This is a genomic window from Agromyces badenianii (genome assembly GCF_003070885.1).
Classification (GTDB): domain Bacteria; phylum Actinomycetota; class Actinomycetes; order Actinomycetales; family Microbacteriaceae; genus Agromyces; species Agromyces badenianii.
Genome location: NZ_CP028913.1, coordinates 2,446,241 through 2,499,792 on the forward strand (window position 1 = coordinate 2,446,241; position 53,552 = coordinate 2,499,792).

Below are 53,552 nucleotides of genomic sequence, written 5' to 3' on the forward strand. Positions count from 1 at the left end.
GTCGTCGCCGTCTTGCGAGTCGAACACCTTGACGGCGATGATCGTGCCCTGCTCACCGTGGGGCACCTTCAGCGAGGTGTCGCGAACCTCGCGGCTCTTCTCGTTGAAGATGGCACGGAGCAGGCGCTCCTCAGCGGAGAGCTCGGTCTCGCCCTTCGGCGTGACCTTGCCGACGAGGATGTCGCCGGGGCGCACCTCTGCACCGATGCGGATGATGCCGCGCTCGTCGAGGTCGGCCAGCAGGTCGGGGCTGACGTTCGGGAGATCACGGGTGATCTCCTCCTTGCCGAGCTTCGTGTCGCGGGCGTCGACCTCGTACTCCTCGATGTGGATCGACGAGAGCACGTCGTCTTTCACGAGGTTCTGGCTGAGGATGATCGCGTCCTCGAAGTTGTGACCCTCCCACGGCATGAACGCCACGAGGAGGTTCTTTCCGAGGGCGAGTTCGCCGTTGTCGGTCGCAGGACCGTCGGCCACGACCTCGCCGGCCTCGACGCGGTCGCCCGTGTTCACGAGCACGCGGTTGTTGTACGAGGTGCCCTGGTTGGAGCGGTCGAACTTGCGCAGGAAGTAGGTCTGCGTGCCGCCCTCGTCGAGCTGCACGGTGACCGAGTCGGCCGAGACCTCGGTGACGACGCCCGCCTTGTCGGCGGTGACCACGTCACCCGCGTCGATCGCGGCGTAGCCCTCCATGCCGGTGCCGACGAACGGCGAGTCGCTGCGCAGCAGCGGCACCGCCTGACGCTGCATGTTCGCACCCATGAGGGCGCGGTTCGCGTCGTCGTGCTCGAGGAACGGGATGAGCGAGGTGCCGACCGAGACCATCTGGCGCGGCGAGACGTCCATGTAGCCGATCTGCTCGGCGGGGAACAGGTCGACCTCGCCGCCCTTCTTGCGGGCGAGCACGCGCTCTTCGGCGAAGTGCGAGTCCTTCGTCAGCGGGGCGTTGGCCTGCGCGACGATGTACTCCTCTTCTTCCATGGCGGTGAGGTAGTCGATCTGCTCGGTGACCCTGCCGGCCTCGACCTTGCGGTACGGCGTCTCGATGAAGCCGAACGAGTTGATGCGCGCGAACGACGCGAGCGAACCGATGAGGCCGATGTTCGGGCCTTCCGGGGTCTCGATCGGGCACATGCGGCCGTAGTGCGAGGGGTGGACGTCACGAACCTCGACGCCCGCGCGGTCACGCGAGAGACCGCCGGGGCCGAGCGCCGAAAGGCGGCGCTTGTGGGTCAGGCCCGCGAGCGGGTTGTTCTGGTCCATGAACTGCGACAGCTGCGAGGTGCCGAAGAACTCCTTGATCGCCGCGACGACGGGTCGCACGTTGATCAGGGTCTGCGGGGTGATCGCCTCGATGTCCTGCGTGGTCATGCGCTCGCGGACGACGCGCTCCATGCGGCTGAGGCCGGTGCGCACCTGGTTCTGGATGAGCTCGCCCACCGCACGGATGCGGCGGTTGCCGAAGTTGTCGATGTCGTCGACGTCGAGGCGCAGCTCGACCGCCTTGCCGGCGCGGCGGCCGGGCAGGGTGGTGCGCTCGTCGTGCAGGGCGACCAGGTACTTGATCGTGGCGACGATGTCTTGGACCGTCAGCACCGAGTCGGTGAGGGGAGCCTCGAGCCCGAGCTTGTTGTTGATCTTGTACCGGCCGACCTTGGCGAGGTCGTAGCGCTTCGGGTTGAAGTAGAAGTTGTCGAGGAGCGCACGCGCGGCCTCGGCGGCGACCTGCTCGCCCGGACGGAGCTTGCGGTAGATGTCCTTGAGCGCCTCTTCCTTCGTGAGGATGTTGTCCTTCTCGAGGGTGAGGGCGATCGACTCGTATCCGGCGAACTCCTCGAGGATCTCCTCGGAGGTCAGGCCGAGGGCCTTGAGGAACACGGTGACCGACTGCTTGCGCTTGCGGTCGATGCGAACGCCGACCTGGTCGCGCTTGTCGATCTCGAACTCGAGCCAGGCACCGCGGCTCGGGATGACGCGAGCCGAGTAGATGTCCTTGTCGGAGGTCTTCTCGGGGGTGCGCTCGAAGTAGACGCCCGGCGAACGCACGAGCTGCGAGACGACGACACGCTCGGTGCCGTTGATCACGAAGGTGCCCTTGGGGGTCATCAGCGGGAAGTCGCCCATGAAGACGGTCTGCGTCTTGATCTCACCCGTGAGGTGGTTCATGAACTCCGCGTTCACGTACAGCGGTGCGGAGTAGGTCTTGGACTTCTCCTTGCACTCGTCGATCGTGTACTTCGGAGGCTCGAGCTCAGGGTTGGTGAACGAGAGCTGCATGGTCTCGCCGAGGTCTTCGATCGGCGAGATCTCCTCGAAGATCTCCTCGAGACCGGTGGTCTCGGGCAGGTCTTGACGACCGGCCGCCTTGCCATCGGCGAGGCGTGACTTCCATGCCTCGTTGCCGACGAGCCAGTCGAAGCTCTCAGTCTGAAGAGCCAGCAGGTCGGGTACCGTGAGGGTATCTGTGACCTTGGCGAACGAGAGACGGCTTGCACCGCGTCCGTTCTTGGGAGTGGGCGTGGTTGCGTTGCGCGCAGCAGCCAAGTGAATAACCTCCATGGCCCCGTCGGGCCGGTTCACTGTCGTAGCGGAGAGTGGAACCCCTCAGACGAATGCGGATGTCGAAGACCTCAGGATCTCGACACGCACGGGAAGCCGACCGCAATATGAAGGCAGGGTGGGTCTGGGAGCGCAAAGGTTAACTATATGTCGCCGAAGGTGACATGTCCAGTCGATTCTTGATTTGTCTGCGATTCTCCGGTATAACCCGATTTCGACCCTCCCGGGGGCCCGGGATTCCGGGCGGCAGAACCCGTCGAGGGCCGAGCGGCGGGCCGCTCGGCGCCCGTGCGTCGATCCGTTCCGCGGCGGCGTTCGCGGCGGTTCCCAAGGCGTCATCCGGGGCATCGGCCACGACGCATCCGTGGCACGATGCAGGCATGGAGCCGCGCATCGAGTTCGAGAGCGACGTGTTCTCGTCGACGGGCCTGACCCTGCTCGTCGACGGCACCGCGCAGTCGCATGTCGACCCGATCGACCCCACCCGCCTCTTCTTCGAGTACACCCGCCGCCTCGGCCACGTCGTCGACGCGCTCGGCACGCCGGGCGCCCGGCTTCGCGTGCTGCACCTCGGCGGCGGCGCCCTCACGCTCCCCCGGTACGTCGCAGCGACCCGGGCCCGCTCGGCGCAGCTCGTCGTCGAACTCGACGCCGAGATGCTCGACGCGGTGCTCGATCGACTGCCGCTGCCGGCCGGTGAACCCATCGAGCGCGTCGTCGGCGACGCGGCATCCGTCATCGACACCCTCTCCCCCGGCTTCGACGTCGTCATCGTCGATCTCTACAGCCGGCTCGAGCCGCCCGACTTCGTCGACACCGTGCCGTTCATGGGCACCTGTCTGCGCCTGCTCGCCCCCGGGGGCGTGCTCGCGGTGAACGTGGCGGATGCGGCCGGCCTCACCCGCTTGCGGAGCCAGGCTCGCGCGATCGCCCGCGCCGACCCCGCCGCCGCGCTCCTCGTCGCCGGCGACCCGGGCGTGCTCTCCGGCGCGGAAGAGGGCAACTCCGTGCTCGTCGCCGCACCCGGCGGGATGCCCGGCGGCATCCGCGACCGGCTGCTCACCCAGGGGCCGCATCCGGCGGGCGTGCTCGACGGCGCCCGGCTCGACTTCGTGCTCTGGGGCGCCTGCTAGCCGGCATGCGCTGCGAGCCGGGCGCCGATGCGTCACGGCGCGTATCGAGGCACGAGCTGTAGCGTGGCATCCGTGTCAGAGCTCGAACGCCACCTCGCCGTCAGCGGCCACCTCGCCCGGCTCGAGGAGTCGCGCCAGACGCCCGGTTCGTGGACCCTCTTCGTCGACGGCACGCCGCAGTCGCACGTCGAACTCGAGCGGCCCGACTGGCTCGGCTTCGAGTACGTGCGCCGCATCGGCCACGCCATCGACCTCGTGCGCCCCGAGGGGCAGCCGATCACGGCGGTGCACCTCGGCGGGGGTGCGCTCACGCTACCCCGGTACGTCGCGGCGACGCGCCCCGGCTCACGCCAGCAGGTCGTCGAGCTCGAGTCCGAACTCGTCGAGCTCGTGCGCGAGCACCTGCCGCTGCCCCGCGGCGCCCAGGTGCGGGTGCGGCACGGCGACGCACGCGACGTGGTCGCGAAGCTGCCGGCCGGGCTCGACGGCGCGGTCGACATCGCGGTCGTCGACATCTTCTCGGGTGCCCGAACGCCCGCGCACGTGACGAGCGCCGAGTTCTACGGGCTCGTCTCGCCGCGCCTGGCACCGGGCGGCATCGTCGCCGTGAACGTCGCCGACGGCGCGGGCCTCGGCTTCGCCCGCTCGCAGGCCGCGACCCTCGCGCACGTCTTCGCGCACGTGGCGATCGCCGCGGACACCTCGATGCTGAAGGGGCGCCGCTTCGGCAACGTGGTGATGTACGCCTCGCACGACGAGCTGCCGTTCGGCGGGCTGCCGCGGCGCCTCGCGAGCGACCCGGCGCCCGCGAAACTCGTCGACGGCGATGAGCTGCGCCGCTTCATCGCCGGTGCGCCGGTCGTGACCGACGCCACGGCGGTGCCGTCGCCGCCGCCCGCGCGTTCCGTCTTCCTCTCGAAGCCCGGCGGCTGAACCCCTCGCACTCGATCAGCGCCGCCGTCGTCAGGCGTGCCGGAACCGCACCTCCTGGCCGGGTCGCAGCTGCGCGACCGCGTCGAGCGAGGCGGGCGCCACGATGGCGATGACGGGGTAGCCGCCGGTCACCGGGCGGTCCGCGAGCAGGATCGTCGGCCGGCCGTCACCCGCGACCTGGATCGAGCCCGGCACGGTCGCCTCGCTCGCGAGCTCGCCCGGCACGCGACGCTCGAGGGCCGGGCCCGTGAGCCGGGCGCCGACCCGGTCGGCCTGGCCCGAGAGGCGCCATTCCGCATCGAAGAGCGTCGTGCGCGCGGCATCCGTGAACCACTCGGCCCGCGGGCCGGGCATCAGGGCGAGCGTCACCGCGCCGGCGGGCGGCGGGAAGGCCGCTGCGCGGTCGAGCAGGGGCACGGATGCCTCGGGCCGCGCGCCGATCGAGAGCGCCGCGCCCGCGGCCACCGGGCCCGGGCCGATCGCGGCCAGCGTGTCGCGCGAGCGGGAGCCGAGCGTCACCGGCTCGTCGAAGCCGCCGCGGACCGCGAGCACGTAGCGCACGCCGCGTTCGGCGGTGCCGATCTCGAGCATCGCGCCGGCACTCGCCCGCAGCGCCGTGTAGGGCGGGGCAGGCCGGTCGTCGAGCGCTACCGGCCCCCAGGCGCCGGTCACCGCGAGCCAGGCCTCGTCGTCGAATCGGGCTCTGAAGCCGCCCATCAGGATCTCGAGCCCGGCCGCACCGTCGGGATTGCCGACCAGCCGATTCGCGAGCCTGAGGGCGGAGCGGTCGAGGGCGCCGGAGCCGGCGACTCCGAGCCGGGCGAGCCCCGGCCTGCCGAGATCCTCGACGAGCGCGAGCGGACCGGGCTCGACCACGACCATGCGGCTCACGTGCCCGCCCCCGTTCCCCGCCCGACCCCGACGGCTCATGCGCGGTCGACCGCCCGGAATCGCACACGACGGCCCGGCACGAAGAGCGCCGGCGACGGAGAGGCCGGGTCCCAGAGCACCGCATCGGTGCGGCCGATCACGCGCCACCCGCCGGGACTCTGCCGCGGATACACGCCGGCGAAGGCTCCCGCGAGCGCGACCGCACCGGGCGGCACCCGCGGGCGGGGCGCGTCGAGTCGCGGCACCTCGAACGGCCAGTCGTCGCTGACGAGATAGCCGAACCCGGGCGCGAACCCGATGAAGGCGACCCGCCACGCGGCGGCCTGATGCCGCGCGACGAGCGATTCGGCCGAGACGCCGAGTAGGCCGGCCGTGTGCCGCAGGTCGTCGCCGTCGTACACGACGTCGACGATCACCTCGTCGACGACCGCCTCGTCGATGGCCGTCGCGGCGACACTCGTCGCGGCGACGCCCGCCTCGAGGCGGGAACGACGAGCCGCGGAATCGGCCGGGATGCGTCGCACCCAGGTCGCGGCGGACTCGAGCGGCAGGCGCTCGGGGTCGACGGAGACGAGGATCGTGCGCGCCGCCGGCACGAGCTCGAGCACTCCGGCCGGCGGCTCCGCGGCGAGTGCGTCGTGCAGCGCGAGCACCTCATCGAGCGTGTCGCACTCGACGAGCAGTGCCGCGTCGCCGCTCGGCAGCAGTCGCCGGCTCACGCGAACGCCTCGATGGCGATGCCCGATCGTTCGAGCGCGCTGCGCACGGCCAGGGCGATCAGCACGGCGCCCGGGGTGTCGCCGTGCAGGCACAGCGAGTCGACCGGGAGTTCGACCCGGCTGCCGTCGTCGGCGGTGATGGCACCGGTCTCGGCGATCTCGAGCGCCCGATCGGCCGCCGCCGCCGGGTCGTCGACCACGGCACCGGGCTCGCCTCGGGGCATGAGCGAGCCGTCGGCCACGTACCCCCGGTCGACGAAGGCCTCTCGGGCGTACCGGAGCCCCGCGGCATCCGCTGCCTGTTCGAGCGCGGCCCTCGGCGGACCGAGCACCGGAAGCGCCGGGTCGTATGCGGCGACCGCCTCGATGAACGCGTGCGCCGCCCATTCGTCGGCGACGAGCCGGTGGTAGAGGGCACCGTGCGCCTTGACGTAACGCACGCGAGTGCCGGCGGCCCGGGCGACGCCGTCGAGGGCGCCGAGCTGGGCGAGCAGTTCGGCGGCGATCTCGGCCGGGCTCGTGTCGAGCGCGCGGCGCCCGAATCCGACGAGGTCGCCGTAGCCGGGGTGGGCGCCGAGGGCCACCTCGTTCCGCACCGCGAGGCGGGCGCTCGCGAGCATCGTGACCGGGTCTCCCGCGTGGTAGCCGCACGCGACGTTGGCGCTCGAGACGAGGGCGAACATCGCCTCGTCGTCGCCGACTCGCCACGCACCGAACGACTCGCCGAGGTCGCTGTTCAGGTCGATCGCGTCGGGCATGCTCCCATTCTGGCGCGGACTCGCGCACACTGGGTGTACGGGAGGACGGATGCCACGCAGTCGGGCTCGAGGCGATCGCCGGCTCTTCGCGTCACGGCGTCGGCGATCCGGCCCTGTTCGACACGCGGCATCCGTCGCGGTGCTCGCGCTCGTCGTGCCGCTCGTCGGGCTCGCCGCCTGCACTCCGGCACCGCCCCTGCCGAGCCCCACTCCGCTCCCGACGACGGATGCGCCGACGACGCCGCCTCCCCCGTCGCCGGTCGCCCCGCCGCCGGTGCTGCAGCCGGCCGGCGCACCCGAATCGATCGCGTCGGGGCTCGATGCGCCGTGGTCGATCCTCGTGCTGCCGAACGGGGGCGTGCTCGTCAGCGAGCGCGACCGCGGCGACATCGTCGAGGTGCTCGCCGACGGTTCGCTGCGCGTGGCTGCGACTGTGCCCGGCGTGGCGCCGGGCGGAGAGGGCGGACTCCTCGGCCTCGCGTTCCTCGCCGGCGACGGCGACCGGCCCGATCGCGTCTACGCCTACCACACCGCCGAGTCCGACAACCGGGTCGTGCGGCTGCCGCTCGGCGGCGCACCGGGCGCCCTCACGCTCGGCGCAGTCGAACCCGTGCTCACCGGCATCCCGCGCGGCGGCGCCAACCACAACGGGGGCCGCATCGCCTTCGGTCCCGACGGCCTGCTCTACGTGACGAGCGGCGACGCGGGCAACCGAGACGCCGCGCAGGATCCGGCATCCCTGTCGGGCAAGATCCTCCGCGTGACCGCCGACGGGGCTCCCGCACCCGGCAACCCCTTCGACAACGCGGTGTGGACGCTCGGGCACCGGAATCCGCAGGGCCTGGCGTGGGACGCGCGGGGCGAGATGTGGGCCGCCGAGTTCGGTCAGAACGCCCTCGACGAGCTCAATCGCATCTCGCGCGGAGGCAACTACGGCTGGCCGATCGTCGAGGGTGCGGCGGGCGACGGGCGCTTCATCGACCCGGTCTCGCAGTGGCCGACCTCCGAGGCGAGCCCGAGCGGCCTGGCCGTGGTCGGCGACACGCTCTTCCTCGCCGCGCTGCGCGGCGAACGCGTCTGGACCGTCGCTCCGGCGACGGCGGGCGGCGCGCTCGCGGTGACCCCGTGGTTCACGGGCGAGCTCGGCCGCATCCGCGACGTCGCGGCCGGCCCCGACGGATCGCTGTGGCTGCTGTCGAACAACACCGACGGTCGCGGCTCGCCGGAGGACGGCGACGACCGGCTGTACCGGGTGCCGCTCGCACCGGCGGGGTGAGCGCGCCGGAATCCGCACTCCGGCGGCGAACGGCCGTCTCCTTTCCGGTGACACCCGTCGGGACTATTCTCTGTTCCATGGCGGATCTCGAGCGGGTGCGACGGTGGGCCGAGGCGCTCATCGTGCTGCACCTCGACGCCGCCGTCTGGAGTTTCGACTTCGACAACGCGAAGAAGCGGGCCGGCCTCTGCAACTACACCGAGAAGCGCATCTCAGTCTCCCGGTACCTCGCCGCCCGGTACGACGACGACGAGATCCACCAGATCCTGCTGCACGAGGTCGCCCACGCCCTCGCCGGGCCGCGCGCCGGTCACGGGCCGAAATGGGCGTCGACCGCCGCGCGACTCGGCTACGTCGGCCGGCGCACCCACGACGGCGAGGTGGCGCACGAACTCGCGCCGTGGGTCGGGCGCTGCCCGGCAGGTCACGAGCACTTCCGCTACCGCGAGCCGCAGCGCCAGCTCAGCTGCGGGCTGTGCCGTCGGGGCTTCGACCAGGCCAATCTCATCGCCTGGCACCGGCGGGAGATCACCTCGGCGGTGCGTCGCAAGGCCGCGAGCGCCGCCGCCGGCTGAGGATTCTCCGCACGCCGCCACCGGCTACATTGGTCGAATGCCCGTTTCAACCGTCTCGATCGCAGTCGGGCAATGGGTCACCACCGATGAGGGCATCCGCTGGTGGTTCGACTCGGGGTCGTTCGCGCTCGACTTCGCCTACACCGGTCGGATCGGCGGGTTGCGGGCGGTCGAACTGCTGCACGCCCCCGACGACCTCACGGGCTGGCTGCACGAGCGGTTCCCGGTCGCCGTGGGTGCTGCGCGCTCCCGCGACCTCTTCGACGCGATCGCCCTGCGCGACGCGATCAGCCGCATGGCGGTTGCCGCGAGTCGCGACGAGGCCATGCGCGGCGCCGACATCGACCTCGTGAACCTCTACGCCGCGACGCCCGACATCCCGCCGTCGCTGCCCGGCGGCACTCGGCAGGCCGGGCGCTCGGTGCAGACCGTCGCCCAGTCGCTCTCGACCATCGCACGCGACGCCGTCGACCTCTTCTCCCCCGACAACGCGGAGCGCATCCGCTGCTGCTCGGGCACCGACTGCGAGGTCGTCTACCTCGACACGTCTCGCGCCTCGACCCGTCGCTGGTGCTCGATGCAGCGGTGCGGCAACCGCGCGAAGGTGCGCGCGCACCGTGCGCGGAAGGCCGTGAACGCCGCAGCGTGACCCGGCGCAGCCGCGAGACCGCGGGCGCGCGACCACCGTGAGCGATCGCAGCGCGCGATCGCAGCGCGCGATCAGTCGGCGGATGCCTCGGAGCGGACGTCGCCGGCCCTGACGACGCGAGCGGCATCGCTCGAGTCGAGTGCGGCGAGCGCGTGCAGCTCGCCGGGCGCCATGCCCGCCGCTGCGGCGGCCCGGCCCGACGAAGACGCCGAGGTCAGGTGCCGCACCGCCCGGCGCAGGCCCCCGAACGCGGCTGCGGCGACCGCCGCCTCGGGCGAGGTGTCGTCGATGCCGAGCACAGCGAGCGCGTCGATGACGGCACCGGCGCCGAGCAGGTCATCGGCGGTGAACGACGCCTCGGCATCGCCCGCGGCGATGACGGCGATGAAGGCCCGACGGCCGAGGCGCGCCTGCTCTCCGAGGATCCAGCGGGCGGTCGCCGTCGCGTCGACGAGGCCTGCGGCGAGCAGCGCCGCACGCTCGGGCACGCTGCCGACGACGGCTTCGGGAAGCACCGGCGCCGAGGCATCCGGCACCACATCGACCCAGACGACGATGTCGATGCCCTCGGCGGTGCGGGCGGAACCTCGACGGCCCCAGTCGAACCGCACCTGATACGTCGATTGGGCGTCGTGGCGCGGGCTCTGCTCGTTCACCCGCACAGGCTATCCCGACTCGGTCCGCGGCAGGCGACCGCTCAGCGGGCTCGGTAGAGCGCGAGCGCCTCGGCGTCGTTCGCCCGCGACGTCGCACGGCGGGCCGCGTCGAGCGCCGCGACCGGATCGGGCTCCTGATGCGCGATCATGAGCTGCCGCTCGGCCTCGGCGAGTCGGGTGCGTGCGTCGGCACCGACCGCATGACCGCCGCGGTCGATCGCCGCCCGAGCGACCCGCAACTGGCTCTCGGCGATGGCGATCGCGCCGCCGAGCGCTCCGCGAGCGCCGTCGAGCCGTCCTTGGGCGTTGCGCGCCGCCGCCCGGGCCACCTCGAGACGGTCGCGGCATGCGCGCAGCCGGTCGCGGGCGGCGAATGGGTCGCCGACGAGCTCTGCTCTCCCGACGAGGGCCGCGGAGCCCTCTCCGATCGCCGCGCCGAGCGCCTCGGCGGCACCGGGCTCCTCGTGCACGTCGCGCTCGCGCCTGGCCGCCACGAGCTCGCGGTCGAGGGCGGCGGCCTCGTCCGAGGCTTCGGCCTGCGCCGCGGCGAGGGACAGTTCCATCGCATCGATCTCGTCGAGGTCGCGGGCCGCTCGCTCGAGACCGTCGCTCGCGAACCCCACGCCGTCGGCGGCCGGATCTGCGCGGGCGAGCCGCGACTCGGCATCGTCGAGCGCGACTCCGACCTCGGCGAGCACGCTGTCGACACGCGTCGCAGCGGCCCGGGCCGTGGCGAGGGCCGACGGAGCGAACCTCGTCGACAGGCGTCCGAGCATCGACTCGGCCTCGGCACGGCGGCGGGCGAGCCGCTCGGCCTGCGCTCGAAGGGCCGGCAGCTCGGCGTGCGCGCCCCGCTCGACACGGCGCCGCGACGCGAGCGCGCCCTCCGCCTCGTCGAGGGCGCCGATCACCGAGGTGCAGAGTCCCTCGATGCGGGCGGTCCAGGTGCGGCGTTCGGCCGCGGTGTCGGCTTCGGCATCGTCGAGGCGCTGCTGCAGCACGAACGCCTCGCGCATCCACCCGCGTGCCGAGTCGAGTGCCGCACGCATCGAGCGCACCTCGTTCTCGCCGAACTGCGCCTCGGCGTAGGCGAGCTCGCGTTCGGCGTCGCGCACGGCGTTGTCGGCCCGCACGATGAGCCCCTTGGCCCGCACCTCTGCGACACTCCCCTCGGCGAGCGCGGCCCGCTCCCTGCGGGCGCCGCTGCGTCGAAGCGCGACCCCCGCACCGACGAGTCCGGCAGCCGCGACGGCGACGACGAGGAGGGAGGGCAACCACCAGAGTCCGTCGGGCATGTGCGGGAGTCTAGGCGCTCCGAACCGGCGCTCGCCGTGCGTCGGCTTCGAATCCGGCGTTGCGCTTGGCAGGCGCATCCGACCGTCTTACTCTCAGCTCATGCGGGTGCTTCTGAAACTCACGCTCGATTGCACTCCGGATGCCGCATGGCGGGCGCTCCGGAGCCCGGCCGTGCTCCGCGAGGTGGTCGCGCCGTGGCTCGACTTCGAGTCGCTCGAGCCCGGCGGATTGCCGACCGTCTGGCCGGAGGGGCGCCACCGCTTGCGCGTGCTCGCCTTCCGCCGCTACCCGGTGGGCGAGGAGCACGTCGATCTCAGCAGTCCGGGCGGGTTGCCTCCCGGGGTGCGGATGCTCCGCGACGGCGGCGGAGCGGAGACCGGGCCGTTCGCGGCATTCGACAGCTGGGACCACCGGATGGCCGTCTCCGCGTTGCCCGACGGTCGCACGCTCTACCGCGACCAGCTGCTCGCCAGCGCCGGCGCCGCCGATGCGCTCGCCTGGTACCCGACGTGGGTGTTCTGGCAGTGGCGCGGCAGGCGGTTGCGGCAGCTCGCGCCGAGCTGGCGCTTCGACCCGCCCGGCACCGCCGACGCCGACGCCGACGCCGACGCCGACGCCGAGCATGAGCCGACGCAGCACACCACGGGTGAGGGGACGGCATGACCGACACATTGGGCGCTCTCCAACTGGCCGATTGGCGACGACGCGTCTTCGGGCTCTACTCGGGCGTGCGGCAGTTGAGCGTGCACTCCCCTGCGGCCGGCCACGAGCTGTGGAAGTCGGCGCGCGACGAGCTCTTCGCGGGGCATCCGCAATCGCCGCTGCTGCCCGACGACCGCGCGCGATTCACGGGGCTCACGGTGGCCAGGTACGACCCCGACTGGCGTTTCGAGCTCGAGGTGCGCCGCGCGGCCGAGCCCACGCGCATCACCGTCGACAGCGCGACCGACGGCGTGATCCCGTTCTCGCTCGTCGGCGAGGTGCGCATCCCGTATCTCGGCACCCTCGACGTGTGGCGGCTCACCGGCTACGGCGGCGGGCTCTTCGTGCCCGTCAAAGACCTGCTCGCCGGCACACCCGGCGGCACGTACGGCGGCGGCCGATACCTGCTCGACGCGGTGAAGGGCGCCGACCTCGGGCCCGGGGCCGAGCCCGACTCCATCGTCATCGACTTCAACTTCGCCTACAACCCGTCGTGCGCCTACGATCCGTCGTGGTCGTGCCCGCTCGCCCAGCCGGGCAACACGTTGCGCGAAGACGTGCCAGTCGGTGAGCGGATGCCGCGCTGAAGGCGGTTGCACAGGAGCATCCGCTAGAGTGGACGACGGCGAGCGCGGTGAACGCGCCGCCTGCGTCGTAGAAACGCTTCCGGGCACTGTGCATTCGTGCAGGGGCCCGTTGACTCTCATACGGCGAACGGATGCGCCGACCGGCGCCTTCGCCACAACACCCACCGCCGGGTCGAGAACCCTCCGCTTCACAGAGCTCGAACCAGCGGTGCGCTCTGCCCTGAAAGGCACCAGTGACCGACATCACCTTCAGCACGCTCGGCGTGCCGGCCCCCCTCGTCGCGGCCCTCGCCGCCGACGGCAAGACCACCGCGTTCCCGATCCAGGTCGACACGCTGCCCGACACGCTCGCCGGGCGCGACGTGCTCGGTCGCGGCAAGACCGGCTCGGGCAAGACCATCGCCTTCGCGCTGCCCTTGGTCGCGCGCCTCGGCACCACGCTCGCCGGCGGCCGTCGCCGTCCGGGCCGCCCGCTCGCGCTCGTGCTCGCACCGACGCGTGAACTCGCCACCCAGATCGACGCGGTGCTTGCACCGCTCGCCGCCGCCTACGACCTGAAGACCACGACGATCTTCGGCGGCATCAGCCAGAAGCGCCAGGTCGACGCGCTGCGCGCCGGCGTCGACATCGTCGTCGCCTGCCCCGGTCGCCTCGAAGACCTCATGAAGCAGGGCTTCGTCACGCTCGACGCCGTCGAGATCACCGTGCTCGACGAGGCCGACCACATGGCCGACCTCGGCTTCCTGCCCGTCGTCACGCGCATCATGGACAAGACCCCCTCGGGCGGGCAGCGACTGCTGTTCTCCGCGACGCTCGACAACGGCGTGGACAAGCTCGTCAAGCGCTTCCTCCACAACGAGGTGCTGCACTCGGTCGACGAGGCCACCTCGCACGTCGCCGCGATGACCCACCACGTGTTCGAGGTCGCCGACGTCGACGCGAAGAACGACCTCGTGAAGACGCTCGCGAGCGGCACCGGCCGCCGCATCCTCTTCATGCGCACCAAGCACCACGCCAAGAAGCTCGCGAAGAAGCTCACCGAGCAGGGCATCCCGGCCGTCGACCTGCACGGCAACCTCTCGCAGCCGCAGCGCGACCGCAACCTCGCTGCGTTCTCCGACGGCTCGGCCAACGTCATGGTCGCCACGGATGTCGCGGCGCGCGGCGTGCACGTCGACAACATCGAGCTCGTGATCCACGTCGACCCGCCCATGGAGCACAAGGCGTACCTGCACCGTTCGGGCCGCACCGCCCGTGCCGGCAGCGAGGGCGACGTCGTCACCATCAGCCTGCCCGCGCAGAAGCAAGACCTGAAGACGCTCCTGCGCAAGGCCGCGATCACCGTCACCCCGCAGCAGGTCACCGCGACCTCACCGGCCGTGACGACGCTCGTCGGCGACGTCGCCCCCTACGTGAAGCCGCTGCCGCGCGCCGCGGTGGCGCAGCAGGGCGGCGGCGGTCGCTCGCAGGGCGCCAACGCCCAGCGCAAGCGCGCCGCTCGCGACGAGCGCGGCGGCGAGTCGCGCACGAGCACGGGTGCCGGCGCCGGCCAGGGCCGCGGACGCGGTCGCGGCGGCAACGGGCAGGCGGATGTCGCGGGCGCACCTCGACGCGATCGCTCCGGCCGCCCGGCCGAAGCACGCGCGAACGCCCCGAAGCAGGGCGGCGGCCAGGGCCGCGGCGCGCAGACCACCGGCGCGCAGCGCGGGGCATCCGGTCGTTCGGGCGCGAAGCAGCCGCTTCGCGTCGGCAGCCTCGTCTCGCCCTCGGGCAACGCCCGCGGAAACCGCCGCGCGCAGGGCTGAGCTCCGGCGCCGCTGAGCGGCGCCGCCGACCCATGCCGCTGAACGGCCCCGACGAGCCTCGCTCGTCGGGGCCGTTCGCCGTTCACTCTCACTCGATTTCGCCGCACGCGCGCGCTGGCTTAGTCTCGGGTCATGAGCACCGAAGTCGTTGCCGAAGTCGTCGTCCGCCCCATCCGGGATTCCGATGTCGAAGCCCTCGGTCGCGTGCACGCCACATGCTGGCACGAGACCTACGACCACCTGATCAGCGCCGCCGCGTTCGAGCACCTCTCGCCCCGCCGCATGGCCGAGCTCTGGACCCACCTCGCCTCGCGCGGCGAGGAGTACTCGCAGTTCGCCGCCCTCGTCGACGGTGAGATCGTCGGCTTCGTCGGCTCGGGGCCCGCGCGCGACGACGACGCCCCGCGCGACCGCGAGCTCTTCTTCATCTACCTGCTCGACGCCTACCACGGCACCGGCATCGGCCAGAAGCTCTTCGACGCCGCCGTCGGCGAGGGCCCCGTCTACCTCTGGGTCGCTTCCGACAACCCGCGCGCCCACCGGTTCTACGCCCGCAACGGCTTCTCCGCCGACGGCGCGGAGCAGGTGCAGCCGTTCCTCGGAGAAGAGATCCACGAGGTGCGGCTCGTTCGCTGAGGCGGCGGCAGGCGCCGGCACGACAGCCGGCGCGGTGCTGCGTTCGCGTTGAACGGCCGGTTCAGCGCAGCACTGCTACCGGAGCACGCCCACTGAGGCCAGCGCCTGCTTCACGAGCGTTCCGCGGCCGCCCTCCATCTCGGCGGCGACGCCCTCGCTGACCGCTTCGGCCGGAGTCATCCAGGTCACCTCGAGGGCGTCCTGACGAGGTTCGCAGGTGCCGGTGACCGGCACCACGAACGCGAGCGAGACCGCATGCTGACGTTCGTCGGTGAACGGCGAGATGCCGGGCAGCGGGAAGTACTCGGCGACACTGAACGGCACCGAACTCGCGGGCAGCAGCGGGAACGCCATCGGCCCGAGGTCCTTCTCGAGATGGCGGAACAGCGCGTCGCGGATCGTCTCGCCGTACATGACCCGCCCAGACACGAGCGTGCGGGTCATCTCGCCGACGGCGTTCGCCCGCAGCAGCACGCCGACCTCGGTGACCTGCCCGAGCCCGTCGACCCGCACGGGCACCGCCTCGACGTAGAGCAGCGGCAAACGGCCGCGCAGCTCGGCGAGTTCGAGGTCGGTGAGCCACCCCGGGTTGGCCGGCGGCTTCACGACGGCCTCGTCGTCGGGGTTCCAGTCCGGGTCGGGGGTGCGTACGCTCATGCCTCGATTCTGCCCCACACCGCTAGCGTTGACCCCATGACCCCCGTGCAGATCGACGACGAAGCGGTGCTCTGGTCCGCATCCACAGCCGATCGCGAGGGTCGGCCGCTCCTCGTGCTGCTGCACGGATACAACTCGAACGAGGGTGATCTGTTCGGCCTCACGCCGTACCTGCCACTCGCCCCGGCGGTCGCGTCGCTCCGCGCACCGACCTTCACCGGCTACGGCCACGCCTGGTTCCCGCTCATGAACGAGGGCCTCGAGCACTCGATCGAGGGGGCGGACGCCTCGAGCACCGCCGTCATCGACTGGCTCGACCGGGTCGCGCCGGAGACGGCGTCGGTCGGCCTGCTCGGCTTCTCGCAGGGCGGCGCGATGGCGATCGAACTGCTTCGCCGGGCACCCGAGCGGTTCGCCTTCGCGGTGAGCCTCGCGGGCTTCGCCCTTCCGGGCGACCGTGTGGGCGACGAGCGGATGTCGCAGCTTCTGCCACCCGTCTTCTGGGGTCGCGGCACGGCCGACGAGGTGATCCCCGCGGCATCCGTCGCTCGCACCCAGACCTGGCTGCCGACGCACGCGGAGCTCGATGAGCGCATCTACGAGGGGCTCGGCCACTCGGTCTCCGAGCGCGAGCTCGCCGATGCCGCAGCCTTCCTCGCGGCCCGGTACGCCTGACGCCGAAGCGACCGGTTCAGACCCCCGAGCCGCCGCTGCGGCGCTCGGCACGCTCCTTGTCGCGATCGGCGACGCGGATCTTCTCGGCGCGCACCTCGGCCTGCGTGGCCCGCTCGGTGACGAGCCAGGCCGGCGGGGCTTCGAGCAGCGCCTTGATCTCGGCGGTGGTGAGCGGCTCGGTGACGCCGCCGCGGGCGAGGCCCGAATTGGAGATGCCGAGCTTCGCTGCGACGACGGTGCGCGGGTGGGGGCCCTCGCGACGCAGCACCTGCAACCACTCGGGCGGGTCGGTCGTGAGCGCCGCCAGCTCGTCGCGGGTCACGAGCCCCTCGCGGAACTCCTCGGGAGCGGCCTCGAGGAGGATTCCGAGCTTCTTGGCTGCGGTCTCCGCCTTCATGGTCTGGGAGTTCTTCGACTGGCTCACTCCAACACCGTAGCCGGTCTGCGGCTCGCCGCCCACCAGGAGCCCGATCAACCATCGTCTACGCTGGAACCAGGCTGCACGCGGCCTGCATGGAAACGGGGGCCGAGGTGACACTGCGACTCCGTTACGTCTCCGGGGTGAGCCCGTCGAAGTGGCTGAGGGTCTGGGGCGAGCGACGACCCGACCTCCCGCTCGAGGCCATCGTCGTCGACGAGGCCGAGCAGCTCGCCGGAATCCTCGCGGGCGAGGCCGATGTCGCCTTCGTGCGCCTCCCGGTGGACACCGAGGGCCTGCACGCGGTCGCGCTCTGGGAGGAGCTCGCGGTCGTCGTGCTCCCGAAAGACCACCCGCTCGCCGAGGCCGAATCGCTCACGCTCGCCGACCTCGAGGGCGAGACGACCGCACCGGTGCAGCCCGAGGCCGCGATGACGATCGAGCTCGTCGCCGCCGGCACCGGCCATGCGATCGTGCCGCACTCGGTCGCGAGGCTGCACCGCCGCAAAGACGTGGTTGCGATTCCGGTGACCGATGCGGCGCAGACGCAGATCTCGCTCGTCTGGCGGCAGGATCGCGACGACGCCGACATCCAGGAGTTCGTCGCCGTCGTGCGCGGCCGCGGCGCGAAGAGCTCCCGCGGTTCGGCCGACGACCCGCCCCCCATGAAGCCCGCGAAGGCCGCGAAGCTCGCCGCCGCGGAGCGCCGGGCCGCGGCGGCCAAGTCGGGCGAGGGCAAAGGCAAGGGCGGCACGTCGAAGTCGGGCGCCAGGGGCGGTCGACCCGCCCCGCGCACGGGCGCGGGTGCCAAGCAGCGCAGCCGCCGGAGGGGCCGATGAGTTCGACGCCCTTCCTCTTCCTCTCGGCACGCCCCGAGGTCGAGGCCGTCGGCCCCGAGTACGAGTCGGTGCGCCGTGCGATGGGCGTCGACGCCGGCCGGCTCGACCACGTGCGGCTCGACGTCGACCCGCTCGGCGACGTCGCGCTCAGCGACTACGCCGGCATCGTCGTCGGCGGCAGCCCCTTCAACGTGACCACCCCCGAAACCGGCAAGCACGAGGTGCAGCGCCGCGTCGAAGCCGACCTCACGCGGCTCGCCGAGCAGGCGCTCGAGGCCGACTTCCCCTTGCTGCTCACCTGCTACGGAATCGGCGTGCTGACCCTGCTGCTCGGCGGCGAGGTCGGCCGGGCGCACGGCGAACAGGCCCAGGCCGTCGAGATCAGGCTCACCGGCGACGGCATCGCCGACCCGCTGGTCGGCGCTCTGCCCGAGCGGTTCGACGCACTCGTCGGCCACAAGGAGGCCACCGAACGTCTCCCCCGCGATGCGCGGCTGCTCGCCTCGTCAGCAGGATGCCCCGTGCAGATCTACCGGGTCGGCACGAGCGTCTACGCGACGCAGTTCCATCCCGAGGTCTCGACGGGCGACTTCATCGCCCGCGCGCAGGTGTACCGGCACCACGGCTACTTCCCGGCGAGCGAACTGCGCGAGGTCGGCGAACGACTGGCCGCGGCATCCGTCACCGAACCGCAGCGGATGCTCCGCCGCTTCGCCGAACTCGCCGACGAGCGCATCGACGAGTGAGCCGCGTGCCGCGGCCCCGCCATCTGAGCGGGGCCGCGGGCACGCGGCGTTCGTGTGCGGTCTAGGCGGCCGAGCTGTTGCTGCGACCGCGGGTGATGAGCCCCCAGATCAGCAGCACGATGATCGACCCGGCGATGGCGAGGAGCCACGTGCCGAGATCCCAGAACTGGTCGAGGCCGATGCCGAAGAGGGCACTGCCGATCCAACCGCCGAGCAGCGCCCCGACGACGCCGAGGAGCAGCGTGACGAACCAGCCCCCGGCTTGCTTGCCGGGCAGGATCAGCTTTGCGATCGCTCCGGCGATGAGGCCGAGAATCAGAAACGCGAGGAAACTCATGTCGTGCTCCTTCGTTCGATACCCCTACGAAACCACTGCTGCCCGGGCGGTGCAAGCCTCTCGCGCCGTGTCGCACCGATGGGATCGTGCGCGGATCAGGCGGTTCTCACCGCGGCGAGCGGGTATCGCCGCCGCAGCAGCACGCGCTGCACGAGGGTCCACGCCACGGTGACGAAGAGATAGAGGGCCGCAGCGAGGGGCACGAAGATCGCGATCACGGCTGTGAGGAACTGCAGCACTCCGAGGGCACGGATCACCCCCGGCGCGGTCAGCGCGGCGGATGCCCCGCCGGCACCGGTGAGCGCAGCGGCATCCGCCCGGCCCGCGGTGGCCGTGCCGCCGGCCGGGGGGCTCGGCTGGAAGACACGCCGCGTGATCTCGCCGACGAGCGCGATGCCCGCGATCACGACGCCGAACACGAGCAGGCCGGCCGGCGTCAGGGCGCCCGCGGCGATCTGACCGGCGAGGCTCGAGCCGAGCGGCACGCCGAAGAACGTCTGCTCGAGCAGCGCGTTCGGATGGCCCGCGATGGTCGGCAGGATGAAGAGCGCGTAGATCACACCGACGATGGGCGCCTGCACGAGCATCGGCAGGCAGCCGGCGAACGGCGTGGTGCCCTCCTCGCCGTACAGGGCCATCGTCTCGCGCTGCAGGCGTTCGGGGTTGTTCTTGTGCTTCTGCTGCAGCGCGGCGAGCTTCGGAGCGAGTCGGGAACGCGTCTGCTCGGCCTTGGCCTGCGAGATGCCGACCGGAATGAGCGCGGCGCGAACGAGCAGGGTGACGAGCACGACGGCGGCCGCAGCGCTCGCGACGCCGATGAGGGGTTCGAGGAGGGCGGCGAGCGCCATGAGCACGGCGTGCGCGCCGTCGAGCAGGCCCGCGATGGGCGGGAAGGCGTAGAGGTCCATGAGGAGTTCCTTGCGGTCGAGGGATGTGGAATCCGTCTGGCCGCGAGGAGTCGCCGAGTGGCCGCCCGGGGGCGGTGCGCGAATCGGTCGTGTGTCGCTACGCGGCCGGGAGGCCGCACGCCGGCGCCCTGGGGCGGGCGCGCCCCGGGGCGTCGGGGTCGCTCTGCGCGAGGAGCCGCCATGGATCGGCGGTCTGCCGGAACCGCGTGGCAGCACCGCTCGCATCGGCCGCGACGATCGCCGGCACCGCCTGGCAGGCCACGACGACGACCGCGAGGGCGGCGGCTCCGACGACCCCGACGAGCACGACCGACATCTGCCCGTTCGAGGCGAGGGCGATCTCGAGCGAGGCCTGTGCGACGCGGAAGAGGGCGACGAGGAGTTCGAGCACGTCGTCTCCTCTCGGCCATCGCGGCCCGACCGAGGTCGCTCGCGTGAGTCCACGCTAACACCGGCACCGGACGCCGGCATGCCGGTCATGACTGGGGATTGCTGCGGCGCCCGGCCGGGACGAGACTGTCCTCATGGATCACACGGAGGAGGCACGCGCCGTCGATGAGGTGATCGACCGGCTCGTCGACCGGTTCCCCGATCTGCCCCGAGACCGCATCGCGGAGGTCGTGCAGCACGCCCACCTCGAGCTCAAGGGGAACGCCGTGCGGGACTTCGTGCCGGTGCTCGTCGAGCGAGCGGCGAAGCAGCAACTGAGGCAAGAGTCGAATGCGGTGCCTGCGCCCGTCGTCGAAGCGCCGGCCGTCGGTCCCGCCGGCGATCCGCCGGAGCTCGACCCGATGGAGCTCGACCCGATGGAGATCGAGCGCCGGGCGAGAGAGCGTGAGTCCGGATTCCTCTTCGGCGACCTCGGCGGCGGACCGAGTTGAGCCCGACCGGGCCGCCGTCGCGCACGGCGGTGAACGGCAGGCCGGTGGGGTGACCGAACGCCGGAGGCTCTGGGTGCTGCACGTCGACCTCGACCAGTTCGTCGCCGCCGTCGAGGTGCTGCGGCATCCCGAGCTCGCCGGCCTGCCCGTGATCGTCGGCGGCCGGGGCGACCCGACCGAGCGAGCGGTGGTCTCGACCGCCTCCTACGAGGCTCGCGAGTTCGGCGTCGGCTCCGGGATGCCGCTGCGCATCGCCGCCCGCAAGGCGCCCACTGCGGTGATCCTGCCGGTCGACGCCGAGGCCTACGCCGCGGCATCCGCTCGGGTCATGGCGACCCTGCGCTCGCAGCCCGGAGCGACCGTGCAGCTGCTGGGCTGGGACGAGGCCTTCGTCGGCGTGGCGACCGAGGACCCCGAGGCGTACGCCCGGATGCTGCAGCGGGCCGTGCTCGACCGAACCGAGCTGCACTGCAGCGTCGGCATCGGGGACACCCTGGTGCGCGCCAAGGTCGCGACCGGCTTCGGCAAGCCGCGCGGTGTCTTCCGGCTCACGGCCGACAACTGGCTGGAGGTGATGGGCGACCGGCCGACCATCGAGCTCTGGGGTGTCGGCACGAAGATCTCGCGCCGGCTCGCCGGGCTCGGCATCGCCACCGTCGCCGAGCTCGCGGCGGTCGAACCCGCCGCGCTCGTCGAGGAGTTCGGCCCGAAGATGGGCCCGTGGTACGCGCAGCTCGGTCGCGGCGATGGCACCGACGTCGTCGACGACACGCCCTGGGTCGCCAGGGGGCACAGCCGCGAGACGACCTTCCAGCAAGACCTCACCGAACGGCAGCAGATCGAGGATGCCGTGCGAGAGCTGGCCGCGCGAGTGCTCGACGATGTCGCCGAGGAGGGCCGGCCGGTGATGGGGCTGACCCTGAAGGTGCGCTACGCGCCCTTCATCACCAAGGTGTTCACGAAGAAGATCGCCGAGACGTTCGATCGAGACGCCGCCCTGGAGCGGGTACTGGAGCTTGCGGATCGGATCGATCCCGACCGCCCGATCCGGCTGCTCGGGCTGCGGGCCGAGATGCCGATGCCCGACGACACCCGCGAGGGGCACACGCCGACGCGCAGCGGCTGGTGACCCGGCTCGATCGGCGCGGTCGTCGTTCGAGTCTCTCCCTATTCGGTTGCGAGGGCAGCGCAGATGTCCGTCGTCTTCCCCTTGATGGAGAAGGACGTGAAGACGAGGGTCTCCTCGTCCACTGTCACGCGAGTGTGTCCGTTGACGCTGAAGGCCTCGCCGGGGTACTCGACCAAGCCGTTCGGCCCTTGGTCGCCCGGGTAGAACCACATGAACAACTGCCCGCTGATGTCGACCTGGATCTCGCCTCCCCCTGCAGGCACCTCGGTGATCATCGCGGAAGTGATATGAACAAGCGACTCGCCCGTGTCTGCATTCGTGAGCGTCAGCTTGGCGCGGTCGTGGGTCACGATCCGACCGTCTGCAAACTCGGTGACTACCACGCTGACGCGCTCAGGTACGTCCAAGGCGACGGGGAAGGAACAAGCCTCCCCAACGGGGATGACGATACTCTCCGGCACGACGACTGTTCGGGTCGGCTTGTCGGCGTGAGCTATCGAAGCGGGAGCGACGATGCCCACTCCGACCATGAGCACGACCACAGACAGTGCGCGGCCGATTCGTGAGGCGTATTTCATGATGTGCCCTCCGTCCAACGGGACACCGAAGCCACGACCGCATGAGCGATCTGGTGTCCGTTCCAGACTCCTCCTGCTCGCCGAAGCGTGGGCGGGACGATGGGACGAATGATCAGGTCGCGCCGGTGCACGCCGTCAGACAGAGAAAACCCCCTGAATCCCTTGCAAGTACCGGGAGTCAGGGGGTTTTCGTGGCGGTACCGGTGGGATTTGAACCCACGGTGGGCTTTCACCCACACAACTTTTCGAGAGTTGCACCTTCGGCCGCTCGGACACGGTACCGAGGACAATCGTAGACGACATCACGGCGACGACCAAAACGAGCGGATGCCTCAGCCGACGCCCAGCCCACGTGCAGCCCACTCGAAGCGTGGCGGCATAGTTTCGCACCGTGACCGCATTCGCTCCCCCTTCCGCCGACACTCCCCGACTCGGCGCCGGCGTCATGCTGGCTGCGTCGACGGTGCTCGGCACCTTCGGAGTGCGTCCGTTCCGCGAGCGGGTGCTCGAGAACAAGTCGACCCTGAACGACACGCTGCCGGTGCACTCGAAGTGGTGGCGCGACCACGCGAAGCTCGACGGCGAGTTGCTCTACGTCGCGATCGGCGACAGCGCGGCGCAGGGCATCGGGGCGTCGCGGCCCGACCGCAGCTACGTCGGCGTGCTGGCCGACGAGGTGCGCGAGGTGACGGGGCGGAGCGTCCGCGTCGTGAACCTGAGCGTCTCGGGTGCGACGACGACGCTCGCCGTGCGCGACCAGCTGCCGCGTTTCCGTGGCCTGCGGCCCGACGTCGTGACGGTCGCGATCGGCGCCAACGACATCGCCGAGTGGAATCCCGCGGCGTTCGACCGCAACATCCGCTCGATCTTCGCGGAGCTGCCCGCCCACGCCGTCGTCGCCGACCTGCCGTGCTTCCACCTGCCGCACAACGAGCGCAAGGTCGCCGAGGCGAATCGGATGCTGCGTGCCGCCGCCCGCGACCACGGACTCGTCGTCGCGCCGTTGCACGAGGTCACCCGGCGGCAGGGGCTCCGCGGCATCCTCACGCAGTTCGCCCGTGACATGTTCCACCCGAACGACCACGGGTACGCGGTGTGGGCCGACGCGTTCCGGCCGGCGCTCACCGCGACGCTGCGATCGCGGCTTCTCGACGCCTCGGCCGCACTCGTCGCGCGTCACTGAGCCGCGAGACCCCCGACGACGATCTCGGCGTCGTCGCCGACGCCGAGCAGCAACGGCGACTTCCGCGTCCGCATCCATGGCATCCCGACGAAGAAGAGGCCGGGGACGCGAGAGCTCGCGCCGTCGTCCTGCACCGGGAACCCCATGTCGTCGACGACGCCCGGAATCGCGATCCACTCGTAGGCCGGTCTGAATCCGCTCGCGTTGACGACGACGCCCAGGTCGTCCAGGCGGGGTGAGGATGCGGCGACGAGTTCTGTCGTCGTCGATTCCGGCAGCTCGGGCACCGGCAGCCCGCGCGACTCGCACAGGCGCACGATCGCCGCGCAGATGTCGCCGAAGGCCGTGTCGCCGAAGGCGACCGATTCGGCGAGGTCATCGGCGGCGACGACGCGGTCGCCGTCGATGCCGGTCACGTGGCCGATCAACTGCACGCCGTCGGCGGCGAGCGCGCGCAGGTTGACGTCGTGCCCGCCGTTCGCACCCGAGACGAGCGGGTTCGACACCAGTCGCACGGCGGGCGACGGCATGTCCGTGAGCGTGTGCTCGAAGAAGCCGAGATCCATCAGCCAGTCGACGATGTCGCGCCCGCCCAGGCGACGCGGCATCGCGGGCGCCCGACCCGCGGCGAGCACGACCTCGCGACCGGCGTGCGCGAGCTCCTCCGCGATCTGGCAGCCCGACTGGCCGCCGCCGATGACCAGCGCCGTGCCGTCGGGCAACGAGCCCGGCGCCCGATACTCGGTCGCGCCGACGACGGGCACCCGGCGCTCGAGCTCCTCGACGAGAGCCGGGCGATGCTCGCGCTGGTAGGCGCCCGTGCACACGACGACGCGATGGGCGCGGATGCGGCGCGCCGGTGTCTCGGCGACGAAGCCGTCGCCTTCGGCTCGAAGCGACCCGACCTCGGTGTTCTCCACGACCGGCGCTGCGAACGAGTCCGCGTAGCTCCGGAGGTGTTCGGCGATCTCGTCGCGATCGAGGTAGCCGTCCGGATCCGCTCCGTGGTACTCGCCGCCGGGCAACCGGATGGTGTGGTTCGGCGTGACGAGCCGGAAGCTGTCCCAGCGCGACATCCATGCCGAGCCCGCCCGGTCTCGCTCGAGCACGACGTGGTCGACACCCGAACGGGCCAGTCCGTGGCTCACCGCCAGCCCGGCCTGACCGGCCCCGATGACGAGCACGTCCACGTCCGCTCGCATGCGCACAGGGTACGCCCGGCGATGTGCCGCGGCCAGACCCCGTTGCCGCAGGGCGCGACCGGGATGTCGGCGGCCGCCGCTAGTCTCGGGGCATGGCCCGATCCACCTCCACGTTCCGCTGCACCGAGTGCGGGTGGAGCACCGTCAAATGGGTGGGTCGCTGCAGCGAGTGCCAGCAGTGGGGCACGGTCATCGACGTGGCCGAGGCCACCGGCATCGTGCGCGCCGTGCAGGCGGTGCAACTCGGCGAAGCGCGCACCGCACGGCCGATCGTCGACGTGCAGACCGAAGACGCCGCCCACCGTCCGAGCGGCATCGGCGAGTTCGACCGCGTGCTCGGCGGCGGCATCGTGGCCGGCGCCGCGATCCTGCTCTCGGGCGAACCGGGCGTCGGCAAGTCCACGCTCCTGCTCGAGGTCGCGGCGCGCGTCGCCGGCACCGGTCGACGGGTGCTCTACGTCACCGCCGAAGAGTCGGTGGCGCAGGTGCGGCTTCGCGCTGGGCGCACGGGGGCATTGCACGACGAGCTCTACCTCGCGGCCGAGACCGACCTCGCGACGATCCTCGGCCAGGTCGACGCCGTCTCCCCCGCGCTCCTCATCGTCGACTCGGTGCAGACCGTCTCGTCGTCGCTCTCCGACGGGCTCCCGGGCCAGCCGAGCCAGGTGCGCGAGGTCGCGTCGACCCTCATCCGCGTGGCGAAAGAGCGGCAACTGCCCGTGCTGCTCGTCGGTCACGTGACGAAAGACGGCACCATCGCCGGCCCTCGCCTGCTCGAACACCTCGTCGATGTCGTCTGCCAGTTCGAGGGCGATCGGCAGACCGCGCTCCGCTTCGTGCGCGCGCTCAAGAATCGCTTCGGCCCGACCGACGAGGTCGGCTGCTTCGAGATGACCGGCGAGGGCATCGCCGAGGTGCCAGACCCCTCGGGCCTCTTCCTCTCGAGCGGCCGCAGTGCCGTCAGCGGCACGTGCGTCACCGTCGCCCTCGAGGGGCGGCGGGCGCTGCCGGTCGAGGTGCAGGCGCTCGTCGTGGCCACGAAGGCGCCGCAACCGCGCCGCGTCGTCAACGGCGTCGATCCGTCGCGGGTCGCCATGATCATCGCCGTGCTCGAGCGCCGGGCGGGGCTGAAGTCGCTCGGCGAACACGACGTCTACGTCTCCACCGTCGGCGGCGTGCGGCTCGCCGAGCCCGGGGCCGACCTGGCGATCGCGGTGGCCATCGCCTCGGCCATGCGCGACCGCGCCGTGCCGCACGAGCTCGCGGCATTCGGCGAGATCAGTCTCGCCGGCGAGGTGCGCCCCGTCACCGCGGCGAAGCAGCGCGGCGCCGAAGCCAAGCGGCTCGGTTACACGACGATCCTCGACGTCGAGGCCGGCAGCGTGCACGCGGCGGTGCAGCGCGCCATGCTGGCCTCAACCGGTTCGCGCGAGCGCGAACTCGACGCCGCCTTCTGACGCGCGTCGCAGCGCGGCCCCAGGGCCAGGGCCCAGGCCCGCCTCTACGCCTCGAGCGCCCGCAGCAGTTCGTCGGGCGCAGCCTGCATCGGATGCGGGCCAGCGATGTCGAGGAACACCGTCGTGATCTTCGACTCGTGCCGCTTCAAGAACGTGCGCAGCCACGCCGGGCTCTGCAGCCCGACCGCGGGCGGCAGGTTGGCGGGCTTGTTCGCCGCGTCGCTGAAGAGCAGCAGCGCGACCTCACCGGTCTTCGGGTCGCGGTACGTCCACACCTCGCCGCCGTCGAGGGGCTTGTCACGAGGCCCGGGCTTCACGAGGGGAACGACGGTGTTGCCGTGCCGCAGCGCGAGGGCGACCGCCGCGATGTCCTGTCGCTCGAGCGCCTCTGCGAGCGCCTGCGAACGGAACTCCACGGGCTCCGCCTCCTGCTTCCGTCGTGCCTTGCCTGCCATTCCACAAGGGTACCGAGCGGATGCCGCGCGGCCCGCCTTCGTCCGCGCACGGCGCACTCCGCGGCATCCACTCCGACTCGGTGCCCACCACCCCCGAGTTGGGGATGGACTTCGCCGCGAGGGGACCTATGCTGTCTTTGCCGGACCGTGAGGGTCCGAGGTGTCGACGAAGACGACGGCGTTCTCGTTGACCCCACGGTGCCGGCGCATCCCAGACTCCTTGCCCAGCGAACCCGTGTCGCCGGGCGCTCGTACCATCGAAGTATCACCGCGCGGGCCGGCGCGCTCCCACTCGAAGGAGCACCATGGCCAGCAGCCTCCCCAAGCCGATCCGGTTCGACGGCGACACTTGGGTGTGCGTGCGCAACGACCCCGCCACGCCGAAGGCGATCATCCGCCGTTACCGCGATGTCAAGCGCGGCGACGTCTTCCTGGTCGTCAAGTGGGCGCTCGACCCGGCAGAGCAACAGCTCATGGCCTCGGCCCCGTCGCTCGACGCCGCGAACGATCTGGTGCGCTTCGACCCGCCCGCCGGTTCGGCACCGAGCTTCGCCGGGTACCCGCACCGGAGCGGTGAGCCCGGCACCCGAGCGCAGCCGTCTGGTGAGAGCGTCGGGCGGGCTTGACACCTTGCGGGGTGCGCCCGACGCCCTCCACCTGCCGGGGCGAGGCGGTGGTGCGCGACCAGGGTGGTCGGGAACGCGAGACGCGCACGCATCGAAGTTATGTGGAGGAAACCATTCGGCGCGTCCCCCTCTTCGCGGGCCACGCGCTCACGTGAGGGGGTTCAGTAGAGCAGAAACTGCTTCTTGTCGGTCGACTCGAAGCCGTCGACCGTCACGGCGAGGTGGTACGAGGCACCCTCGGCCGGCACGGACTCGCGTGCGCCTTGGCACGTCTCGGGCGTCGATCGCGTGCGGTCCCAGATGATCGGCACCGTCGAGCTCACGGGGGTTCCGGGGGTCAGCGACACCTCGGCATCGATCGCGTCGACCTGGCAGTCGGTCGAGGTCCAATAGGTCTCGTTGCCGCTCGTGATCGTGAAGACCTGCGCGTTCGTGCCGGCGTTCAGCACGCACACGTTCTTGCCGATGTTGGTGATCGTCACCGACAGCTCGGGCTGCTCCCCGGGTTCGTATGACGACTGGTCGGTGATCGCCTCGACCGTGATCCTCTCAGGCGCGCACGGATCCCCGTCGGCAGCGGTCGGCTCGGTCGGGATGGACGTCGTCTCGGGTGCCGCCGTCGGCTCGCCGCTCGGTGCCGCCGCGGGGCCGGCCTCTTCGCCGCTGCTCGCCCCCGGGCGCACGATGATGAGCACGATCGCGATGATCACCGCGATGAGCCCGATCAGCACCACGAGCCGCCGACGACGGTACACCTGCGGCGACTGCCGCCCGGTCGGTGTGTTCGTCGACATGCACACAGGGTACGACCGGGATGGCGCGGGCCGCGGCATCCGCTCGGCGCGCCGAATCTCGACTCAGAGAAGCTTCAGCATGCGCGTGTTGCCGAGGGTGTTCTGCTTCACGCGGGCGAGGTCGAGGAACTCGGCGACACCTTCGTCGTTCGAGCGCACGAGCTCGGCGTAGACCTCGGGGTCGACGGTCTCGCCGCCCATGTCGACGAAACCGTGGCGGCCGAAGAACTCGGTCTCGAAGGTGAGGCAGAAGAGCCGGCTGAGCCCGAGCTCGCGTGCCTCCTCTTCGAGCGCCGTGAGCAGGGCGTGGCCGACGCTGCGCCCGAGCCAGGACTCGTCGACGGCGAGGGTGCGCACCTCGCCGAGGTCCTCCCAGATGACGTGCAGCGCACCGGCGCCGATCAGGCGCCCGTCGTCGGTCTCGGCGACGCGGAACTCCTGCACCGAGCCGTAGAGGTCGACGCGCTCCTTGCCGAGCAGGATGCGCCGGGCGACGAGCGGTTCCACGAGGTCGATGATTCGGGGCACATCACTCGTGCGCGCCCGGCGCACGTGGAACTCGGTCATCCCCACATCGTATTGCCGCTTCCGCCCGGGTGCGCTTCGCCAAGGCGGCGCGGTGCGCGAGAACGACAGAGGGGCGGATGCCGCAGCATCCGCCCCTCGAGTCGTTCCGGCTAGTCGCCCGACGCGGCCGCCAGGTCGGGCGTCGTCGGACCCGTGCCGATCGCGGCGCCGCTGTTCACGCCGACCGAGACGGGCAGCGCCCGCTGGGTCGTGGTGAAGACGAACTCGCCGTCTTTGAAGTCGACGTGCACGTGGTCGCCCGAGTTGAGCTCGCCGTGCAGGATCTTCTCGCTCAGCCGGTCTTCGACCTCGTGCTGCACCGCACGGCGCAGCGGGCGAGCGCCGAGCGCCGGGTCGAACCCGACCTCGATGAGCCGTTCCTTGGCCGACTGGGTGAGCTCGACGGTCATGTCGCGGTCGAGCATGCGCTCGCTGAGTCGCTTGATGAAGAGGTCGACGATCTGCAGCAGCTCGGGCTTGGAGAGCTGCGGGAACACGATGATCTCGTCGACGCGGTTCAGGAACTCGGGCTTGAAGTGCTTCTTCAGCTCTTCATTGACCTTGCCGCGCATGAGGTCGTACCCGGTGCGGGGGTCGCCCTCGAGCTGGAACCCGACGGGGCCGCCCGAGATGTCCTTCGTGCCGAGGTTGGTCGTCATGATGATGACCGTGTTCTTGAAGTCGACGACGCGGCCCTGGCCATCGGTCAACCGGCCCTCTTCGAGGATCTGGAGGAGCGAGTTGAAGATGTCGGGGTGCGCCTTCTCGATCTCGTCGAAGAGCACGACGCTGAACGGCTTGCGGCGCACCTTCTCGGTGAGCTGGCCGCCCTCTTCGAAGCCGACGAAGCCGGGAGGGGCACCGAACAGCCGCGAGACGGTGTGCTTCTCGCCGTACTCCGACATGTCGAGCGAGATCATCGCCGCCTCGTCGTCGAAGAGGAACTCGGCGAGCGCCTTGGCGAGTTCGGTCTTGCCGACGCCCGTGGGGCCGGCGAAGATGAACGAGCCCGAGGGGCGCTTCGGGTCTTTCAGGCCGGCGCGGGTGCGGCGGATGGTCTTGGCAAGGGCCGAGATGGCCTCTTCTTGACCGATGACGCGCTCGTGCAGCGCCTTCTCCATGAAGACGAGCCGCGAGCTCTCTTCTTCGGTGAGCTTGAAGACGGGGATGCCGGTGGCCTGCGCGAGCACCTCGGCGATCAGGCCCTCGTCGACGACCGCGGTGGTCTTGACGTCGCCCGACTTCCACTGCTTCTCGAGGCGGAGTCGCTCGCCGAGGAGATTCTTCTCCTCGTCGCGCAGCGACGCGGCCTTCTCGAAGTCCTGTTCCTCGATCGCCGTCTCCTTCGCGGCGCGCACGACGGCGATCTTCTCGTCGAACTCGCGCAGCTCGGGCGGGCTCGAGAGGATCGAGAGGCGCAGGCGAGCGCCCGCCTCGTCGATCAGGTCGATCGCCTTGTCGGGCAGGAAGCGGTCGGAGACGTACCGGTCGGCGAGGTTCGCCGCGGCCACGAGTGCGCCGTCGGTGATCGAGACCTTGTGGTGCGCCTCGTAGCGGTCGCGGAGGCCCTTCAGGATGTTGATCGTGTGGGGCAGGCTCGGCTCGGCGACCTGGATCGGCTGGAAGCGGCGCTCGAGTGCGGCATCTTTCTCGAAGTGCTTGCGGTACTCGTCGAGCGTGGTCGCGCCGATGGTCTGCAGCTCGCCGCGGGCGAGCAGCGGCTTCAGGATCGAGGCCGCGTCGATCGCGCCCTCTGCGGCGCCGGCGCCGACGAGCGTGTGGATCTCGTCGATGAAGACGATGATGTCGCCGCGCGTGCGGATCTCTTTCGTGACCTTCTTCAGGCGCTCTTCGAAGTCGCCGCGGTAGCGGGAGCCGGCGATGAGCGAGCCGAGGTCGAGCGAGTAGAGCTGCTTGTCTTTCAGCGTCTCGGGAACCTCGCCCTTGACGATCGCCTGGGCGAGGCCCTCGACGACGGCGGTCTTGCCGACGCCGGGCTCGCCGATCAGCACGGGGTTGTTCTTCGAGCGGCGCGAGAGGATCTGCATGACCCGCTCGATCTCCTTCTCGCGGCCGATCACCGGGTCGAGCTTCGACTCGCGGGCGGCCTGCGTGAGGTTGCGGCCGAACTGGTCGAGGATCTGCGAGCCGCCCTGCGGCGTCTGCTGCTCGTTGGCCCCGACCTGCACCTGCTCTTTGCCCTGGTAGCCCGAGAGCAGCTGGATGACCTGCTGGCGCACCCGGTTGAGGTCGGCGCCGAGCTTGACGAGCACCTGCGCGGCGACGCCCTCGCCCTCGCGGATGAGCCCGAGCAGGATGTGCTCGGTGCCGATGTAGTTGTGGCCGAGCTGCAGGGCCTCGCGGAGCGAGAGCTCGAGCACCTTCTTGGCACGCGGCGTGAACGGGATGTGCCCCGTCGGCTGCTGCTGGCCCTGGCCGATGATGTCTTGCACCTGTTCGCGCACCGCGTCGAGCGAGATTCCGAGCGACTCGAGTGCCTTGGCGGCGACGCCCTCACCCTCGTGGATGAGCCCGAGCAGGATGTGCTCGGTGCCGATGTAGTTGTGGTTGAGCATCTTGGCCTCTTCTTGGGCCAAGACGACGACACGACGGGCTCGGTCGGTGAATCTCTCGAACATCTCTACTCCTCACGACCCCGCTGGGAAGGGGGCGCCGATATGAAGAGCGTAACCAGCAGAGGGTGCCGCGAGGCCCTTGTTCGCCCTCGGCGCAGCGCTGATGCACGGCGTGACCGACGATGACGAGGCCGGATGCCGCGCCGCCGGCCGCACTCGTTGACGTATGCCGTTCAGACCGCTACCGTATCGTTTATCGTTGTTATCGATATTCGTTAGGAAGTGTATGAACGCCATCGCAGAAACCCCCGCCGTCAAGCGGAGCGACGCCGTCGGCCTGTGGATCTTCATGATCGCCGGAATCGGCATCGCGCTCTGGACCGTCTGGTCGGCCGTCGCACGCATCATCGAAGTGCTCCCGAACCGGGACGTGCAGGTGCCGGCGGAGTTCGCCGACACGACGGCCGACGCTCCCATCGGCGTCGACGGCGGCCTCGTCGCGGTCGAGCTCGATCGAGCCGTCATCTCCGCTCCCTCGCTGCCCGCCGCGTCGCTTTGGGCGCTCGTCATCCAGCAGTTCGTCTTCGCCGCAGCGGTCGTGGCCGTCGTCGTCTGCCTCGTCTGGCTCGCCCGCAACGTCAGCCGCAGCCGTGTCTTCAGCCGCACCAACACGGTGCTCGTCACCACCGCAGGCTTCGCGGGCCTCATCGCGAGTTTCGCGGTGCCGTTCTTCGGCAACATGGCGGCGAACGGCGCGTTCGCGGTGCTCAGCGACCGCACGTTCGACAACGTGATCATCTCGGTCGAGCCGTTCCCGCTCATCCTCCTGGCGTTCGTGGCGGCGCTGCTGAGCACCGTCTTCGCGGTCGGCGAGCGCCTGCAGCGCGACACCGAGGGACTCGTCTGATGGCGCCGGCCGAGCCCGGCGAGGCATCCGACATCCACTGCCGGCTCGACGAACTGCTCGAGTCGCGCGGACTCACGCTCACGCGGCTCAGCGAACTCGTCGGCGTGAGCGTCGTGAACCTCAGCGTGCTGAAGAACGACCGCGCCCGCGCCATCCGCTTCTCGACGCTGCAGGCGATCTGCGAGGTGCTCGACTGCGAGGTCGGCGACCTGCTGGTCGTGCGGCGCGCCGACGGCGGGGCCTGATCTTCAGCACACCGCCGCACGGAACCTGGCCACGTGACGGCCGGCCGACCCGACGGCCGGCCGCTGCGATCACTTGATCGGCACTTCGATCTCGTAGCCGGCGACCTCGACGACGAGCGGCTCGGTGGTCGTGACGGTCACCGGAGTCCAGAAGAGCGTCGTGTGGGGCACCAGGTCCATGGTGCAGACCTGGTCTTCGGGCCGCTGGACCAGGTCGATCGCGACGCGGTTGCCCTCACCGGCCTTCTCGAGCACACGGATCTGCTCGCCCACCACCGGGCACGTCGAGCTGCCCGAGATGGTGAGGGCGATCTGCCCGCCGTCGGCCCACCACACGACCACGGGACCATCGGCGGACGACTCCGTCTCCTCCTCGTCGTCGGCGGGGTCGTCGCCCGCCTCGACGTCGACGGCCTCGGCTTCGGATGCGCCCGGCACGCCGGGGAAGTCCTCGGCGGCATCGCCCGAGGGATTGCACGCCGACAGCAGGAACACCGACGAGAGCGCGAGAGCGAGGAGACCGACACGACGAACACGCATGGAGTGAGCCATACCCGCCATGCTAACGCTCGGCCCCGCTCCCCGTACGGGCGCCCGGCGTAGGATTTCCGACATGAGCAACCTGGAACGCCACCCGGTCGAGCTGCTCTGCCCGCCCGAGGGGCCCGCGGGCCCGGTGGTGCAGGTGCTCTCGCCGCGCGAGGTGCCGCTCGGCGGGCCGCGGGCGATGAACGTGCGGCGCACCCTTCCCCAGCGCGGCCGCACGACGATCGGTGCTTGGTGCTTCGCCGACCACTACGGCCCCGACGACGTGCAGGTCACCGCGGGCATGATCGTGCCGCCGCATCCGCACACTGGGCTGCAGACGGTGAGCTGGCTCTTCGAGGGCGAGATCGAGCACCGCGATTCCGCGGGCAGCCACGCCATGGTGCGCCCCGGCGCCGTCAACCTCATGACGGCCGGCCGCGGCATCTCCCATTCCGAGGTCTCGACGCGCGAGACCACCCGGCTGCACGGGGTGCAGCTCTGGGTCGCGCTGCCCGAGGCCTCGCGGCACGTCGCGCCGTTCTTCGAGCACGCCGACACGAGCCCGGTCGCCATGGGCGACGCCGCGGTGCGGGTGTTCGTCGGCTCGCTCGTGGGCAGCGGCGCGCCCGAGGCATCCGTCACCGTGTTCTCGCCGCTCCTCGGCGCGCAACTCGAGCTGCCGCCGTTCGGCACCGTCGAACTCGAACTCGACCCCGCGTTCGAGCACGGCGTGCTCGTCGATTCTGGGCCGGTCGAGATCAGTGCGACGGATGCCCCGAGCGGCGAACTCGCGGAGGACACCGTCTCGACGACCGCGGCGTGGAGCGAACTCGCCTTCCTCGAAGCCGGGCGCCGTCGCATCCGCCTCTCGGCCGAAGCGGAGCCGGTGCGCGTGATCCTGCTCGGCGGCGTGCCCTTCGGCGAGGAGCTCGTGATGTGGTGGAACTTCATCGGCCGCGACCACGACGAGATCGTGGAGTTCCGTCGCCAGTGGCAGGCCGACGTCATCGGCCGCGACAATCCCGACGGGCGCTTCGGCACCGTGGCCGGGTACGACGGTTCGCCGCTGCCGGCGCCCGAGCTGCCGACCGTGCGGCTGAAGCCGCGCCCCTGACCGGCTCGCCCGCCGGCCCTGAGCTACTGCAGCGCCGAGGTGAGCCGCGCGAGGTTGTCGAGCACGGTCGAACGCAGCGGCTGCTTCATCCACTGCTCGAGCGTCAACTCGTGGCTGTCGCGACGGTACCCGTCTTCGACGGCGCGCATCTCGCGCACGAACGACGCCCCGCGCACGAGCAGCGAGACCTCCATGTTGAGTTCGAACGAGCGGATGTCCATGTTGCTCGAGCCGATGACGGCGACGTCGTCGTCGATCGTGAAGTGCTTCGAGTGCAGGATGTACGGGGCCTTGTACATGTAGATCTTCACGCCGGCGCGAAGCAGCGCCTCGTAGTACGAGCGCTGGGCGTGGTAGACGAGCGCCTGGTCGCCGATCTCGGAGACGAAGAGCTCGACGTGGATGCCCCGCTGGGTGGCGCCGCTGATCGCCCGCAGCATCGCCTCATCGGGCACGAAGTACGGGCTCGTGAGGATGATGCGCTCCTCGGCGGCGTAGAGCAGTGCGAGGAAGAGCTTGAGGTTGTTCTCGTTCGGATACCCGGGCCCGCTCGGCACGACCTGGCAGTCGAGGTCTTGCGCCTCGCCCGGCTGGTCGAGCGAGTCGGCGAGGTCGCGCGTGGGCTCCTCGCCCGTCTCGAGATACCAGTCGGTGGCGAAGATGGCGTCGAGCCCCGCGACGATGGGGCCCTCGACCCGGGTCACGAGTTCCTTCCACTTCAGCCCGCGACGGATGTTGCTGCGCTTGTTGTAGCTGCGGTCGATGATGTTCTGCGAACCCATGAACCCGACCTCGCCGTCGACGACGAGGATCTTGCGGTGGTTGCGCAGGTCGGGCCGCTGGTACTTGCCCTTGAACGGCTGCACCGGAAGCATGAGTTCCCACCGCACGCCCATCGCGGTGAGCCGGTCGAGGGTCTTGCGATAGCCCTTCACGCGCAGCGAGGCGACGTGATCGAGCATCAGCCGCACGTCGACGCCACGGGCGACGGCCTCACCGAGCGCGTCGAAGAAATGCTCCGTCGTGCGGTCGTACGCGAGGATGTAGAACTCGACGTGCACGAAGCGCTTCGCGTCGCGGATGGCCGCGGTCATCGCGTCGAGCGATCCCTGGTAGTCGCCGATCAGGCTCGCGCTGTTTGAGCCGATGAGCGGCATCGAGCCGAGATTGCGGTTCAGCCGCACGACGCCCTCGAACCAGGCCGGCCAGTCGCCGGAATCGCTGACCCGTTCGACGCCGTGCGTCGATTCGCGGATGTACCGGTCGACGTCCGCCTGCTTCTGCCGCCGGTGCTTCGGCAGCTTCGGATTGCCGATGAGCACGAAGAACAGCACGCCGAGGTACGGCACGAAGAAGATCGCGAGGAGCCAGGCCATGCCAGCGGTCGGGCGGCGGTTGCGCGGCACCACGATGACCGCGGTGATGCGGATGATGAGGTCGACGACGAAGAGGATGCTGGCGACGACGAGCGTCGTCTGCTCCGAACTCATCCCCGTCAGGCTGCCGGTCGGTTCCGGGCGAGCTTCGCCCGCTCCTCCGCCTCGATGCGGGCGTAGGCCTTGCGCTCGCCGCGATCGGCGTGGATGATCGCGCGCATCACGAACCAGAAGATGAGCCCGATGAGCACCGTCGGCGCGAGCGACCAGATCGCATTCGCCCAGAATTCGTCCATAGGACTACAAGACTACGTTCTTTCCCTGAATTCGTCGCATGTGCGCGTACCGAGCGAGCGGATGCCGCGGCATCCGCTCGTCGGGCCGGCCGGCTCAGCCCGCGGTGACGAGGTTCCAGATGCCGGAGCCCACGAGGTACACGCCGATCGCACCGACGACGATCCAGATCGCGAGGCGCGTGTTCGACGGGCGCTTCGGATCCTGCTCGGGTTCGAGTTCGCCCTTCGGGAGGTAGTCGTTCATTCGCGCCATCCGTTCACTCGGCAGCTCACTTGACCAGCGGGAACAGGATCGTCTCGCGGATGCCGAGACCCGTGAGCGCCATCAGCAGCCGGTCGATGCCCATGCCCATGCCGCCCGACGGCGGCATGCCGAACTCGAGCGCCCGCAGGAACTCCTCGTCGAGGCGCATCGCCTCGGGGTCGCCGCCCGCGGCGAGCTTCGCCTGCTCGACGAAGCGCTCGCGCTGCACGACGGGGTCGACGAGCTCGGAGTAGCCGGTCGCGAGCTCGAAGCCGCGGATGTAGAGGTCCCACTTCTCGACGACGCCCGGGATCGAGCGGTGCTCGCGCACGAGCGGCGAGGTGTCGAGCGGGAAGTCCATGACGAAGGTCGGCCGCGTCAGGCCCGACTTGACGTGGTGCTCCCACAGCTCCTCGACGTACTTGCCGGCGAGCGGGTGATCGACCTCGATGCCCGCGTCGTCGGCGATCTGCTTCAGGCGCTCGATCGGCGTCGACGAGGTGATCTTCTCGCCGACGGCCTGCGACAGCGACTCGTACATCGAGATGCGCGCCCAGTCGCCGCCGAGATCGAATTCGGTGCCGTCGGCCCAGGTCACGACGTGCGAGCCCGAGACGGCGATCGCGGCATCCTGGATCAACTGCTGCGTGAGGTCGGCGATCGTGGTGTAGTCGCCGTAGGCCTCGTAGGCCTCGAGCATCGCGAACTCGGGCGAGTGCGTCGAGTCGGCGCCCTCGTTGCGGAAGTTGCGGTTGATCTCGTACACGCGCTCGATGCCGCCGACGACGGCGCGCTTCAGGTACAGCTCGGGCGCGATGCGCAGGTACAGCTCGGTGTCGAAGGCATTGGAATGCGTCACGAACGGTCGAGCGGATGCCCCGCCGTGCATGACCTGCAGCATCGGCGTCTCGACCTCGATGAAGCCGAGGCCGTCGAAGGTGCGGCGGAGGCTCGCGTTGACCTTCGCCCGGTCGATCACGTTGCGCCGAGCCTGCTCGCGGGAGATGAGGTCGAGGTAGCGGCTGCGCACCCGCATCTCCTCGGAGAGCTCGTTGTGCAGGTTCGGCAGCGGCAGGATCGCCTTCGAGGCGATGCGCCACTCCTTCACCATGATCGAGAGCTCACCGCGTCGGCTCGTGATGACCTCACCGGCGACGAACACGTGGTCGCCGAGGTCGACGAACTCCTTCCACGCCGCGAGCGACTCCTCGCCCACCTCGGCGAGGGAGACCATCGCCTGGATGCGGCTGCCGTCGCCCGACTGCAGCGTGGCGAAGCAGAGCTTGCCGGTGTTGCGAGAGAAGACGACGCGGCCCGCGAGACCGACCTGCTCGCCGCTCGCCTCGTCGACGCCGAGGCCCACGAAGCGGTCGCGCACCTCGGGAATCGTCGCGGTGATCGGCAGGCGCACCGGGTACGCGCCGAAGGCGGGGTCGTCGGATGCCGCGATCAGCCGCTCGCGCTTGGCGAGGCGCACGGCCTTCTGCTCGGAGATCTCGGCGGCGCTGATCTCTTCGGCAGTGGGCTCGGGCGTGGCATCCGTCTGGTTCTCGGCCATCGTTCTCTCTCGTCGCGCGAAAAGGTGCGGACACCAGCCTACTTGGGCGCGTTCCGGGGCCGTACCCGCGCGAAGTCCCATCGAGTCAGCAGAAACGCACCGAATAGGCGGGCCAGAGCGTGCATTACTGCTGAGCCGCGGGGCGCAGCGCGCGGGGCGCGCGGGGCGTCAGCCGAGGGTGATGGCTGCGTTGTCGATGAGCCGGGTCGCGCCGACGCGCGCCGCCACGAGCACGACGGCCGCACCGCGCGCGTCGTCTGCCACCGGAAGGAAGGTCTCGGGGTCGACGACCACGAGGTAGTCGAGCGTGACGTCGTCGTGGTCGCCGAGCGCGGCGGCGCCCTCGGCGAGCACCTCGGCGAGTCCGTCGGTCGCCGCGGCATCCGCTGCCCTGAGCGCCTCGGAGAGGGTGAGCGCCGCCTGGCGCTGCGCGGGATCGAGATAGCGATTGCGGCTCGAGAGCGCGAGTCCGTCGGCCTCGCGCACCGTCGGCACCACGTCGATCGTGGTCGGCACGTCGAGATCGCGCACCATGCGGCGCACGAGGAAGACCTGCTGGGCGTCTTTCTGCCCGAAGACGGCGGCATCGGGGCTGACGATGTTCAGCAGCTTGCTGACGACGGTGAGCATGCCGTCGAAGTGGCCCGGCCGCGACGCGCCCTCGTAGAGGGAGCCGACCCGCCCGGCCCGGAGCGTGGTGTCGACCTCGCCCGACGGATACATCTCGGCGACGGCCGGGGCGAACACGAACTCGACGCCGAGTCCTTCGAGCGCGGCGACGTCGGCGTCGAGCGTGCGCGGGTAGCGGTCGAGGTCTTCGCCCGGACCGAACTGGAGCGGGTTCACGAAGATCGACACGACCACGACGTCGGCGAGTTGGCGGGCGCGAGCGACGAGCGCCAGATGGCCGGCGTGCAGTGCGCCCATGGTCGGCACGAGGGCGACGGATGCCCCGGCCGCGCGTCGCTCGGCGAGGAGGCCTCGGAGTTCGCTGATCGTCGGCACCACGCGTGTGCCCGCGGTGACCTCGGTCACGCGCCACCCCCAAGCGGCCAGTCGGTATCGGCCTCGTCGATCGTATCGGCACCTTCGGCGTACGCTCCGCTGTCGTGCCTCGCGAGCGCGTTCTCGACGGCGCTGCGCACGAGCGGCGCGAGCACCGCACCCGACCGGCCGACGCCGATGCCGTCGAGCAGCCCGCTGGCCTGGTCGACGATCGCGCTCGAGAACGACACCGCGGTGTCGATCGCCTCGCCGTAGGCCGCCCGGTCGTGCTCGGTGACGATGAAGGGTTCGCCGCCCATCTCGACGACGAGCGCCTGACCGATCGGCAGCACCGGAGCCGGGGCGGTGACCGCGAACCAGGTGCCGGGCAGGCGGGCGAGATCGATGCTCGTGCCAGTGAAGCTCATCGCCGGGTGCACAGCAAGCGGAATCGCCCCCGCGAGCCGGGCGGGATCGAGCACGCCGGTGCCGAACCGGGCCGCGGTGTGCAGCACGAGCTGCCCGGGCTGCCAGACGCCGGCCTCGGCGAGGCCGGCGACGAGGGGGCCGAGCTCGGCCTCGGGCACGGCGAGCAGCACGAGCTCGCTGCGTTCGACGATCTCGGGGATCGGCAGCACGGGAACCGACGGCAGCATCGTCGCGGCCCGCTCCCGGCTCGAGTCGGAGACCGCGGAGATGCCGGTGAGCGCGTGGCCGGCGCCCGCGAGCGCCGACGCGAGCACGGCGCCGACCCGTCCGGCGCCGATGGTGCCGACTCCGAGCCTGCCCGGTCGTTCAGCCGACACGGCCGGGTTCCGTTCCGTGGGGAGAGGACTCGGTCGCGGGCCCGGTCGCGATCGCGGTGGCGGGCTCGGTCGCGGTCGCGGTCGCGGTGGCGGGCTCGGTCGCGATCACGGGCGATGTCGCCGCCGCCCCCCAATGGTGCGAGGTGTCGCTCGCCGCGCGTTCGACCGCCTCGTGCGAGAGATGCTCGAAGAGCGCGGTCGCCTCGGATCGGTCGGCGACGGGCAGCACGGCCGTGACCGGACCGGTCACCGTGTGCAGCCGCAGCGTCGCGAGATCGAGTGCCCGTTCGACGGGCCCGACCGAGAGGGCGACCGACTGCATGCGGGCGAGCGGCACGAGGCTCAGGCTGCGCACGAGCGCACCCCGCCGGATGACGGCGACCCCCGAGGCCGCGGCCAGGCCGATGCGACGCCACGAGAACGGTCGCAGCCACGCCGCACGCCTCGGCGTGGTCGAGAACCCGCCGGCCCCGCCCCGGCCGATGAGGCCGGCATCGACGAGCGGTTCGACGTCGGCCGCGGCATCCGGAAGCAGCAGGGCGAGCACCCGGTGCACGTCGGCCGCCGTGCCGACCGGCAGCACGACGGTGCGCTGCGCGGCATCACCCGACGCCGAGATCGACTGGCCCGCCACGTTGATGCGCACCGACCACCAGCCGAACGGCCGCCAGAAGACCCACTGGGTCGCCTCGATCGCGTGCACGCGCCCCGGCGGGATCGTCTGGTTGGCGGTGGAGAGCAGGCCGTGGCCGATGCGCACCCCGTCGGGCGTTCCGGCGATCGAGTACCGCAGCGACCTCGTGATGCGCGACCACGTGTAGCTCACGAGACCGATCGCCGCCGGCACGAAGCTGAAGAGCACCCACACCTGGCGGGTCGTGACGCCGACCACGATGATCGCCACGAGGATGATCCCCCACATCGTCGACCCGCCGAGCAGGGTCGAGCCGACCACGCGTCCGAGCGGCAGGTGCACGACCGACTCGGGCGGAGCGAGATCGGGGTCGAGTTCGGGCGCGAGGAACTCGTCGACGCGCTGGGTGACGAGCGCACCGGCCCGGGCGGTGACGGGCGGGGTTCGGGTGACGGCGGGCGCCTCGGTGGGGGCGGCGCCGGGCTGCGTCTCGGCAGCACCCGCCTGCGCCTCGGCAGCACCCGACTGCGCCTCGCTCGCGGCGGGCAGTGTCTCGCCAGGCATGGCGGGCCGGCCCTGCGTGCGCTCTGCTCGCGCGCCCGAGGCGAGGCGCAGCACATCGGCGCGCAGGGCGTCGGCGAGCGCCGAGCCGAGATAGGCGAGCTGCACGTTCGCCGACTGCCCGGCGACCGAGACCTCGAGCTTCGCGGTGCCGAAGAGTCGGGCGAACAGCGGCCGGTTGACGTTGATGCCCTGGATGCGGTCGAGCCGCGCGCTGCGATGCGAGCGGAACAGGATGCCGCTGCGCACCTCGACCGCCTCGTGCGTCACCCGGAACGTGTGCATGCGCCACGACAGCCAGAAGCCCACGATCACGGCGATGATGACGACCGCGAGCCCGAGCAGCGCCCAGCCGACGAGGCCGTTGGAGACGATGCCGCCGACCGGGTCGTTCGCCCAGTCCTGGCGCCAGCCGGTGTACTCGTCGTCGACCTGCTCACCCGTGCCCGGCGCGAAGATCGTCAGGAAGATGTCGATGAGCCGTTCGCGCAGGTTCGCGATCACGAACCCCAGCACGGCGAGGAACACGAGTCCTCCGCGCAGGAGCGGACTCGCCGGGTGGAGGCGGTGCCACTCGCCGTCGGCGAGGTTCACCACTCCCTGCGGGCGCTCGAGACCGCTCACAGCCCCGCCCGGCGCGACTCGGCGAGGGCGACGAGCTCGTCGCGCAACCGGTCGGCCTCCGCCATCGGGAGCCCTGGCACGGTCACCGCCGATGCGGCGGCGGCCGTGACGAACTTGAGGTCGGCGAGGCCGAGGGCCCGGGCGACCGGCCCGCGGGTGATGTCGACGAGCTGCATGCGCCCGTAGGGCACCGCCACCTGACGCTGGAACATGATGCCCCGGCGGAAGAGCAGGTCGTCGGCGCGCAGGCGGTACTGGATCGACCGCACCCGGCGCGGCTCGAACGCGATGCCGATGAGCGAGACCACGGCGATCGCGATCGCGAGCCAGATCGTCCACTGCCAGTGCAGGAGGAAGTAGGCCGCGAGCGCCGCCCCGACGAAGATCAGCATGCCGATGATCGAGCCGATCACCTCGACGACGACGTACTTCGGCGAGACGCGCTGCCACCCGGTGTCGGCCGTTTCAGCGACGACGGCGTCGGATGCCTCGGGGCGCGTCGGCTCGTCGTGCACGGTCTCTTCGGGCTGGAGTCCGGGCGACTCAGGCATGTGCGTGCTCTTCCTTCTCGGTGTCGGTGTCGTCGGGCGGCAGGGTGCAGAAGAACTCCGCGACGAGTCCGCCGGCCATGAGCACTGCCGCGCCGATCGCCGTCGCGAGGGCGAGCCACACGGTCGAGGCCGAGGGCACGACGCTGCGGGTCAGCAGGAACAGGGTGATGCCGAGACCGAAGCCGAGGATGAGCGCGCCGCTCAGGCTGCAGGCCTTGGCGAGCACCGCGGTGCGCATGGCGCGGAACGGGTCGAGGTGCTTCGTCGCCTTGCCCTTCACGGCGCGCCGAACGGGCCAGGCGAAGGCCACCACGAGCGCGGCCACGCCCGTGAGCGTGATCGGCAGCGAGATCGGCGGCACGATCGCCTTCGCCCCGTTCGAGACGATCGCGAGATCGAGGAGGTAGCCGGTGACGAGCCCCGCGAGCACGAAGGCGATGATCACGCTGGCGTGCGTGCGCTTCATCGGCGCACCACCTCGTCGGTCGCCTCGGCGCGGAGCGCGGCGATCGGTCCGCGCCCGGCGAGCACCGCATCGGGCTCGACGTCGAGCCACGGCTGGAGCACGAACGCCCGCTGCCATGCACGCGGGTGCGGCAGCACCAGCCGGTCGCTCGCGAGCACCACGCCGTCGACGTCGACGAGGTCGAGGTCGAGGGTGCGGTCGCCCCAGTGCTCGGCTCGCACCCGGCCGTGCTCGAGCTCGATGCGCTGCAGCACGTCGAGCAGCGCGTGCGGGTCGAGCGTCGTCTCGACGACGACCACGCCGTTCAGGTACCGCGGCGCATCACCGTCGACCCCGGAGTCCTTGATCGCCGGCGTCTCGTAGACGGGCGAGACGGCGACGAGTTCGACGCCATCGGTCTCGGCGATCTCGCGCACAGCCGCGGCGATCGTCGTCTCGCGGTCGCCGAGGTTCGCCCCGAAGGCGATGACGGCGCGCGTCATGCCCGCCCCCGCACGATCGTGACGGCCACGTCGGCGAAGGGAACGCTGATGGGTGCCTGCGGCTTGTGCACGGTGACCTCGACCTCGTCGACGGCGGCGTAGCCGAGCGCGACCGACGCGACGCGCTCGGCGACGGTCTCGATGAGGTCGACCGGGTCGCGTTCGACGGCGGCGACGACGGCCTCGGCGAGCTCGCCGTAGTGCACGGTGCGGTCGAGTCGGTCGTCGGCGGCGGCTGCAGACAGGTCGACCGCGACCGAGACGTCGATCACGAACTCCTGGCCGTCGGCACGCTCGAAGTCGAACACGCCGTGGTGCGCGCGCACGCGAAGCCCCGTGAGGGTGATCCGGTCGCCCCACCGGCGATTGCGCAGTTCAGTCACGTCGTCCACTCTGCCACGCTCCGAGAACGTCGAGGGCGAGACGCGTGCCCCGCACGTCGTGCACTCGCACGGCCCAGGCGCCGGCCTGCGCCGAGAGCACGCTGACGACCGAGGTCGGCAGGTCGCGGTCGGTGATGGATGCCTCGCTCGGCAGCATCGCGCCGAGGAACCGCTTGCGCGAGGCGCCGACGAGCACCGGCAGGCCGAGCTCGGCGAGCACGTCGAGGCGCGCGAGCAACTGCCAGTTCTGCTCGCCGCGCTTGGCGAAGCCGAGTCCGGGGTCGAGGATGAGCTTCTCGGGTGCGACCCCGGCCGAGACGAGTGCGTCGACCCGCCGGGCGAGCTCGTCGCGCACCTCGACGGCGACGTCGTCGTACTCGGCGAGCGAGTCCATGCGATCGGAGTGGCCCCGCCAGTGCATCGCGACGTACCGGGCGCCGGTCTCGGCGGCGATCGAGCCCATGGCGGCATCGGCGAGCCCGGCCGAGACGTCGTTGATGATTTGGGCGCCGGCTTCGACGGCGGCGAGCGCCGTGTCGGCCCGCATCGTGTCGACGCTCACGCGGATGCCGCGACCCGCGAGCTCGCGGATCACGGGCACGACCCGGCGCAGCTCCTCTTCGGGGGCGACGCGGGCGGCACCCGGGCGGGTGGACTCGCCGCCGACGTCGAGGAGATCGGCGCCGTCGGCGACGAGCTCGAGTCCGTGCGCGATCGCGGCATCGGTGTCGAACCAGCGCCCGCCGTCGCTGAACGAGTCGGGGGTGACGTTCACGACACCCATGACGAGCGTGCGTTCAGGCATGGGCCTGCGCCCCGATCAGCGTGATGATCTCGCTGCGCGCGGCAGGCTCCGACAGGGCGCCCCGGCTCGCGATCGTCACCGTGGAACTGCGCTCCTGGCGCGAACCCCGAGTCGTCACGCAGCGGTGCTGGGCGTCGAGCACGACGAGCACGCCCTTGGGGTCGAGGCCGGCCACGAGGGTGTCGGCGATCTCCTCGGCGAGGCGCTCCTGCAGTTGCGGCCGGCGCGCCAGGGTGTCGACGACAGCGGGGATGCGGCCGAGCCCGACGACGCGATCGCCGGGCAGGTAGGCCACGTGCGCCGTGCCGACGAACGGCAGGAGGTGGTGTTCGCAGACCGACCGGAACGCGAGATCGCGGAGGATGACCGCGTCGGAGGTCGCCGGCACACCGGCATCCGTCGCCCCGATCGGAACCGTGTCGGCGAGGTGGCTGAGCGGGTCCACGTCGAGGCCGCCGAAGAAGTCGGCGTAGGCCTCGGCGACCCGCTGCGGGGTGCGCTCGAGTCCGGGCCGGGTCGGGTCTTCACCGATCGCGAGCAGGATCTCGTGCACCGCGCGCTCGATGCGCTCGGCGTCCACTCCGGCCATGGCTCCCCTTCTTCGGGTCGACGGACTTCGATCGACCGGCGGCTACGCCGTGGCGGGCCGCGGGTTCGAGCGAGGCGAGCGGGCCGCGGGCTCCTCGTCGACGGGCAGCTCGCCCGAGTCGACGCCGCCGTCGACGGCGCCCTGGTCGATCGGCATCTTCTCGGTCGGGAACGAGATCGGCGGGCGGTCGGAAACCGGCCGCTTGTCGCTCGAGAGCCACAGCGGGCGCTCGGGCAGCTTCTTGACGTCCGTGAAGATCTCGGCGATCTGCTTGTGGTCGAGCGTCTCCTGCTCGAGCAGTTCGGCCGCGAGCTTGTCGAGGATATCGCGGTTCTCGTTGAGCACCTGCCAGGCCTCGTCGTGCGCCTGCTCGATGAGCGCTCGCACCTCGGCGTCGACGCGCTCGGCGATGCGCTCGGAGTAGTCGCGCTGGTGGCCCATGTCGCGGCCGAGGAAGACCTCGCCCTGCGACTGGCCGAGCTTCACGGCACCCACGTTCGCGCTCATGCCGAACTCGGTGACCATCTTGCGCGCGGTCGACGTGGCCTTCTCGATGTCGTTCGAGGCACCGGTCGAGGGGTCGTGGAAGACGATCTCCTCGGCGACACGGCCGCCCATCGCGTAGGTGAGCTGGTCGAGCAGCTCGTTGCGGGAGACCGAGTACTTGTCTTCGAGGGGCAGCACCATCGTGTAGCCGAGTGCGCGGCCACGCGGCAGGATCGTGATCTTCGTGACGGGGTCGGTGTAGTTCATCGCCGCCGCCGCGAGTGCGTGTCCGCCCTCGTGGTAGGCCGTGATGAGCTTCTCCTTGTCTTTCATGACGCGCGAGCGGCGCTGCGGGCCGGCGATCACCCGGTCGACCGCCTCGTCGAGCGCGCGGTTGTCGATGAGTTGCGCGTTGGAGCGAGCCGTGAGCAGCGCGGCCTCGTTGAGCACGTTGGCGAGATCGGCACCGGTGAAGCCGGGCGTCTTGCGCGCGAGCACCTCGAGATCGACGCCGTTGGCGAGGGGCTTGCCCTTCGAGTGCACCTCGAGGATCTTCTGGCGGCCCTTCAGGTCGGGTGCATCGACGCCGATCTGGCGGTCGAACCGGCCGGGGCGCAGCAGCGCGGGGTCGAGGATGTCGGGGCGGTTCGTCGCCGCGATGAGGATGACGTTCGTCTTCGGGTCGAAGCCGTCCATCTCGACGAGCAGCTGGTTGAGCGTCTGCTCGCGCTCGTCGTGCCCACCGCCGAGGCCAGCGCCGCGGTGGCGGCCGACCGCGTCGATCTCGTCGACGAAGATGATGGCGGGCGCGTTCTGCTTCGCCTGCTCGAAGAGGTCGCGCACACGGGATGCACCGACACCGACGAACATCTCGACGAAGTCGGAGCCCGAGATCGAGTAGAAGGGCACTCCGGCCTCACCCGCGACCGCGCGGGCGAGCAGCGTCTTGCCGGTGCCCGGAGGGCCGTAGAGCAGCACGCCCTTGGGAATGCGAGCGCCGACGGCCTGGAACTTCGCCGGCTCCTTCAGGAACTCCTTGATCTCGTGGAGTTCTTCGATCGCCTCGTCGGCGCCGGCCACGTCGTCGAACGTGACCTTGGGGCTCTCCTTCGAGACGAGCTTCGCCTTCGACTTGCCGAACTGCATGACGCGGTTGCCGCCGCCCTGCATGCCCGAGAGCATGATCCAGAAGAAGAGGCCGATCAAGACGAGGGGCAGCAGGATGCCGAGCATCGAGAGGAGCCAGTTCGGCTGGGGCACTTCGTCGTTGAAGCCGTCGCTGGGGTCGGCGTCGTCGACGGCGGCGACGACGTCGGGGCCGCGCGGGGTGACGTAGTAGAACTGCACCTGCTTGCCGAGCTCTTCGTCGGCCTTATCGAGGGTCAGGTCGACGCGGTTCTCACCGTCGACGATCTTGACCGAGGCGACCTTGCCGTCTTCGAGCAGCTCGAGGCCCTCTTGCGTCGAAACCTCTTTGAACCCCGAGGCGGTGATGAGGCTCGAGCCGATCCACACCGCGACGATCGCGAGCAGAATGTAGATGATCGGCCCGCGCAGGATCTTCTTGATGTTCATGGTGCTCACAGGTTACATTGCAGTCGCCGCACGGCGGCCGGATGTTCGCTGAGGGCTGTGCCGCCGCGTCAGCCCCCGGTCGACGGGCTCAGCTGTAGACGTGCGGCGCGAGGATCGCGACGTCGCGGAGGTTGCGGTACTGCTCGGCGTAGTCGAGGCCGTAGCCGACGACGAACTGGTTCGGGATGTCGAAGCCGAGGTACTTGACCGTCACGTCGACCTTCGCCGCGTCGGGCTTGCGGAGCAGCGCGCAGATCTCGACCGACTCGGCACCGCGCGATTCGAGGTTGCCGAGCAGCCAGCTGAGGGTCAGGCCCGAGTCGATGATGTCCTCGACGATGAGCACGTGGCGACCCGTGAGGTCGGTGTCGAGGTCTTTCACGATGCGCACGACGCCCGACGACTGGGTGCCCGCGCCATACGAGGAGACGGCCATCCAGTCCATGTTCACGTGCGGACGCAGCTCGCGCGCGAGGTCGGCCATGACCATGACCGCGCCCTTCAGCACGCCGACGAGCAGCAGGTCTTTGCCCTCGTAGTCGGCCTCGATGCGGCGGGCGAGCTCGGCGAGCTTCGCGTGGATCTCGGCTTCGGTGACGAGCACCTCGGTGAGGTCGGCCTCGATCTCGCGGGCGTACATTCATGCTCCTTCTATGACGACGAACGGATGCGTCGAGCCTACGCGCTGCCGGCTCAGTGATCGTGCGGGAGCACCTCGGTCGAGCCGCTCGTGCTCAGTACGACGTGCGTTCCGGCCCGGGTGGCGAGCACCCCGCCGGGCAGGTCGATCGGCCCCTGTCCGTGCCAGTCGGTGACCAGGCGCGCCACCTCGAGGGTCTGCCCGCGAGTGAGCGAGACGCCGAACTCGCTGCCCACGACGTGCCGGATGATGCGCTGCCGCAGCGCCGCCGGGTTCGCCGCGAGCGCCCCTACCGAGATCGCGATGCCGGCCTCGGCGGGGTCGCAGATCTCCTCGATGAACTCGTCGATCTGCTCCGAGAACGCCGCGTCGTCTTCGCGCAGCTGCTCGGCGGTGCGGGCGAGCGCTTCGGCGATGCCCGGCCCGAGTTCGGCCTCGAGCACCGGCAGCACCCGTTCGCGCACGCGCACGCGCGCATAGGCGGGGTCGGTGTTGTGCGGGTCTTCCCACGGGGTCAGCCCGGCGTCAAGGCAGGCCTGCCGCGTCGTCGCACGACGAATTCCGAGAAGCGGGCGAACGTAACGGCCGGCCCTGCTGGGCATGCCCGCGAGGCTCGCGGCACCGGAGCCCCGGGCGAGGCCGAGCAGCACGGTCTCGGCCTGGTCGTCGAGGGTGTGGCCGAGCAGCACGAGCGTGGCACCGGTCTCGGCGGCGACCGCGTCGAGCGCGGCATAGCGCGCATCGCGAGCGGATGCCTCGGGGCCGCCCTCGCCCGTCACCTCGACGCGGCGCACGACCACCGGGTCGAGCCCGAGTTCGCGAGCGGTCGCCGCCGCGGAGGCCGCGACATCCGCCGAGCCCTGCTGCAGCCCGTGGTCGACGATGACGGCACCGGCACGCAGGCCCGCCCGCGGCGCCTCGAACGCCGTGGCCGCCGCGAGGGCGAGCGAGTCGGCGCCACCGGAGAGGGCGACGAGCACGATCCCCTCGGTTGCCGCCAGGGCAGCTTGCGACGACGGGTGCTGCGGGAGCACGGCGCGCACGGCGCGGCGCACGTCGGCGATCGGCGGGGTCAGTCGCGGGCGGCGCGCCGGGCTCGCGCCCGAGACATCCATCGGCTGGTCAGGAGGCATCAAGTAACCTTATTCCGCCGATCGAGCCCGACCCCGAACAGGTCGGCCGCTGGCCAGTTTCCAGACAGCGCTGCCACAACCGAGGAGAACCAGCATGGGCGAGTACGCCGCCATCATCGAGATCCCGAAGGGGAGCCGCAACAAGTACGAGGTCGACCACGAGACCGGCCGGGTGTTCCTCGACCGCGTGCTCTACACGACGTTCGTCTACCCGACCGACTACGGGTTCTTCGAGAACACGCTCGGCGACGACGGCGACCCGCTCGACGTGCTCGTGCTGCTCGACTACCCGCTGTTCCCCGGCGTGGGCGTGAAGGTGCGCCCGGTGGGCGTCTTCCACATGACCGACGACGGCGGCGGCGACGCGAAGGTCGTCGCGGTGCCCGCGGGCGACCCGCGCTGGAACCACATCCAGGACCTCGAGGACATCCCCGAGTTCACCCGCAAGGAGATCGAGCACTTCTTCGAGCACTACAAGGACCTCGAGCCCGGCAAGTGGGTCAAGACCGAGGGCTGGGCGAACGCGGCCGAGGCCGAGGCGCTCATCGCCAAGGCGATCGAGGCGTTCCCCGGTCACTGAGCATCAACCGAGCGGATGCCGCGAGCTCGCGGCATCCGCTCACAGAAGGGGCGGGCCTTGCGGCCCGCCCCTTCGCTGTACCCGGGCCTCGGTCGGCGGGTTTCTCGGCGCCGGGGTCAGCCGGCGGGGCGCGCCGCGGCCGAGGGGCTGCCCCAGATCGGCCACTCGCGCACGGGCTTGCCGTAGTCGGGTGCCTCGAGGATGCGTCCGCCGCCGAGGTAGATCGCGACGTGGTAGTAGTTGCCGGGCGAACCCCAGAAGAGCAGGTCGCCGCGCTGCACGCTGCCGAGCGAGACCGCCTTCCCGCGGGCCGCGAGCGTGTGGTACTGGTTCGTCGCCGAGTGGCTGCCGATGCCGATGCCCGCGTACGCATAGGCGGCGCGGGTGAGGCCCGAGCAGTCCCAGACGTCGGGGCCGGCGCCGCCGAGCCCGTATCGCTCGCCGAGCTGCTGGCTCGCGAACCAGATCGCCGACTCGACCGCCCCCGCGTTCGGCGGAGCCGGGGCGGGGTTCGGCGCGGGTGTGCCGCCGCCGTTGCCGCCACCTCCCCCACCTCCCCCGCCACCGCCGCCGCCTGCGGGCGGGGCCGGGGCTGGGGCCGGCGCCGGGGTGGTCGGCCGACTCGCCTCGAGCGCGGCCCGCGCGGCCTCACGCGCCTGACCCTCGACGCGCTCGCGTTCGAGCTCGGCAGTGGTGTCTTTCAGGGTCGCGAGCTGCGCATACAGTTCTGCCGAGCGCTGCTCCTGCGCGGTGACCGCCGCCATCGCCGACTCGGCAGCAGCGTTCGCCTCGACGGCCTTCGCCTCGGCGAGCGCGGCGAGACGCGTGCGCTCGGTTGCAGCCCGAGCGGCCTGGGCCCGCAGGGCGTCGGCGGTGTTGCGATCGGCGACCGCCTGCTCGTAGACCGCCTGAGCCTGCTCACCGAGCTTCGACGCCATGCCGAGCTGCTTCAGCAGCCCGTCGGCGCTCTCGCCCGAGAACACGAGCTCGGCGCTCAGGTCGTTGCCCGCCGTCTTCGCGAGATGCGCGGCGAGAAGCCCGGCGCGCATCTTCGAGATCTCGGCGACCGCATCGGCCTCATCGGCCTGCCGCGCGAGCGTGGACTCGCGCTCGGCCGCCCGGTCGCGCTCGTCGACGGCGATGCGGTACGACTCGGCAGCGATCTGCGAGGCCTGCACCGCGGCATCCGCCACCTGCTGGAGGCCGGCGAGCAACTCGCCGACCCGCGCGATCTCGGCCTGCTTCGTCGCCTCGTTGGTCTTCGCCTGCTCGATCTCGCCCCACGACGGGTAGTCGGGTTCGGCCATCGCCGGAACGCCGCCCCCCACGACCGACGCCGTGACCGCGCCGACGGCGATCGTCGAGAAGATGGTCGCGGGCTTCACCCGCGACACCGGCCTGGTTCGGTTCTCAGCCAAGGTTGACCCCCCGGTTGGCCATGAACGGCTGGGGGTCGATACGGCCTCCACCGCTGTACACCTCGAAGTGCAGGTGGCATCCATCGGATGCCCCGGTCGTTCCGCTCGAGGCGATGTTCTGCCCCGCATCGACCCAGGCGCCGGCGCCGACGAAACGACCGCCGTCACGGATGTGCGCGTACCCGGTCCAGATACCGCCGCCGTGGTCGATCTGGATGTAGTTGCCGTACGTGCCCGAGTAGCCCGAGAACCTCACGACTCCGCTGTTCGCCGCGTAGATCGGTGCCGAGCAGCCGGTGCCGAGGTCGACGGCGTAGTGGAAGTCTCCGGAACATCCGCTGCCCGCGCAGATCGGCGAACGCGGCCCGAAGTCGCCGGTGATGCGGCCACCGGCGGGCTTCGCCCAGCCCGACGACGCGACGCCACCCGGCGATCCGCTGCGGGCCGCCTCCTCGCGGCGCTTCCGCTCCTCCTCCTGCTTGATCCGCTCGCCCTCCTGGTAGGCCGCGGCCGTCTTCGCCTCAGTGTCTTTCAGGAACGCGAGCTGCGCGTCGAGCTCGATCTTCTTCGCCTGCGATTCGGCGAGCGCGGCCTCTGCTGCCGCCTGTGCTTCCTGAGCGGCGACCAGGGCCTCCTCGGCGGCGATGCGCAGTTTCTCGCGTTCGGCCTGTGCTACCTCGGCCTGCCCACTGAGCGCCTGAGCGGTGTTCTTCTTCTCCTGGGCTCGGTCGTAGATGCTCGAGGTGCGCTCGACCATCTTCTCCATGCTGCCGAGCTTGGAGAGCAGCGTCTCGGTGGCTTGAGCGTTGCCCGCATCGAGGAAGAGGTTGACCCCGACGTCACCGCCACCGGAGCGGTAGAGCTGGGCGGCGACCTGACCCGCGTTCGACTCCGCTGCCTGGGCCTCAGCGGCGGATGCATCAGCCTGTGCCTGGATCTGGTCGGCCCTGATCACGGCTTCGTCGTACTTCTGCTGCGCGACGAAGAGCTCGTCCGTGCGGCGCTCGGCTTCTGCCCGCGTGAACTCGACGTTCGCCTCGAGTTCGGCGATGAGTGCGACGACCTGCTCGACCGCAGCAGCACCGGCGGCCGTGTTCGCCTTCGCCGCCTGCAGCTCGTCCCAGCTCGGGTACGTGGCGGCGAGCGCGGGCTGCGGGGTCGCGATGACCGGGCCGAGGAGCGTCGCGGCGACGACCGCGATCACGGCGACGAGACGGCGTGAAGAGCGCCCTCGGCGAGTTGCCGGGCCGGCCCTGCGGCCCCCGGTCACCGGGCTCGTTCGGGGTCGGGCGATGGGCGTTCGGTCTGTGGTGCGGTACATCGTTCCCCGTCCACGCGGGCTCGGGTCCCCGCGCTCATCGACTCTCGGTTCGGGCACTGGCAGCCCCACGATAGGCGCGAGTCGAGCGCATTCCGGGCATTTCGGGCGCATGTCCGAGGATGCCGCGTGGCGTGAGTTGCGGCATCCGCTGCCCTCGTTTTGCCATCTCGCCCGAGTGCACGTATGCTTGGCTGTCGGCGGGCGTGCCCAGCACAGCCCTCCGGCCCCATCGTTTAGTGGCCTAGGACACCGCCCTTTCACGGCGGCAGCACGGGTTCGAATCCCGTTGGGGTCACTGCACGACAGTACATATAATTGAACAACCTCGGTGTCGCAAGATGCCACGAGGCCCTGTAGCGCAGTTGGTTAGCGTGCCGCCCTGTCACGGCGGAGGTCGCGGGTTCAAGTCCCGTCAGGGTCGCTCAGGCGACAAGCCCTTTCCCTTACGAGAGAAGGGGCTTTCTCCTTATCAGGGCTCAGGCCCTGAGGCTCTGTAGCTCAGTTGGTAGAGCGTTCGACTGAAAATCGAAAGGTCACCGGATCGATGCCGGTCGGAGCCACCATCAAAACCCCCGGGTAACCGGGGGTTTTCTTGTTTCAGCGGGTCATTCCGCGAGGCCGCCGGTGAGGCTGTGTCATTGATGTGCCATTAAGGGTTCGCCTGGTTCGGCGTTGTGCCATTTCCGGTTCTGGATGGGCCGACTCGGCTTGGCTCTTGGTGCCGGTCTTGGCTCTGCTCGAATCGGTGCTTTCGTCGGCTCGCTTGAGCGCATCGTTCAGTGCTGCACCGGCTCGGAGCGCGACGCCTTCGCGTGCACGAGAGTAGCGCTCGGTGACCTGCAGGCTCGAGTGGCCGAGAGTCGCCTGCACGTCGGGCGCGGTCGCGCCGGCGTCGAACAGGATCGTCGCGAACGTGTGCCGCAGGTCGTGGATGCGCAGGTCGGGCCGCCCGATCGCCTCGCGCAGCTCTTCCCAGTTCACCGCGCGGCGCGCGTTGTGATTCGTGAGGCGCCCACCGTCGGGCCCATCGAAGAGCAGGTCGCTCCCCTGCTTGCCGCGCGAGGCCGCCTCGGCGTACGGACGCAGCGCGTCGATCAGCGGGACATCCCTCGACTTGTGGCTCTTGGGCGACTGCTCGATGAGCTCGCCGCGCATACCCGGACTCAGCGACCGGCTGACGCGGATGACCCCGCGCCCGAAGTCGACGTCGCCGACGCGCAGCGCGGTCGCCTCACCCGCGCGCATGCCCGTGTAGACGAGCGCGGCGAAGTAGCGGCGGTAGACGCCATCGGGAATCAGGTCGAGCAGTGCGGTGATCTGCTCGAGCGTGAGCGCCCGCGACACCGGCGAGATCGACTCGCGCATGCTCGGCCGCTTCACCTCGCGAGCCGGGTTGAAGTCGATGAACCGAGAACGACGAGCGCCGTCGAGCAGGCGCGAGAGCAGCGCGAGCGCGTCGTTCTTGGCGGATGCCCCGCCCGACCACGCGACCATCGCGGACTCGATCATGGGAGAGGTGATCTCGTCGAGCCGGTGGCGGCCGAGACTCGGCTTCACGCGGAGCCTCCAGGCGACGCCGTAGCTGCGGGCCGTTGCCGGGCGGATGGACGACTCGATCGCGGGCCAGTACTTGTCGTACCACTGGTCGAGCGTCATCGACCCGTTCGGGTTGCGACCGGCCACCATCTTCGCGAGCTCGCGCTTCGCCTCGGCGAGGGTGAGGAACGTGCGGGAGCGCTCGGCGGCGCCGCCCTCGACGCTCGGGCCGACGACGCGGATCTGGTAACGCTGGCGGTCGGCGCGCCAGCGGATGCCTTCGGGCAGCGGCCGACCCGTGCGCGGATCGACCCGCGACGGGGTGTCCTTGGTCGGCCGCCCGGCCATCAGTATTCCGTTCCACCGCGGGCGAGCAGCTCGTCGATCGTGTCGGCGCTCCAGAGCAGATGCTTGCCCATGCGGGCGTCGGGTTCGGGAATCAGCCCGTCGGGCGCAGCTTGTCGAAGCTCGAGACCGGGATGCGACACCGCTCGGCCGCCTCGACTC

Annotated in this window: 59 protein-coding genes and 4 tRNA genes (1 of these 63 cut by a window edge); 24 read left to right on the top strand and 39 right to left on the bottom strand. The window is 70.9% G+C overall.

Annotation, left to right across the window (positions count from 1 at the left end; all coding sequences use genetic code 11):
• A protein-coding gene (gene rpoB, locus DCE93_RS11610; protein ID WP_108596017.1) for a DNA-directed RNA polymerase subunit beta crosses the window boundary here: on the bottom strand, positions 1-2,544 show its 5' portion. 948 nt of this gene lie to the left of the window's left edge; only the first 2,544 of its 3,492 coding nucleotides appear in the window; it begins with the start codon at positions 2,542-2,544; its stop codon lies off the left edge, out of view.
• Between the two features lie 395 nt (positions 2,545-2,939).
• On the opposite strand from rpoB, the gene DCE93_RS11615 reads away from it, so the two are divergent.
• Together DCE93_RS11615 and DCE93_RS11620 are read left to right on the top strand one after the other, a co-directional pair.
• A complete protein-coding gene (locus DCE93_RS11615; RefSeq protein ID WP_168186211.1) occupies positions 2,940-3,692 on the top strand; it encodes a spermidine synthase in 753 nt (250 codons plus the stop codon).
• A 72-nt stretch (positions 3,693-3,764) separates the two neighbouring features.
• A complete protein-coding gene (locus DCE93_RS11620) occupies positions 3,765-4,625 on the top strand; it encodes a spermidine synthase (RefSeq protein WP_108596749.1) in 861 nt (286 codons plus the stop codon).
• 30 nt (positions 4,626-4,655) lie between these two features.
• Here the strand turns inward: DCE93_RS11620 and DCE93_RS11625 are convergent, their stop codons facing one another.
• From DCE93_RS11625 to DCE93_RS11635, 3 genes are read right to left on the bottom strand one after another with little or no spacing between them, the layout of a single operon-like run.
• A complete protein-coding gene (locus DCE93_RS11625; RefSeq protein ID WP_244284296.1) occupies positions 4,656-5,507 on the bottom strand; it encodes a 5-oxoprolinase subunit C family protein in 852 nt (283 codons plus the stop codon).
• A 44-nt stretch (positions 5,508-5,551) separates the two neighbouring features.
• Positions 5,552-6,235, bottom strand: a complete 684-nt coding sequence (locus DCE93_RS11630) for a 5-oxoprolinase subunit B family protein (RefSeq protein WP_108596020.1) — start codon at positions 6,233-6,235, stop codon at positions 5,552-5,554.
• The gene (locus tag DCE93_RS11635; RefSeq protein WP_108596021.1) at positions 6,232-6,993 is read right to left on the bottom strand and encodes a LamB/YcsF family protein; all 762 of its coding nucleotides are present in this window, start codon (positions 6,991-6,993) and stop codon (positions 6,232-6,234) included. Before DCE93_RS11635 ends, DCE93_RS11630 begins: the two co-directional genes overlap by 4 nt.
• A gap of 49 nt (positions 6,994-7,042) precedes the next feature.
• Here DCE93_RS11635 and DCE93_RS11640 point away from each other — a divergent pair, with 49 nt between their 5' ends.
• From DCE93_RS11640 to DCE93_RS11650, 3 genes are all read left to right on the top strand, one after another.
• The gene (locus DCE93_RS11640) at positions 7,043-8,269 is read left to right on the top strand and encodes a PQQ-dependent sugar dehydrogenase (RefSeq protein WP_108596022.1); all 1,227 of its coding nucleotides are present in this window, start codon (positions 7,043-7,045) and stop codon (positions 8,267-8,269) included.
• Positions 8,270-8,346: 77 nt separating this feature from the next.
• Positions 8,347-8,844, top strand: coding sequence for a SprT-like domain-containing protein (locus DCE93_RS11645; protein WP_108596023.1), 498 nt, complete (start codon positions 8,347-8,349; stop codon positions 8,842-8,844).
• A 37-nt stretch (positions 8,845-8,881) separates the two neighbouring features.
• Positions 8,882-9,493, top strand: coding sequence for a CGNR zinc finger domain-containing protein (locus tag DCE93_RS11650; RefSeq protein ID WP_108596024.1), 612 nt, complete (start codon positions 8,882-8,884; stop codon positions 9,491-9,493).
• Positions 9,494-9,564: 71 nt separating this feature from the next.
• Here DCE93_RS11650 and DCE93_RS11655 read toward each other — a convergent pair whose 3' ends face one another.
• A complete protein-coding gene (locus tag DCE93_RS11655; protein ID WP_146184984.1) occupies positions 9,565-10,149 on the bottom strand; it encodes a 2-phosphosulfolactate phosphatase in 585 nt (194 codons plus the stop codon).
• Positions 10,150-10,190: 41 nt separating this feature from the next.
• Positions 10,191-11,444, bottom strand: coding sequence for a coiled-coil domain-containing protein (locus tag DCE93_RS11660; protein WP_108596026.1), 1,254 nt, complete (start codon positions 11,442-11,444; stop codon positions 10,191-10,193).
• 100 nt (positions 11,445-11,544) lie between these two features.
• Between DCE93_RS11660 and DCE93_RS11665 the strand changes: the two genes are divergently transcribed.
• From DCE93_RS11665 to DCE93_RS11680, 4 genes are all read left to right on the top strand, one after another.
• Complete coding sequence (locus DCE93_RS11665; RefSeq protein WP_205647430.1) at positions 11,545-12,108, top strand: hypothetical protein; 564 nt, start codon at positions 11,545-11,547, stop codon at positions 12,106-12,108.
• Positions 12,105-12,734 (top strand): DUF1684 domain-containing protein, encoded by a 630-nt coding sequence (locus DCE93_RS11670; protein ID WP_108596027.1) that lies wholly within the window; start codon positions 12,105-12,107, stop codon positions 12,732-12,734. Before DCE93_RS11665 ends, DCE93_RS11670 begins: the two co-directional genes overlap by 4 nt.
• Before the next feature lie 233 nt (positions 12,735-12,967).
• Positions 12,968-14,539 (top strand): DEAD/DEAH box helicase, encoded by a 1,572-nt coding sequence (locus tag DCE93_RS11675; RefSeq protein WP_108596028.1) that lies wholly within the window; start codon positions 12,968-12,970, stop codon positions 14,537-14,539.
• A 132-nt stretch (positions 14,540-14,671) separates the two neighbouring features.
• Entirely contained in the window at positions 14,672-15,175 is a 504-nt protein-coding gene (locus tag DCE93_RS11680) for a GNAT family N-acetyltransferase (protein ID WP_108596029.1), read from the top strand.
• 75 nt (positions 15,176-15,250) lie between these two features.
• Here DCE93_RS11680 and DCE93_RS11685 read toward each other — a convergent pair whose 3' ends face one another.
• Positions 15,251-15,832, bottom strand: coding sequence for an NUDIX hydrolase family protein (locus tag DCE93_RS11685; protein WP_108596030.1), 582 nt, complete (start codon positions 15,830-15,832; stop codon positions 15,251-15,253).
• Between the two features lie 36 nt (positions 15,833-15,868).
• Between DCE93_RS11685 and DCE93_RS11690 the strand changes: the two genes are divergently transcribed.
• Positions 15,869-16,507, top strand: a complete 639-nt coding sequence (locus DCE93_RS11690; RefSeq protein ID WP_108596031.1) for an alpha/beta hydrolase — start codon at positions 15,869-15,871, stop codon at positions 16,505-16,507.
• Positions 16,508-16,523: 16 nt separating this feature from the next.
• Here DCE93_RS11690 and DCE93_RS11695 read toward each other — a convergent pair whose 3' ends face one another.
• Positions 16,524-16,904, bottom strand: coding sequence for a DUF5997 family protein (locus tag DCE93_RS11695; protein WP_165906073.1), 381 nt, complete (start codon positions 16,902-16,904; stop codon positions 16,524-16,526).
• 134 nt (positions 16,905-17,038) lie between these two features.
• Here DCE93_RS11695 and DCE93_RS11700 point away from each other — a divergent pair, with 134 nt between their 5' ends.
• Positions 17,039-17,764, top strand: coding sequence for a LysR family substrate-binding domain-containing protein (locus DCE93_RS11700; protein ID WP_168186214.1), 726 nt, complete (start codon positions 17,039-17,041; stop codon positions 17,762-17,764).
• Positions 17,761-18,510, top strand: coding sequence for a glutamine amidotransferase (locus DCE93_RS11705; protein ID WP_108596033.1), 750 nt, complete (start codon positions 17,761-17,763; stop codon positions 18,508-18,510). Before DCE93_RS11700 ends, DCE93_RS11705 begins: the two co-directional genes overlap by 4 nt.
• A 61-nt stretch (positions 18,511-18,571) precedes the next feature.
• On the opposite strand, the gene DCE93_RS11710 is transcribed toward DCE93_RS11705, so the two are convergent.
• From DCE93_RS11710 to DCE93_RS11720, 3 genes are all read right to left on the bottom strand, one after another.
• The gene (locus tag DCE93_RS11710; protein ID WP_108596034.1) at positions 18,572-18,847 is read right to left on the bottom strand and encodes a GlsB/YeaQ/YmgE family stress response membrane protein; all 276 of its coding nucleotides are present in this window, start codon (positions 18,845-18,847) and stop codon (positions 18,572-18,574) included.
• Positions 18,848-18,942: 95 nt separating this feature from the next.
• Entirely contained in the window at positions 18,943-19,755 is an 813-nt protein-coding gene (locus DCE93_RS11715) for a YidC/Oxa1 family membrane protein insertase (protein WP_108596035.1), read from the bottom strand.
• Between the two features lie 97 nt (positions 19,756-19,852).
• Entirely contained in the window at positions 19,853-20,146 is a 294-nt protein-coding gene (locus tag DCE93_RS11720; RefSeq protein WP_108596036.1) for a DUF6412 domain-containing protein, read from the bottom strand.
• Between the two features lie 133 nt (positions 20,147-20,279).
• On the opposite strand from DCE93_RS11720, the gene DCE93_RS14825 reads away from it, so the two are divergent.
• Together DCE93_RS14825 and DCE93_RS11730 are read left to right on the top strand one after the other, a co-directional pair.
• Positions 20,280-20,636, top strand: a complete 357-nt coding sequence (locus tag DCE93_RS14825; protein WP_244284159.1) for a three-helix bundle dimerization domain-containing protein — start codon at positions 20,280-20,282, stop codon at positions 20,634-20,636.
• Positions 20,637-20,685: 49 nt separating this feature from the next.
• Positions 20,686-21,765, top strand: coding sequence for a DNA polymerase IV (locus DCE93_RS11730; RefSeq protein WP_476723704.1), 1,080 nt, complete (start codon positions 20,686-20,688; stop codon positions 21,763-21,765).
• Between the two features lie 38 nt (positions 21,766-21,803).
• Here the strand turns inward: DCE93_RS11730 and DCE93_RS11735 are convergent, their stop codons facing one another.
• On the bottom strand, positions 21,804-22,343 hold the full coding sequence (locus tag DCE93_RS11735; RefSeq protein ID WP_146184985.1) for a hypothetical protein: 540 nt from the start codon (positions 22,341-22,343) through the stop codon (positions 21,804-21,806).
• Positions 22,344-22,535: 192 nt separating this feature from the next.
• A tRNA-Ser gene (locus DCE93_RS11740) sits at positions 22,536-22,625 on the bottom strand.
• Between the two features lie 109 nt (positions 22,626-22,734).
• On the opposite strand from DCE93_RS11740, the gene DCE93_RS11745 reads away from it, so the two are divergent.
• On the top strand, positions 22,735-23,526 hold the full coding sequence (locus tag DCE93_RS11745) for an SGNH/GDSL hydrolase family protein (protein ID WP_244284160.1): 792 nt from the start codon (positions 22,735-22,737) through the stop codon (positions 23,524-23,526).
• Here the strand turns inward: DCE93_RS11745 and DCE93_RS11750 are convergent.
• Positions 23,520-24,728, bottom strand: a complete 1,209-nt coding sequence (locus tag DCE93_RS11750) for a flavin-containing monooxygenase (protein ID WP_146184986.1) — start codon at positions 24,726-24,728, stop codon at positions 23,520-23,522. The genes DCE93_RS11745 and DCE93_RS11750 overlap by 7 nt on opposite strands.
• Positions 24,729-24,820: 92 nt before the next feature.
• On the opposite strand from DCE93_RS11750, the gene radA reads away from it, so the two are divergent.
• The gene (gene radA, locus DCE93_RS11755; protein ID WP_108596039.1) at positions 24,821-26,185 is read left to right on the top strand and encodes a DNA repair protein RadA; all 1,365 of its coding nucleotides are present in this window, start codon (positions 24,821-24,823) and stop codon (positions 26,183-26,185) included.
• A 44-nt stretch (positions 26,186-26,229) separates the two neighbouring features.
• Here radA and DCE93_RS11760 read toward each other — a convergent pair whose 3' ends face one another.
• Positions 26,230-26,640 carry an SseB family protein gene (locus DCE93_RS11760; protein ID WP_108596040.1) on the bottom strand — a complete coding sequence of 137 codons (411 nt, stop codon included), beginning with the start codon at positions 26,638-26,640 and terminating at the stop codon, positions 26,230-26,232.
• Positions 26,641-26,945: 305 nt separating this feature from the next.
• Between DCE93_RS11760 and DCE93_RS11765 the strand changes: the two genes are divergently transcribed.
• Positions 26,946-27,266: a hypothetical protein gene (locus DCE93_RS11765; protein WP_108596041.1), complete on the top strand. Its 321-nt coding sequence runs from the start codon at positions 26,946-26,948 to the stop codon at positions 27,264-27,266.
• Positions 27,267-27,427: 161 nt separating this feature from the next.
• Here the strand turns inward: DCE93_RS11765 and DCE93_RS11770 are convergent, their stop codons facing one another.
• From DCE93_RS11770 to DCE93_RS11780, 3 genes are all read right to left on the bottom strand, one after another.
• The gene (locus tag DCE93_RS11770; protein ID WP_108596042.1) at positions 27,428-28,060 is read right to left on the bottom strand and encodes a hypothetical protein; all 633 of its coding nucleotides are present in this window, start codon (positions 28,058-28,060) and stop codon (positions 27,428-27,430) included.
• A 63-nt stretch (positions 28,061-28,123) separates the two neighbouring features.
• Complete coding sequence (locus tag DCE93_RS11775; RefSeq protein ID WP_108596043.1) at positions 28,124-28,627, bottom strand: amino-acid N-acetyltransferase; 504 nt, start codon at positions 28,625-28,627, stop codon at positions 28,124-28,126.
• Positions 28,628-28,737: 110 nt separating this feature from the next.
• Complete coding sequence (locus tag DCE93_RS11780) at positions 28,738-31,266, bottom strand: ATP-dependent Clp protease ATP-binding subunit (protein ID WP_108596044.1); 2,529 nt, start codon at positions 31,264-31,266, stop codon at positions 28,738-28,740.
• Positions 31,267-31,489: 223 nt separating this feature from the next.
• On the opposite strand from DCE93_RS11780, the gene DCE93_RS11785 reads away from it, so the two are divergent.
• On the top strand, positions 31,490-32,110 hold the full coding sequence (locus tag DCE93_RS11785) for a DUF2975 domain-containing protein (RefSeq protein WP_168186215.1): 621 nt from the start codon (positions 31,490-31,492) through the stop codon (positions 32,108-32,110).
• Positions 32,110-32,355 (top strand): helix-turn-helix domain-containing protein, encoded by a 246-nt coding sequence (locus DCE93_RS11790; RefSeq protein ID WP_108596046.1) that lies wholly within the window; start codon positions 32,110-32,112, stop codon positions 32,353-32,355. Before DCE93_RS11785 ends, DCE93_RS11790 begins: the two co-directional genes overlap by 1 nt.
• A 69-nt stretch (positions 32,356-32,424) precedes the next feature.
• Here the strand turns inward: DCE93_RS11790 and DCE93_RS11795 are convergent, their stop codons facing one another.
• Complete coding sequence (locus DCE93_RS11795; protein ID WP_146184987.1) at positions 32,425-32,907, bottom strand: hypothetical protein; 483 nt, start codon at positions 32,905-32,907, stop codon at positions 32,425-32,427.
• 61 nt (positions 32,908-32,968) lie between these two features.
• On the opposite strand from DCE93_RS11795, the gene DCE93_RS11800 reads away from it, so the two are divergent.
• The gene (locus tag DCE93_RS11800; protein ID WP_108596048.1) at positions 32,969-33,997 is read left to right on the top strand and encodes a pirin family protein; all 1,029 of its coding nucleotides are present in this window, start codon (positions 32,969-32,971) and stop codon (positions 33,995-33,997) included.
• 23 nt (positions 33,998-34,020) lie between these two features.
• Here DCE93_RS11800 and cls read toward each other — a convergent pair whose 3' ends face one another.
• The 16 genes from cls to tilS form a co-directional block, all read right to left on the bottom strand.
• The gene (gene cls / locus DCE93_RS11805) at positions 34,021-35,487 is read right to left on the bottom strand and encodes a cardiolipin synthase (protein WP_108596049.1); all 1,467 of its coding nucleotides are present in this window, start codon (positions 35,485-35,487) and stop codon (positions 34,021-34,023) included.
• A 5-nt stretch (positions 35,488-35,492) separates the two neighbouring features.
• Positions 35,493-35,669: a hypothetical protein gene (locus tag DCE93_RS14620; protein WP_165906011.1), complete on the bottom strand. Its 177-nt coding sequence runs from the start codon at positions 35,667-35,669 to the stop codon at positions 35,493-35,495.
• A 94-nt stretch (positions 35,670-35,763) separates the two neighbouring features.
• A complete protein-coding gene (locus DCE93_RS14625; RefSeq protein WP_168186216.1) occupies positions 35,764-35,913 on the bottom strand; it encodes a hypothetical protein in 150 nt (49 codons plus the stop codon).
• A gap of 25 nt (positions 35,914-35,938) precedes the next feature.
• On the bottom strand, positions 35,939-37,471 hold the full coding sequence (gene lysS / locus DCE93_RS11810; RefSeq protein ID WP_108596050.1) for a lysine--tRNA ligase: 1,533 nt from the start codon (positions 37,469-37,471) through the stop codon (positions 35,939-35,941).
• 168 nt (positions 37,472-37,639) lie between these two features.
• Entirely contained in the window at positions 37,640-38,506 is an 867-nt protein-coding gene (gene panC / locus DCE93_RS11815; RefSeq protein ID WP_108596051.1) for a pantoate--beta-alanine ligase, read from the bottom strand.
• Positions 38,503-39,261 (bottom strand): Rossmann-like and DUF2520 domain-containing protein, encoded by a 759-nt coding sequence (locus tag DCE93_RS11820; RefSeq protein WP_108596052.1) that lies wholly within the window; start codon positions 39,259-39,261, stop codon positions 38,503-38,505. Before DCE93_RS11820 ends, panC begins: the two co-directional genes overlap by 4 nt.
• Positions 39,251-41,080, bottom strand: a complete 1,830-nt coding sequence (locus tag DCE93_RS11825; protein WP_146184988.1) for a PH domain-containing protein — start codon at positions 41,078-41,080, stop codon at positions 39,251-39,253. The genes DCE93_RS11820 and DCE93_RS11825 overlap by 11 nt, the downstream gene beginning before the upstream one ends.
• Positions 41,077-41,631, bottom strand: coding sequence for a PH domain-containing protein (locus DCE93_RS11830; RefSeq protein ID WP_108596054.1), 555 nt, complete (start codon positions 41,629-41,631; stop codon positions 41,077-41,079). The genes DCE93_RS11825 and DCE93_RS11830 overlap by 4 nt, the downstream gene beginning before the upstream one ends.
• Positions 41,624-42,097, bottom strand: a complete 474-nt coding sequence (locus DCE93_RS11835; protein WP_108596055.1) for a DUF3180 domain-containing protein — start codon at positions 42,095-42,097, stop codon at positions 41,624-41,626. Before DCE93_RS11835 ends, DCE93_RS11830 begins: the two co-directional genes overlap by 8 nt.
• Complete coding sequence (gene folK, locus DCE93_RS11840) at positions 42,094-42,579, bottom strand: 2-amino-4-hydroxy-6-hydroxymethyldihydropteridine diphosphokinase (protein ID WP_108596056.1); 486 nt, start codon at positions 42,577-42,579, stop codon at positions 42,094-42,096. Before folK ends, DCE93_RS11835 begins: the two co-directional genes overlap by 4 nt.
• A complete protein-coding gene (folB, locus tag DCE93_RS11845; protein ID WP_108596753.1) occupies positions 42,576-42,962 on the bottom strand; it encodes a dihydroneopterin aldolase in 387 nt (128 codons plus the stop codon). Before folB ends, folK begins: the two co-directional genes overlap by 4 nt.
• Entirely contained in the window at positions 42,955-43,767 is an 813-nt protein-coding gene (gene folP / locus DCE93_RS11850) for a dihydropteroate synthase (protein WP_108596057.1), read from the bottom strand. The genes folB and folP overlap by 8 nt, the downstream gene beginning before the upstream one ends.
• On the bottom strand, positions 43,760-44,356 hold the full coding sequence (gene folE / locus DCE93_RS11855) for a GTP cyclohydrolase I (RefSeq protein WP_108596058.1): 597 nt from the start codon (positions 44,354-44,356) through the stop codon (positions 43,760-43,762). The genes folP and folE overlap by 8 nt, the downstream gene beginning before the upstream one ends.
• Positions 44,357-44,398: 42 nt before the next feature.
• Positions 44,399-46,417, bottom strand: a complete 2,019-nt coding sequence (ftsH, locus tag DCE93_RS11860; RefSeq protein ID WP_108596754.1) for an ATP-dependent zinc metalloprotease FtsH — start codon at positions 46,415-46,417, stop codon at positions 44,399-44,401.
• Between the two features lie 88 nt (positions 46,418-46,505).
• Positions 46,506-47,057 carry a hypoxanthine phosphoribosyltransferase gene (gene hpt, locus DCE93_RS11865; protein ID WP_108596059.1) on the bottom strand — a complete coding sequence of 184 codons (552 nt, stop codon included), beginning with the start codon at positions 47,055-47,057 and terminating at the stop codon, positions 46,506-46,508.
• Between the two features lie 53 nt (positions 47,058-47,110).
• Positions 47,111-48,190, bottom strand: a complete 1,080-nt coding sequence (gene tilS / locus DCE93_RS11870; RefSeq protein ID WP_244284161.1) for a tRNA lysidine(34) synthetase TilS — start codon at positions 48,188-48,190, stop codon at positions 47,111-47,113.
• Positions 48,191-48,284: 94 nt separating this feature from the next.
• Here tilS and ppa point away from each other — a divergent pair, with 94 nt between their 5' ends.
• Positions 48,285-48,770, top strand: a complete 486-nt coding sequence (ppa, locus tag DCE93_RS11875; protein WP_108596061.1) for an inorganic diphosphatase — start codon at positions 48,285-48,287, stop codon at positions 48,768-48,770.
• Positions 48,771-48,886: 116 nt separating this feature from the next.
• Here ppa and DCE93_RS11880 read toward each other — a convergent pair whose 3' ends face one another.
• Complete coding sequence (locus tag DCE93_RS11880) at positions 48,887-50,188, bottom strand: C40 family peptidase (RefSeq protein WP_146184989.1); 1,302 nt, start codon at positions 50,186-50,188, stop codon at positions 48,887-48,889.
• Positions 50,181-51,392 (bottom strand): M23 family metallopeptidase, encoded by a 1,212-nt coding sequence (locus DCE93_RS11885; protein ID WP_244284162.1) that lies wholly within the window; start codon positions 51,390-51,392, stop codon positions 50,181-50,183. The genes DCE93_RS11880 and DCE93_RS11885 overlap by 8 nt, the downstream gene beginning before the upstream one ends.
• A 339-nt stretch (positions 51,393-51,731) precedes the next feature.
• On the opposite strand from DCE93_RS11885, the gene DCE93_RS11890 reads away from it, so the two are divergent.
• From DCE93_RS11890 to DCE93_RS11900, 3 genes are all read left to right on the top strand, one after another.
• Positions 51,732-51,804, top strand: a tRNA-Glu gene (locus tag DCE93_RS11890).
• 52 nt (positions 51,805-51,856) lie between these two features.
• Positions 51,857-51,930: transfer RNA gene (locus DCE93_RS11895), tRNA-Asp, on the top strand.
• Positions 51,931-51,996: 66 nt separating this feature from the next.
• A tRNA-Phe gene (locus DCE93_RS11900) sits at positions 51,997-52,072 on the top strand.
• A gap of 34 nt (positions 52,073-52,106) precedes the next feature.
• On the opposite strand, the gene DCE93_RS11905 is transcribed toward DCE93_RS11900, so the two are convergent.
• Both DCE93_RS11905 and DCE93_RS14630 read right to left on the bottom strand, forming a co-directional pair.
• Entirely contained in the window at positions 52,107-53,393 is a 1,287-nt protein-coding gene (locus tag DCE93_RS11905) for a tyrosine-type recombinase/integrase (protein WP_108596063.1), read from the bottom strand.
• Entirely contained in the window at positions 53,393-53,533 is a 141-nt protein-coding gene (locus DCE93_RS14630; RefSeq protein ID WP_168186217.1) for a hypothetical protein, read from the bottom strand. Before DCE93_RS14630 ends, DCE93_RS11905 begins: the two co-directional genes overlap by 1 nt.
• Positions 53,534-53,552: the final 19 nt, after the last annotated feature.

Coding starts and splice junctions, on each gene's coding strand:
- DCE93_RS11615 (WP_168186211.1), top strand. CDS start 2,940: ATGGAGCCGCGCATCGAGTTCGAGAGCGACGTGTTCTCGTCGACGGGC.
- DCE93_RS11625 (WP_244284296.1), bottom strand. CDS start 5,507: ATGGTCGTGGTCGAGCCCGGTCCGCTCGCGCTCGTCGAGGATCTCGGC.
- DCE93_RS11635 (WP_108596021.1), bottom strand. CDS start 6,993: ATGCCCGACGCGATCGACCTGAACAGCGACCTCGGCGAGTCGTTCGGT.
- DCE93_RS11640 (WP_108596022.1), top strand. CDS start 7,043: ATGCCACGCAGTCGGGCTCGAGGCGATCGCCGGCTCTTCGCGTCACGG.
- DCE93_RS11645 (WP_108596023.1), top strand. CDS start 8,347: ATGGCGGATCTCGAGCGGGTGCGACGGTGGGCCGAGGCGCTCATCGTG.
- DCE93_RS11650 (WP_108596024.1), top strand. CDS start 8,882: ATGCCCGTTTCAACCGTCTCGATCGCAGTCGGGCAATGGGTCACCACC.
- DCE93_RS11660 (WP_108596026.1), bottom strand. CDS start 11,444: ATGCCCGACGGACTCTGGTGGTTGCCCTCCCTCCTCGTCGTCGCCGTC.
- DCE93_RS11665 (WP_205647430.1), top strand. CDS start 11,545: ATGCGGGTGCTTCTGAAACTCACGCTCGATTGCACTCCGGATGCCGCA.
- DCE93_RS11670 (WP_108596027.1), top strand. CDS start 12,105: ATGACCGACACATTGGGCGCTCTCCAACTGGCCGATTGGCGACGACGC.
- DCE93_RS11680 (WP_108596029.1), top strand. CDS start 14,672: ATGAGCACCGAAGTCGTTGCCGAAGTCGTCGTCCGCCCCATCCGGGAT.
- DCE93_RS11685 (WP_108596030.1), bottom strand. CDS start 15,832: ATGAGCGTACGCACCCCCGACCCGGACTGGAACCCCGACGACGAGGCC.
- DCE93_RS11690 (WP_108596031.1), top strand. CDS start 15,869: ATGACCCCCGTGCAGATCGACGACGAAGCGGTGCTCTGGTCCGCATCC.
- DCE93_RS11695 (WP_165906073.1), bottom strand. CDS start 16,904: ATGAAGGCGGAGACCGCAGCCAAGAAGCTCGGAATCCTCCTCGAGGCC.
- DCE93_RS11705 (WP_108596033.1), top strand. CDS start 17,761: ATGAGTTCGACGCCCTTCCTCTTCCTCTCGGCACGCCCCGAGGTCGAG.
- DCE93_RS11710 (WP_108596034.1), bottom strand. CDS start 18,847: ATGAGTTTCCTCGCGTTTCTGATTCTCGGCCTCATCGCCGGAGCGATC.
- DCE93_RS11715 (WP_108596035.1), bottom strand. CDS start 19,755: ATGGACCTCTACGCCTTCCCGCCCATCGCGGGCCTGCTCGACGGCGCG.
- DCE93_RS14825 (WP_244284159.1), top strand. CDS start 20,280: ATGGATCACACGGAGGAGGCACGCGCCGTCGATGAGGTGATCGACCGG.
- DCE93_RS11735 (WP_146184985.1), bottom strand. CDS start 22,343: ATGAAATACGCCTCACGAATCGGCCGCGCACTGTCTGTGGTCGTGCTC.
- DCE93_RS11750 (WP_146184986.1), bottom strand. CDS start 24,728: ATGCGAGCGGACGTGGACGTGCTCGTCATCGGGGCCGGTCAGGCCGGG.
- radA (WP_108596039.1), top strand. CDS start 24,821: ATGGCCCGATCCACCTCCACGTTCCGCTGCACCGAGTGCGGGTGGAGC.
- DCE93_RS11760 (WP_108596040.1), bottom strand. CDS start 26,640: ATGGCAGGCAAGGCACGACGGAAGCAGGAGGCGGAGCCCGTGGAGTTC.
- DCE93_RS11765 (WP_108596041.1), top strand. CDS start 26,946: ATGGCCAGCAGCCTCCCCAAGCCGATCCGGTTCGACGGCGACACTTGG.
- DCE93_RS11770 (WP_108596042.1), bottom strand. CDS start 28,060: ATGTCGACGAACACACCGACCGGGCGGCAGTCGCCGCAGGTGTACCGT.
- DCE93_RS11775 (WP_108596043.1), bottom strand. CDS start 28,627: ATGACCGAGTTCCACGTGCGCCGGGCGCGCACGAGTGATGTGCCCCGA.
- DCE93_RS11780 (WP_108596044.1), bottom strand. CDS start 31,266: ATGTTCGAGAGATTCACCGACCGAGCCCGTCGTGTCGTCGTCTTGGCC.
- DCE93_RS11785 (WP_168186215.1), top strand. CDS start 31,490: ATGAACGCCATCGCAGAAACCCCCGCCGTCAAGCGGAGCGACGCCGTC.
- DCE93_RS11790 (WP_108596046.1), top strand. CDS start 32,110: ATGGCGCCGGCCGAGCCCGGCGAGGCATCCGACATCCACTGCCGGCTC.
- DCE93_RS11795 (WP_146184987.1), bottom strand. CDS start 32,907: ATGGCTCACTCCATGCGTGTTCGTCGTGTCGGTCTCCTCGCTCTCGCG.
- DCE93_RS11800 (WP_108596048.1), top strand. CDS start 32,969: ATGAGCAACCTGGAACGCCACCCGGTCGAGCTGCTCTGCCCGCCCGAG.
- cls (WP_108596049.1), bottom strand. CDS start 35,487: ATGAGTTCGGAGCAGACGACGCTCGTCGTCGCCAGCATCCTCTTCGTC.
- DCE93_RS14620 (WP_165906011.1), bottom strand. CDS start 35,669: ATGGACGAATTCTGGGCGAATGCGATCTGGTCGCTCGCGCCGACGGTG.
- DCE93_RS14625 (WP_168186216.1), bottom strand. CDS start 35,913: ATGAACGACTACCTCCCGAAGGGCGAACTCGAACCCGAGCAGGATCCG.
- lysS (WP_108596050.1), bottom strand. CDS start 37,471: ATGGCCGAGAACCAGACGGATGCCACGCCCGAGCCCACTGCCGAAGAG.
- DCE93_RS11830 (WP_108596054.1), bottom strand. CDS start 41,631: ATGCCTGAGTCGCCCGGACTCCAGCCCGAAGAGACCGTGCACGACGAG.
- DCE93_RS11835 (WP_108596055.1), bottom strand. CDS start 42,097: ATGAAGCGCACGCACGCCAGCGTGATCATCGCCTTCGTGCTCGCGGGG.
- folK (WP_108596056.1), bottom strand. CDS start 42,579: ATGACGCGCGCCGTCATCGCCTTCGGGGCGAACCTCGGCGACCGCGAG.
- folP (WP_108596057.1), bottom strand. CDS start 43,767: ATGCCTGAACGCACGCTCGTCATGGGTGTCGTGAACGTCACCCCCGAC.
- folE (WP_108596058.1), bottom strand. CDS start 44,356: ATGGCCGGAGTGGACGCCGAGCGCATCGAGCGCGCGGTGCACGAGATC.
- ftsH (WP_108596754.1), bottom strand. CDS start 46,417: ATGAACATCAAGAAGATCCTGCGCGGGCCGATCATCTACATTCTGCTC.
- hpt (WP_108596059.1), bottom strand. CDS start 47,057: ATGTACGCCCGCGAGATCGAGGCCGACCTCACCGAGGTGCTCGTCACC.
- tilS (WP_244284161.1), bottom strand. CDS start 48,190: ATGCCTCCTGACCAGCCGATGGATGTCTCGGGCGCGAGCCCGGCGCGC.
- ppa (WP_108596061.1), top strand. CDS start 48,285: ATGGGCGAGTACGCCGCCATCATCGAGATCCCGAAGGGGAGCCGCAAC.
- DCE93_RS11905 (WP_108596063.1), bottom strand. CDS start 53,393: ATGGCCGGGCGGCCGACCAAGGACACCCCGTCGCGGGTCGATCCGCGC.